Origin of the sequence: Chryseobacterium sp. PCH239, assembly GCF_018924625.1 — a bacterium.
In the GTDB taxonomy this organism is placed as follows: Bacteria; Bacteroidota; Bacteroidia; order Flavobacteriales; family Weeksellaceae; genus Chryseobacterium; species Chryseobacterium cucumeris.
Map to the genome: position 1 here is coordinate 4,787,630 of NZ_CP073027.1, position 57,671 is coordinate 4,845,300.

40 protein-coding genes (2 of these 40 running past the window's edge) are annotated in these 57,671 nt (G+C 36.2%); 9 read left to right on the plus strand and 31 right to left on the minus strand.

Translation table 11 applies throughout. The features are described from left to right. From KBP46_RS22075 to KBP46_RS22155, 17 genes are all read right to left on the minus strand, one after another. Positions 1-109: the start of a nucleotide pyrophosphohydrolase gene (locus KBP46_RS22075; RefSeq protein ID WP_123872180.1), read on the minus strand. It extends 218 nt beyond the left edge of the window; only the first 109 of its 327 coding nucleotides appear in the window; it begins with the start codon at positions 107-109; its stop codon lies beyond the left edge, outside the window. A gap of 222 nt (positions 110-331) precedes the next feature. Beyond that, a complete protein-coding gene (locus tag KBP46_RS22080; protein ID WP_367397887.1) occupies positions 332-1,321 on the minus strand; it encodes a Fic family protein in 990 nt (329 codons plus the stop codon). Positions 1,322-1,436: 115 nt separating this feature from the next. Continuing rightward, positions 1,437-4,193, minus strand: a complete 2,757-nt coding sequence (locus tag KBP46_RS22085; protein ID WP_216444187.1) for a hypothetical protein — start codon at positions 4,191-4,193, stop codon at positions 1,437-1,439. Between the two features lie 41 nt (positions 4,194-4,234). After that, entirely contained in the window at positions 4,235-5,263 is a 1,029-nt protein-coding gene (locus KBP46_RS22090) for a hypothetical protein (protein ID WP_216444188.1), read from the minus strand. After that, complete coding sequence (locus KBP46_RS22095; RefSeq protein ID WP_062674702.1) at positions 5,256-6,059, minus strand: molecular chaperone; 804 nt, start codon at positions 6,057-6,059, stop codon at positions 5,256-5,258. Before KBP46_RS22095 ends, KBP46_RS22090 begins: the two co-directional genes overlap by 8 nt. Before the next feature lie 75 nt (positions 6,060-6,134). After that, complete coding sequence (locus tag KBP46_RS22100) at positions 6,135-6,659, minus strand: hypothetical protein (RefSeq protein ID WP_131797517.1); 525 nt, start codon at positions 6,657-6,659, stop codon at positions 6,135-6,137. 313 nt (positions 6,660-6,972) lie between these two features. Then, positions 6,973-7,389 carry a hypothetical protein gene (locus KBP46_RS22105; protein WP_216444189.1) on the minus strand — a complete coding sequence of 139 codons (417 nt, stop codon included), beginning with the start codon at positions 7,387-7,389 and terminating at the stop codon, positions 6,973-6,975. Between the two features lie 46 nt (positions 7,390-7,435). After that, positions 7,436-8,266, minus strand: a complete 831-nt coding sequence (locus KBP46_RS22110) for an AraC family transcriptional regulator (protein ID WP_062674708.1) — start codon at positions 8,264-8,266, stop codon at positions 7,436-7,438. Positions 8,267-8,473: 207 nt separating this feature from the next. Next, the gene (locus KBP46_RS22115; protein WP_062674710.1) at positions 8,474-9,022 is read right to left on the minus strand and encodes a hypothetical protein; all 549 of its coding nucleotides are present in this window, start codon (positions 9,020-9,022) and stop codon (positions 8,474-8,476) included. Continuing rightward, entirely contained in the window at positions 9,019-9,327 is a 309-nt protein-coding gene (locus KBP46_RS22120; RefSeq protein WP_216444190.1) for a hypothetical protein, read from the minus strand. Before KBP46_RS22120 ends, KBP46_RS22115 begins: the two co-directional genes overlap by 4 nt. 71 nt (positions 9,328-9,398) lie before the next feature. Beyond that, the gene (locus tag KBP46_RS22125) at positions 9,399-10,271 is read right to left on the minus strand and encodes a hypothetical protein (RefSeq protein WP_216444191.1); all 873 of its coding nucleotides are present in this window, start codon (positions 10,269-10,271) and stop codon (positions 9,399-9,401) included. Continuing rightward, entirely contained in the window at positions 10,268-11,551 is a 1,284-nt protein-coding gene (locus tag KBP46_RS22130; protein WP_216444192.1) for a condensation domain-containing protein, read from the minus strand. The genes KBP46_RS22125 and KBP46_RS22130 overlap by 4 nt, the downstream gene beginning before the upstream one ends. Positions 11,552-11,554: 3 nt before the next feature. Further along, on the minus strand, positions 11,555-13,957 hold the full coding sequence (locus tag KBP46_RS22135) for a glycosyltransferase (protein ID WP_216444193.1): 2,403 nt from the start codon (positions 13,955-13,957) through the stop codon (positions 11,555-11,557). Further along, positions 13,950-14,732 (minus strand): alpha/beta fold hydrolase, encoded by a 783-nt coding sequence (locus tag KBP46_RS22140; protein ID WP_062674718.1) that lies wholly within the window; start codon positions 14,730-14,732, stop codon positions 13,950-13,952. Before KBP46_RS22140 ends, KBP46_RS22135 begins: the two co-directional genes overlap by 8 nt. Continuing rightward, entirely contained in the window at positions 14,723-15,022 is a 300-nt protein-coding gene (locus KBP46_RS22145; RefSeq protein WP_034696900.1) for an acyl carrier protein, read from the minus strand. Before KBP46_RS22145 ends, KBP46_RS22140 begins: the two co-directional genes overlap by 10 nt. Continuing rightward, positions 15,010-19,263 (minus strand): type I polyketide synthase, encoded by a 4,254-nt coding sequence (locus KBP46_RS22150; protein WP_216444194.1) that lies wholly within the window; start codon positions 19,261-19,263, stop codon positions 15,010-15,012. Before KBP46_RS22150 ends, KBP46_RS22145 begins: the two co-directional genes overlap by 13 nt. 19 nt (positions 19,264-19,282) lie before the next feature. After that, on the minus strand, positions 19,283-26,305 hold the full coding sequence (locus KBP46_RS22155; RefSeq protein ID WP_216444195.1) for a type I polyketide synthase: 7,023 nt from the start codon (positions 26,303-26,305) through the stop codon (positions 19,283-19,285). A gap of 1,223 nt (positions 26,306-27,528) precedes the next feature. On the opposite strand from KBP46_RS22155, the gene KBP46_RS22160 reads away from it, so the two are divergent. Then, the gene (locus tag KBP46_RS22160) at positions 27,529-28,383 is read left to right on the plus strand and encodes an alpha/beta fold hydrolase (protein WP_216444196.1); all 855 of its coding nucleotides are present in this window, start codon (positions 27,529-27,531) and stop codon (positions 28,381-28,383) included. Between the two features lie 67 nt (positions 28,384-28,450). Here the strand turns inward: KBP46_RS22160 and glsA are convergent, their stop codons facing one another. Further along, entirely contained in the window at positions 28,451-29,464 is a 1,014-nt protein-coding gene (gene glsA, locus KBP46_RS22165) for a glutaminase A (RefSeq protein WP_120231819.1), read from the minus strand. A 518-nt stretch (positions 29,465-29,982) separates the two neighbouring features. Between glsA and KBP46_RS22170 the strand changes: the two genes are divergently transcribed. The 3 genes from KBP46_RS22170 to KBP46_RS22180 all read left to right on the plus strand — a co-directional run bounded on the left by KBP46_RS22170 (position 29,983) and on the right by KBP46_RS22180 (position 37,382). Further along, positions 29,983-34,851 carry a PKD domain-containing protein gene (locus tag KBP46_RS22170; protein WP_216444197.1) on the plus strand — a complete coding sequence of 1,623 codons (4,869 nt, stop codon included), beginning with the start codon at positions 29,983-29,985 and terminating at the stop codon, positions 34,849-34,851. 71 nt (positions 34,852-34,922) lie between these two features. Next, entirely contained in the window at positions 34,923-36,788 is a 1,866-nt protein-coding gene (locus KBP46_RS22175; protein WP_120231817.1) for a T9SS type A sorting domain-containing protein, read from the plus strand. 147 nt (positions 36,789-36,935) lie between these two features. After that, positions 36,936-37,382 (plus strand): hypothetical protein, encoded by a 447-nt coding sequence (locus KBP46_RS22180; RefSeq protein ID WP_228432481.1) that lies wholly within the window; start codon positions 36,936-36,938, stop codon positions 37,380-37,382. On the opposite strand, the gene KBP46_RS22185 is transcribed toward KBP46_RS22180, so the two are convergent. Next, complete coding sequence (locus tag KBP46_RS22185) at positions 37,379-38,197, minus strand: helix-turn-helix transcriptional regulator (protein WP_216444198.1); 819 nt, start codon at positions 38,195-38,197, stop codon at positions 37,379-37,381. The two genes, KBP46_RS22180 and KBP46_RS22185, sit on opposite strands and share 4 nt — an antisense overlap. Positions 38,198-38,391: 194 nt before the next feature. Between KBP46_RS22185 and KBP46_RS22190 the strand changes: the two genes are divergently transcribed. Both KBP46_RS22190 and KBP46_RS22195 read left to right on the plus strand, forming a co-directional pair. Next, entirely contained in the window at positions 38,392-39,090 is a 699-nt protein-coding gene (locus KBP46_RS22190) for a DUF1826 domain-containing protein (protein WP_216444199.1), read from the plus strand. 238 nt (positions 39,091-39,328) lie between these two features. Next, positions 39,329-39,919 carry a DUF4840 domain-containing protein gene (locus tag KBP46_RS22195; RefSeq protein WP_216444200.1) on the plus strand — a complete coding sequence of 197 codons (591 nt, stop codon included), beginning with the start codon at positions 39,329-39,331 and terminating at the stop codon, positions 39,917-39,919. 65 nt (positions 39,920-39,984) lie between these two features. Here the strand turns inward: KBP46_RS22195 and KBP46_RS22200 are convergent, their stop codons facing one another. Beyond that, complete coding sequence (locus KBP46_RS22200) at positions 39,985-41,244, minus strand: hypothetical protein (protein WP_123279680.1); 1,260 nt, start codon at positions 41,242-41,244, stop codon at positions 39,985-39,987. Between the two features lie 1,617 nt (positions 41,245-42,861). Here KBP46_RS22200 and KBP46_RS22205 point away from each other — a divergent pair. The 3 genes from KBP46_RS22205 (at position 42,862) to KBP46_RS22215 (ending at position 45,355) form a co-directional block, all read left to right on the plus strand. Further along, positions 42,862-44,445, plus strand: coding sequence for a hypothetical protein (locus KBP46_RS22205; RefSeq protein WP_216444201.1), 1,584 nt, complete (start codon positions 42,862-42,864; stop codon positions 44,443-44,445). A gap of 4 nt (positions 44,446-44,449) precedes the next feature. Further along, positions 44,450-44,803 carry a hypothetical protein gene (locus tag KBP46_RS22210; protein WP_062674747.1) on the plus strand — a complete coding sequence of 118 codons (354 nt, stop codon included), beginning with the start codon at positions 44,450-44,452 and terminating at the stop codon, positions 44,801-44,803. Between the two features lie 174 nt (positions 44,804-44,977). Then, positions 44,978-45,355: a hypothetical protein gene (locus KBP46_RS22215; protein WP_062674749.1), complete on the plus strand. Its 378-nt coding sequence runs from the start codon at positions 44,978-44,980 to the stop codon at positions 45,353-45,355. Between the two features lie 602 nt (positions 45,356-45,957). Here the strand turns inward: KBP46_RS22215 and KBP46_RS22220 are convergent. The 11 genes from KBP46_RS22220 to KBP46_RS22270 all read right to left on the minus strand — a co-directional run. After that, positions 45,958-47,052 carry a hypothetical protein gene (locus tag KBP46_RS22220; RefSeq protein ID WP_216444202.1) on the minus strand — a complete coding sequence of 365 codons (1,095 nt, stop codon included), beginning with the start codon at positions 47,050-47,052 and terminating at the stop codon, positions 45,958-45,960. A gap of 20 nt (positions 47,053-47,072) precedes the next feature. Next, positions 47,073-48,860, minus strand: a complete 1,788-nt coding sequence (locus tag KBP46_RS22225) for an AAA family ATPase (protein WP_216444203.1) — start codon at positions 48,858-48,860, stop codon at positions 47,073-47,075. 128 nt (positions 48,861-48,988) lie between these two features. Beyond that, positions 48,989-50,023 carry a PIN domain-containing protein gene (locus tag KBP46_RS22230; RefSeq protein WP_216444204.1) on the minus strand — a complete coding sequence of 345 codons (1,035 nt, stop codon included), beginning with the start codon at positions 50,021-50,023 and terminating at the stop codon, positions 48,989-48,991. 153 nt (positions 50,024-50,176) lie between these two features. Further along, a complete protein-coding gene (locus tag KBP46_RS22235) occupies positions 50,177-50,878 on the minus strand; it encodes a hypothetical protein (RefSeq protein ID WP_216444205.1) in 702 nt (233 codons plus the stop codon). Next, positions 50,875-51,786, minus strand: a complete 912-nt coding sequence (locus KBP46_RS22240; protein ID WP_216444206.1) for a hypothetical protein — start codon at positions 51,784-51,786, stop codon at positions 50,875-50,877. The genes KBP46_RS22235 and KBP46_RS22240 overlap by 4 nt, the downstream gene beginning before the upstream one ends. Continuing rightward, positions 51,783-52,127 carry a hypothetical protein gene (locus tag KBP46_RS22245; RefSeq protein ID WP_216444207.1) on the minus strand — a complete coding sequence of 115 codons (345 nt, stop codon included), beginning with the start codon at positions 52,125-52,127 and terminating at the stop codon, positions 51,783-51,785. The genes KBP46_RS22240 and KBP46_RS22245 overlap by 4 nt, the downstream gene beginning before the upstream one ends. A 93-nt stretch (positions 52,128-52,220) precedes the next feature. Next, a complete protein-coding gene (locus KBP46_RS22250) occupies positions 52,221-53,324 on the minus strand; it encodes a hypothetical protein (RefSeq protein WP_216444208.1) in 1,104 nt (367 codons plus the stop codon). An 11-nt stretch (positions 53,325-53,335) separates the two neighbouring features. Continuing rightward, positions 53,336-54,082: a hypothetical protein gene (locus tag KBP46_RS22255; RefSeq protein WP_216444209.1), complete on the minus strand. Its 747-nt coding sequence runs from the start codon at positions 54,080-54,082 to the stop codon at positions 53,336-53,338. 16 nt (positions 54,083-54,098) lie between these two features. Continuing rightward, positions 54,099-55,721, minus strand: a complete 1,623-nt coding sequence (locus tag KBP46_RS22260) for a hypothetical protein (protein WP_216444210.1) — start codon at positions 55,719-55,721, stop codon at positions 54,099-54,101. 79 nt (positions 55,722-55,800) lie between these two features. Then, positions 55,801-56,403, minus strand: a complete 603-nt coding sequence (locus tag KBP46_RS22265; RefSeq protein WP_216444211.1) for a DUF4468 domain-containing protein — start codon at positions 56,401-56,403, stop codon at positions 55,801-55,803. 1,070 nt (positions 56,404-57,473) lie between these two features. Then, positions 57,474-57,671, minus strand: partial view of a hypothetical protein gene (locus KBP46_RS22270; protein ID WP_216444212.1) — the end only. Its footprint extends 795 nt past the window's final position; 198 of the gene's 993 nt are visible here — the last part of the coding sequence; its start codon lies off the right edge, out of view — the gene reads right to left on this strand; the stop codon is at positions 57,474-57,476.

The window sequence follows — 57,671 nt, forward strand, 5'->3', positions numbered from 1 at the left end:
AAGCTTCAATAGATAAAGCGACTGCTAAATCTTTTGAATTATGAAACTGTTCCCAGTCTCTGTCATCACGAAATTTTATAAGCTTTTCTATTGTACTTTTATCTATCATGGTATTATTTACTAAAGCGAATTTAATTCAACTTTAAAAATAGTAAAAACTTTGGCATAATTATGTTGAAAATATCAGTTTATTATGGAAATTTGGAATATAAATGTTGAAAATATTTTTTAAAACATGTATATGAAAATAAACTATGAATTTAAATCCAAAGCAATAGTCTTGGGCTATCTCCTTAATCTTCATATCACAAAAATAAAAGGAATTACATCATCATTCTTTAAACCAATATTCTGTCAACCTCTGTTCTCCGGATTTTAATAAAATACCCTGTTCCACAGCCCATTTCAGGTCTCTGCTTGCAGTGGGAGCGGAAATACTCCTGAAGTTCTGCATATAGTCTTTCCTGCTGAATGTATTTTGTTTTACTTTCTCCTTAAATAAGAAAATTCTGTCTTTCGTATACAATGTTTTATTTTGAGATTGTAAAAGTTCCTGTAGAGATTCGAGAATAATACCGAGCATATATTCTATAAAAGGGGTAGAATTTCCTTTTTTATCAGATTCTGATAAGGTATTGTAATATTCAGTCTGTTTTTGCTTGATGAGGGCTTCTACAGGCAGATATTCAAATACAGGATATTGCTGCATCAGAATTAAGGTCTGCCAGAGTCTGCCCATTCTTCCATTACCGTCTGTAAAAGGATGTATAAATTCAAACTCATAGTGGAAGACACAGCTTTTAATTAAAATAAGGTCTTTGTCTTTTTTCAGATAAGCAAAGAGGTCTTTCATCAATCCTTTTACCATGGCGCCTCCCGGTGCTATATGTTCTACTTTTGAACCTTTAATGATGCCTACATTAGTGGTTCTTAATTGACCAGGATGAGCAACCAGACCTTTCATCAGAATGGAATGCGCTTTTTCTAAGTCTTTCAGGTGATAAGGATTGAGTTGATTGATTTCTTCATAAACTTTTATCGCATTCTGAACCTCGAGAATATCTTTTTGGGGTGCAATGACTCTTTTATTTTCCAATAAAGCAGTTATCTGCTCTTCAGTAATGGTATTCCCTTCAATTTCCAATGAAGCCTGAATGGTTTTGATTCTGTTTTTCTTTCTTAATTCAGTGACAGGTTTATACAGATGGGAAGCATTGATTTCTCCTATTTTTTCAGAAATAGAAGCCACTAAGAATAAAATGGTGTCTGTAATGGAGTAGGGAGGTTTCATCTCTTTGATAATATCATATGATACTATCAAAGATAGAAAATTATATAAAAAGGGATTGATATTTTGAAACTATTTTCTTACTCAATAGATACTTTAGGCATATTTCTTAATAACGCAGGGGCGTAATGAGTTATATTTCATTGCTTTAATTCCCAAACTTCTTCACCCTAATCACCCTCTCCCTTACTTTAATCACAAAAGGCTCCAGTTGTACTATTTTCCCGGCTTCCACTTTGAAGGTATCAGTAGAGCGTTCGCAATAGGTGTTGGAAGGCAGAGAGTTTTTGTTCAGCTCAATCCTGTAGTTTCCGGAAGGTAGGAAGGAGGCAAATTCCCCGTTGTCATCGGTGATGATATGATGTACTAACTGTTCGTTGCGGTAAATATTGAAGAGAACACCACCGACTTTGGGCGTGAAATCTACTGCGGTTTTGGTGTCAAAATCATAGGTTATTTTTCCCTGGGTCGTTCCGTTTTGATGAAGAGGGATCTCAAAAGAGTAGTGGTGCTTGTCTACGGTAAATTCGGTTTCATCATAATACCAGCCTTGCTGGATCACCTGTTTCAGGACATACTTTCCATAAGGGATAGAACGGTAGCTGATAGAACCTGACGGATCGGTTTTAAATGAAATATTGTTGAGCATAATGAGATAGCCTGCTGCTTCTTTGTCGCCTTCATCATAGATATTGTTTTCGTTCAGGTCATAATAAACAAATGCTTTGATATCACCTTTTTTACCCGGATCAAGGGTGCTGTTTCTAAGGTTGACGGTCACACCGGCTTCCACGGTCAATAGATTATTGGTGAAACTTCCTGCAGTATAACTGAAGTAGGATGAGTTCAGGTACAGAGCATATTTTTCCCTTGAATACTTCAGGTTCATAAAGCCGGAAGGCGATTTTCCGTACAGAACATCATCCGTATAAGAAACCCCTGAGGTGACATTCAGCTGACGGTTGAAGAAATTTTTATTCACAAAAGCAGAAAGGGAAAGCTTTTCGTAGGGAGTGCTCCGGTTCATCATTTTTGAAAAAGCATATTCGGAAAGGAAATAACTTCCATGCTGATAGATCCCGTTCACGGTAAGCCATTTGTAGCTGTAGGTTCCGCTTACTTTCATCTGGAACTGCTGTTTATCGTTGTCCGGATATTGTGCCAATCCTGTTTCCATGCTTAAGATGGAGGAGTGTTGCTTATCAGGGCTCAGCCAGGTAAGGTATTCCGTAAAACGCTGGGCTTTCAGCTGTTTGGTATTCTCATAAGGTTGGGCATTGAAGAAATTATTATAAGAATTGGAGTTTTCTTCCTGGTACTGATAGCCAAGTCCCATCCCGAAATTCCCTTTTTTAGGGAAGTTGATTCCTGTATCCAGTCTTAGATTGCTCGAATTCAGGGTGTTGTCGTAAAAGTAGAACTTGGGTGAAAAATGGGAAGCCGTAATGTTGGCATACACATTATGGTCTTTGAAAATCATGGTAGAGAAATTCTGCTGAATCTGCAAAATTCCCCTTCTGTTTCCGGGATAATAATCTGTGCTGTAGAAATAATTTCCGTTCAGATTCACCTTTTTGATCATTCCGGAATATTGTGATTCCAAAGCTAAAGAAGGCTTGGAGGGCTGGTTATTTTCGTAGAAACTCAGTCCGCCATACACCTTGGTGTTGGTTCTCCAGTCTTTGCCGAAAGCATACTGAAGATCTGTTCCCGCTACATGATGTCTGGCTTTTTCATAAGGATCGTCCCTGAAAATATAGGTTCCTGAGATATTGCGGGAAGCGTTTTGCGCACCAAGAGTTCCCCGGGTATAAAATCCATAACCATATTTCAGAAAAGAATTTCTTTCGATCAGGCTGTAGGTCTGGTCTACGAAACCTGCTTCAATTTTTTTGTCTTTATCCGGAGAAGTGTAGGAATATTCCAGCCCTCTTCCAAACATGGAAAGTTCCAGTAATTTATTGATGTTTCCGATGGTGAATTCACTGTTTTCCCTGTGATAGGTCAGATAGGTATTGTTGACAATAGGATCATTCTGATTTTTCATGGTATAGATATTCCCCCGGATGAAAATATAGCCTGAAGGAAGGTTGAAACCTCCCGAACCTACCAATTGATACATGTCCAGGTTTTCTCCGGCATGCCTGTAACTTGCCGTGATGGTATTCCTGGTAAAGTTGGAAAAAGCGGTGGATTCCATATCCTCATAACGCTGTACCGAAGAAACATTTTGCACAGATACCGTAGTGTTGCCGAATATCTCTCTGTCCGGCTCTCTGAAACCTGCAATATTGACGGAAATCTGAGTGCTTCGGGATCTGATTCTGGAAGGCAGAAAACGGAACACAAAGACTGAATCTTTCTGCACCCCTATACTTCCTGTTTTCTCTATAAAAGCATTTCCCTGCTCAGCTTCAGGAATTTTAAAGACAACCGTTACATGCTGCTTTCTGTTCCCAAGATTAGAAACCCTTGCCCTCACTTCTACCGAATCGGTAGCCTTATTCACATAAATCAGAGGAGTTTCTGCCGTGATGCGCATGGCATTGTTTTCAGTAACGGTGTAAGGTATTTCTTTTTCCGCCATTGTTTTATTCTGCTGGTCAGAAAGACGAAAACCCAGACGGGATTCTCCCGAAACGGCATTATTACTGACTACAATTTTTACCGGAATGAAAAGATGTTCACCGGATTTCATTTCGACCTGAAGACTGTTGCCCGAAATATTTCTGAAACCTTGAGGAATGGTAATGTTTATTTTTCCTTTGAAATCATTTGTGCTTTGATTGTCAAGGACAATGATCAGATCCAGAATGCCTGTTTTATCTGTTCTGGATTCATTACGGATATCAAGACTTATCCCGGAACTGCTTTGCGCCGGAATCCATATCTGAAACGAAATCAAAAAAATGAAAAAGATTTTTTTGAACAGGTCTTGAAGCATGGTTATTGGGGGATAATCTCGTATTGAAGAGTGGTGGAATATTCTTCCGATTTGGCATTAATCAGTCTTTCATCATTGGCTTTGGTGGAATATCTGATATCGTAATATAAGCTTGAATTTCCGGTGGAGCCTCCAGTCGCAATAAGCTGGGGAGAAGCACTTAGCAGGATAGGATATACATTCCCATTGTTTCCTGAAACGGGGATGAGATTCATTTTTACGGTTCCTAAAGCAATGTAGTTTCCGGCTGGAGAGCTGAACTGCCCCTGAAGAGAACGTAATTTGATCTGGTAATTGGTATTGCTTTTTACAATCAGTCCATTGGAATAGGTGACACTTACTCCGTTGATATAATCCGGCATACTTTTGAATTCCAGTGATCCGTTGACTGCTTTTGCGGAAAATTGAAGCGACATTTCGGGTACATCGGTCGGAGTTCCGCTGAGCGTTCCGATGTGAATCTGGAAATTATGATCAGCCCTGCCGATAATATTGTTGTACTGGTCATACGCTGTAAACTGAACCGGAACATTAAATCGGGTCCAGGAAGGGTAGCTTCCAAGATAGGATCCTCCCATAACGGTCAGGCTGTATTTTACCTGCAGGTTATAATAGCCGTTGGGCTGTGGCGGCTGATTGTACAGTGCTGCATTGGACTGTGGAATTAAAAAGACTTCCTGGTTGGCCTGAAGAAAAGTATTTAACGGCATTCCGATCTGAGGAATGGTGGGCACAGGTCCCGGATAAGCCTGTCCTGAAGTGGAAACGGGCTGAAATGATATTTTGTTGGCAGGCATCGTATAATTTCCGTCCGTAGAAATGATAGGCTGCTTCAGTTTCATGGATATTTTCCAGTAAGGAATATTAAATGCGCCGTTACCGGCCAGCGTAAAGGTATAGGCATCAGGATTGGTATTTCCGCTGTAGGAATTAATCTGTAAGTAGCTGTTTATCCAGGAATTGTAATTCACCTGTGAGAAGCAGCTCAGGGAAATCAGCAGAAAGAAACAGAAGAGTTTTTTACTATTCATAGCTGAAACTTAATTCTCCCAATTCCAGATTGTTGTTGTCTCCATAATCAATCATTACAGAAGCGGTGTACTTTCCTTTTTCAAGGCTTGCCGGAAGAGGGATATTCATCTCTCTTTTGTTTCCGGGCATGGAATAAAAGATAACCGGATCCAGTGATACTTTTTTTCCGGTTTGGGTATTCACAAAGTCAGTGTAAATTTTTCCGTCGCCCCATATATCGCCCTGATTTTCAAAAAAGAGGTTGACTGTATTGGTTGTTTTTCCGTATACCAGATTCTGGATTTCAAGTTTTTTCGTTTTGGCGGCAGGCAGCTTGTGGAATAATTTGATTCCTGAGCGGATGCTTACCTTGATATTGGCGCCTTTATGATCCACATCATCTACCGGATTCATCTGGCTTACATATAAAACGGCCGTATGGGCAGCCAGTTGGTCTGAAAGTGCATTAGGAACCGTAATGGTAACCTCAATATCTTTTTTTTCTCCCGGAGCCAGCGTAAAGTAATTATCTTCTTTTTTGACCGAAACCCAACTTGCGCAGGACGTGGGAAGGGTATTGGCAGGATACGTTACATTCTCACCTTTGCCGTCATATTCCCAATCTCCTAAACTTACAGCCAGGTCCAGAGAATTTTTGGCACTTACATTTGTTACCGTTATTGTCTGGGTATTGCTGTTTCCGTTTCCCGACTCAAAGTACAGTCTTGGCGGTGAAACCGAAACTCCTGTTTGTGCATATCCGTGAAAAGATAATAGGAAAAGAAGACTGAAAAGGAGAAGAGAGAGTCTGCTCATGACGGAGATTAGTTTTTAAATGTTGATAAAGTGCTGTGGTAGGTACAACACTTTATCATTACAAAATGATATCTATTATTGAGAAATAATGGTATACGTAAGTTCAGTAGTATATACTGTTGGACCTTGTCCCGCGATATAGTTATCCAGGTAAGTATTATTTCCTGCACCTTTATATTCAATATTGATTTTTTTGTCTACACCTCCTGTAGAAGAAGTTAACAAAGTAGTTTCGCTAGATGATAAATGTACATTCTGAGCATATTGGGCACCGTTTACAGCGTCCGAGCCTGCGCTTGCAATAATCTGGATCGTGTTAGCCTGGATGTTTTTACCTCCCTGCTGTAGTACATCGTTACCACCTTTTACTTTTACCTGGAATCCTCCTGTGCTGTAAATGCTTAAGTGATCTGCGTTAAGAGAAGATACCCCGTTGGCATAGTCATCTTTGGTTTCGTAGTCTAGGTTAACGATTTTTTGAGCGTTGTTAACAACAAGAGTCTGAATAGGTTTAAGTCTCACGTTAAGGGTTACATTCTGTTGTGCTTGTAATGTTGTGAACCCCAGGATAGCAAAAGAAGCTAAGATCAAATTTTTCATAAGGTTAAGGATGTTTTTTGTATTATTTGTTTTTAAAATTGCGGATGCAAAGGTAAATACAAAGAACATCAGGACCTTTGTGAAAAGATACTTATTATTTGTGAATTTTTACGAAGAAACAGGCGCGCACTGATCAGTACTTTTTATGAATAATTACATAAAAAGTATCATTTAAATGCTGATAAAATCACCATAAAGTAAAAAGAATGCTTTATTAATCTTAAACATTAATTTTACTTAATATATAGGGAATGAATAAATTGCAAGATTGTTATTCAGTGCATAGTTATTTTTTCAGGCCTTGCTTTATTTTTTACTGAGAAATTAGAGTTAATATTAAAAAATTTTCGTCGTCACTTTTGTTAACGCTTAAATTTTCCATAGCATTTTCAATCTCATGTTGGATAGGATATTGCTCCTGAACCACTCCTTTAGAATGGTTAATAAGAGGATATTCTTCAAACTTTTCTCTGTTGCTTTCGGAATTACCGATTGTACTTCGATATTCATCATACTTTGCATTCAGCTGAAACCCTGTCGGACTTGAGATGGTTACAGACTGAACCTCCCGGAAGGAAGACCCGTTTCCATCGTCCGAAAATCCTGAGCCTATAGCAAGCATCTGTACCGGATAAAGCCTTACGTTAAGCCTTAAACCGTCTGCTGCCTGGGCAAATGATTTTGTAATAGCAAAATAGAACAAAATGAATATTATGTACTTTGCAAGCATATAACCTGTATTTTTCCCCAAAAGGTTACTTATGTAAATATACAAATTATTTCATTTCTGAGGGATTTTTTCCGGTATGTTTTTTAATAAAATTGGTAAAATTTCCTTCATTGCTGAAACCCAGATCATAAGATATTTCAGAGATCGTGGAATTTGAAAAATTCAGGGCTTTTCTGCATTCAGTAATGAGTTTTTCAATAATGATATGTTTGGCTGTTTTACCCAGTACATACTCTGTCATCTCAGTCAGTTTCCTTGAAGAGATATTAAGTTCTTCCGCATAATAAGCCACTTTCTTTGCCTTTTTGTAATCTCTTTGCAGCAGAATTTTGAACCGGTTGACATAGTACATATAGTCAAATTTGATGTCCTTTTTGATTTCTTCGGTGGGAATATGTAAAAGGGCATCCAGCATCAGTCTTTCTATGGCATTATGGGCAGCAGCTATATATAAGCTTTCGTCCTTTTTCCGGAAACTTTCCATACGTTCCAGGAATATCACCCTCATCTGTTCCACATTGAAGAATGGAGCGATGAATATTTCAGAATTATAATTATAAAAAAGCTGCGAATTGATAAAAAGGCTGTCTTTGGTTGATCTTTCATAAAAACTGGATGAAAAAGCAATGGAATAAACATCCGATCTTTTGGTTTCCCCAAAAACGATTTTCTTTTGGGGGCCAACAAAGGCAATATTTCCCCCTTTTAGCGGGTAGGGAACATTGTCTATCGTTAACTGGATATCTTCCAGAATGATATAAATACAAAAATATTCTAAGGTGTTGAATTCTCTTTTGTTGTTATTTCTGTTGATAAGATAATCTAAACGATTGATACTGAATCCTATATTCTTTAACTGATCCGTTATTCTGTACATACATTGTTAGTCATTCTGTCCAAGAAAAATTCTTGCAAATTTTTCATATAAATATAAAAATTTACCAAATATCTGGTTTTAAAGAAAAAAATTAAGTCAGTCTGTACGTAAAAATACCCGGTGACCTTATGATCATCCGGGTATCGTTATCCTTTTTTTTATTTTAATTAAATGATATACAGTGGTATAGCTGTTTTTGTCCGAAAATCAAGGGTTTGTCTCTGCAGATACTGATGTCACTTTGCACATCCATCTTCTCAACCTCCAAACCGGCAGATATACAAAAATCACTGACAGAATTCCTGCCAATGTTCCCACCACGACTGCCATTGCTGTTGCATCCAGTTTATAATCTTTTGAGAAATTATACTGTCCTATAAAGAGTAAGGATAATACCAATAGTCCTGTAATCAAACCATGTACAATGCTAAGCCTGGTCATAAGTTTTTTAATATTCAACTGTTCATCTACCGTAAACTCTATGGCTTCCTGGCTGGCGGCATCCGTTACTCTTTTGATGATATCAATGGTAAGCACCACCGGAAGAAAAATGGCCATTGGCAGGGTAAGACGGGCCAGGTTTTGGGTCCCGGAGAAAAAATGCGTGTAGCCTAATTCCTTGAAACTGGCATAGGCAATAATGAAATTAAAAAATACATTCGGAAGGACATAGTAAATTGTACGCTTAATGAGAAAGCGTTTGAGGGTGGTTTTCTTTATTGGTTTGGGCTTCGGAGGCTTTATTTTAAATTTCATAGAGAGGTGGTCAAAAGCTCAATGGCTTTATCTTTTATCAGATGAGCTTCCTCTTTGGGAAGAAAATTTTCATTGGACATGAAAGTGAAGTCCATCTGTTGGTTGTATGTACTGGTGACTAACGTATTAGAATTCAGCCATGGGAAAGCCACGGTAGGACTAAAAACTGTTTCCAGATTGAAATTTTTATAATCATTCGGGATATTGATCTTTCCCATATTGGATAAGGTTATATCATGCCCGCCTTCGCTGGACTTCAGCATGTTGATCATACGTTCCACAACAGGATGCATATGTTCACCCATCCAAAGGAGTTCACGGGCTTCCAGCTTGTTGATTTTCTCAATAAGATCCTTTTTGATCTCTTTGGCATTACTCAGAACATCCTGGCTGCCTTTTTTAAGGAAAGTTCTACCGTTGGGGCAAAAGCAAACAAATGATCATCTTTAATTTCCGGGATAAAATGACGTACATCTACAGGACTGATTACCTTACCTTTGGCGCGTTCTCCCTGAACATCACGAAACGCCTGCATCACCGAAGAACAAAGTAAAGCATGCACAGAAATTCCGTTGGCTTTACATTTTTCAGTGATCATTTTGGTGTCCTTTGGAGTCATTTTCCAATGAATGGCGTAGTTTTTTCCCTGATTTCTCTTTTTACTTTTCTTCTGTATGGAAAAGAATATTTTAGCAAACAGAAGGTAAAGACCGGCTTTATATTTTTTTATTCCGATGTTAAAGTCCGAAGGCAGGAAGTCATCAACAGATTCAAAAGCAACATAAGGAATTAACGGACCATAAGGATTGTCCAGTAAGCTTAGAAGTTCACGTAGTAAAGTGACACCGGTGGTCCCATCGGATATACAGTGAGGCATAATCCAAAGGATTTCGGAAGTACTCTGTCCTTTTACCCATACTACTTCGGCAAGTGGTTTTTTGGGAGTTTCAAAAAGTTTAAACCATCCTTTTTCAGATTCTTTAAACCAATCTTCGTCTGTTTTACGCTCCACAATACAAAGGGGAATAGGTTCAATATCTCTTTGTCCCATAAAAAAAGGATAGCGCCCTTTGTTATGATCAATATTGGTTCTCAGAATAGGATGCTTCTGCTGGATTCTTATTAAAGCCGTTTTAAAATTTTCTTCAGGAATTTCTCCCTTGATTCTTGCTGTATAAATACAATTTAAAGGTGTTTCCGGATCTACATACATGATCCTTTCCACCATCATTAAAGGTCTTTTGATCATGATACTGCAGTTTGTTTTATTTGTGATTGAATTGTTCTGATAACTTCATCACGGATGGCTACTACTTCAGTATGAGGTATATAACCTTCGCTTCCCATGATTGAAAAATCCATCCTTCCACGGTAAGTAGAAACCACCAGAGTTGTGGTGTTTCCGAGCGGACCAATGACTGACGGACTGAAGATGGTCTCTACTGTAAACTCTTTATACTCATGAGGAATCTGAAGTGGTCCCAGATTAGAAAACATACAGTCGTTGGAAGATTTTCCGTTCTTTAAAAGCCTTGTGAAACTTTTCAGTGCATCATGTCCGGACTCCATCACCATCATGGTGATATAAGGATCCAGTTTTGAGGCTTTTTGTTCTACAGATTTCTGCATGGTACGGAGATTCTCTGTGAAGCTTAGCTTTTCATCCAAGGAGATCACAATCATCAGCCCGAAAGCGAAGATATGATCTGCTTTAATCTGTTTGGCAAAACGTCGGATGTCTACCGGGCAGGAAACTTTATTGAAAGATTTTTTACCTCTTACTTTTTTAAATGAATGTAACAATGCAACACTCAAAAATGTATTGACAGTAACTTCCTGCGATTTGCAATAAGCGATCACTTGCTGACTTGTTTCCTCATCCAGTTTTCCATGGATCAGATAGTCATTCTGTCTTTCAACAGGTTTTTTGTTTACCGGAAGCCATTTGATGGCAGTAGCAGCCAGTCTTCCGATAAATCTGGCTTTCAGTTTCTGTCTTCTGCTGTTCAGAATAGGGGAAGGAACCACATCCTGAATTCCCATTATGGGATTTTCTATCCCGATATCGGCAGACGGATTGTCCAGAACGATAAGAAATTCTTTTAAAAAGGCCATTGCGGAACCACCATCGCAAAGACAATGGTGGAACGCAAACAGCATGTCAGAAACGTCTTCCCCTTTGATCCAGATAAACCGGATCAGGGGAAATTTTTCGTAATTAAAAGTGGTGTTCCATTCTCTCCTGGATTCCTCCTGCCATTGATCTTCACTCTGTCTGGTGACGATTCTTACAGGAATAGAAACAGGTTTTTCAGGAACATTAAACCATGGAATATTTTTTTCATCATGGCTGATCAATGCTCTCAGCCATGGGTGTTTATTTTGGATTCGTGCCAGAGCCTGCTGGATATCTTTTAAAGTAAAGGTACCTCTCAGTCTGAACGGAATAACTGCGTTAAAGGGTTCTGAACCGTCTCCCAATAACATACGTTCTCCAAATAGCAATCTTCTTTTAATAGGTTGATTCATAGGCTACACTGAAGCTAATATTGAATGTTCGTGTACGAAATTTTCTAATAGTTCTACGGCTTTATCATTTCCTCCGGCAAGCGTGAATGTATTGCGGACTTCCTGAGCAGCGGTTCTGTATTTTGGATTTTCCAATAATTCAAAAACAGTTTCACGAAGGGCATCTACACGAAGTCTTTTGTATCGGATGCTGATTCCGCAGCCTGCCTGCTCAATCAGTTTGGCAATATGGAAGTGGTCATATGCAATGGGAGTGATCAACATCGGTAAACCGTTACGGAAAGTATCGTTTACGGTATTGAAACCACCGTGGCAGATCACCATATCCATTTGCTGCATCACTGCAGATTGAGGGACGAAGCTGTTCACAATAAAGTTGTCCGGCCATTCTTCAAAAATTTCCGGTGGAGTAGCGGCAATTACCGTTACCGGCTGGTCTTTGAATGCAGCAATGATTTTTTCGAAGAAAGCTTTTCTGATATCTACCAACAGTGTTCCCAATGACACAAATATCTTTGGAGTGGTGGATGCATTCAGTTTATCCCAGTCAAACGGAGCATCGTTCGGACGTCCTTTTACCGGGCCTACAAATTTCATATGAGGCGGAACGGTTTCAAAACCAGCGAAAGCCTGAGAGGTAAATACCATATTCAGTTTATGAGAATGGATATAAATTCCCTCCTCATGAATTCCTACTTCTTTTTGAAGGTCTTTGATCAGTTTTTGCTGCCATTCCCAGATTTTAGGGGCACTTTTTTCCGTGTCTCCCATCACATCCGGAGGAACAGGTGTTGTCGTTACACAAGGAATATGATGTTTATGAGCGAAAAGAGCCCCTCCGAAAGTGATACAGTCGTTCACGATCACATCCGGCATCCAGCTTTCTGTCAGTCTCGTTAATCCCGGCATCATCATTTTAGCGAAAGGAACATAGGTTTCTTCCAGTGCCAGTTTCATTACTTCAGGTCCGGAGCATGCAGGTCCGTCATCCTGCCTTTTCAAGATACGGGCGATTTCCTCCTGATACGGAACAAGATCTTCTTCAGGGTAGAAATAAGAACCTCCTTCAGGAATATGTTTACTGTCTAAAGGGGTTATCCCGAACCATTTTACTTCATGTCCGCGCGCAATCAGACTTGCTCCTACACTCAGAGTCGGGCTCACATGTCCGAAAAACGGAGGAACTACAAATAAAAATTTAGACGGTTTTTCAGGTTTTGAAGCCTTTGATATCGCTTGTTCCAATAAGTTAGCTGCTGTAGCTGCTCCTCCTGCTTCCACAAAAGAGTGACCTACTTTCTGAGCTGCTTCACGGTAGCTTGGAGTATTTAAAATCTGTTGTACCGCTTCTCTCAGGTGATTGGCTTTAAATCGGTTAAAATTCAGGCGCTCACCCGCTTCTGTACGCACCACACGTCCTGCAACATGCGACTGATCATACGCAATCGGAATCACGACCAAAGGAATACCGTTGGATAATGTTTCAGAAACGGTATTATGGCCGCCATGGCAAACTACGCCGTCAAGATGAGGCAGCAGATCCAGTTGCGGAACTTGTTGATACACCATAAAGTTATCCGGCCACTGCTCAAAAAGCTGTGGATCAGAAACGACTACAACGGTTAAATCTTCATCTTTAAAAGCATCAATTACCTTTTGGAAAAATGCCTTTTTATGATCGTGATCGAAGGTAGTTCCGATACTTACCAAGATCTTTTTATTGTCTTTGCTTTTTAATCTCTCCCAGTCGAATTCACATGAAACACGTCTTTCCGTAAGAACCGGACCTGTGAACTGGTATTGAGACGGCAGATCCTCCATTTCCCCAAAGAAATAACCGGAAGTCAAAACCAGGGTCAGAAGGTTTGAAGTTGCCAGAGAGCGTTCTTCCCGGAAACCGAGTTCTTTCTGGAGATCAATGATTTGATTCACTTCCCATTCGTGTACTTTTGGAAGCTCATTCATAATTTTGATGGCTGCCGGAGCGGTAACAGAAGTGGCATAAGGAATACCAAGAGTTTTGGCTGCAACCGGAGCTGCAAATAACTGATGATCCCCGATAATCAAATCGGGCTGCTCTATTTTTAATAAAGCAACAATACCATTATAGCAATGTCTGTTCAGCGGGATAAGAACCTCTTCATACAGGAACTTAACGCTGTCTATACCATACACTACTTTTTTGGAGATAATATCTAGATATTGTTCACTTTCTTTTTTTTCTTCGTCGGTCTGATCGTACTGGATCAGTAATAATTTTCCTCCTTCGGGAAGTTTGGCCTCTAAAGTAGGGTCAAGGCTGATCCAGGCTACTTCATGTCCTCTTTCCAGAAGCGTAGCACCGATGCTTAAGGTAGGGTTGACATGTCCTGTCAATGGTGGAACTATAAATGCAAATTTAGCCATGGTTTTGTGTTAGGATTTTAGATAAAAATTGAGCAATCGTTTCAGCGATAAGCTGAGGTTCCTGGATAGGAATATTGTGATCACCCGGGATTAATTCAAGTTCAGACTGGCTGATTTGAGACTGAAGCCACTCACCGGTAGGCCTGCAGTTGGAATCAGCGCCGTAAAGCAATAGCGCAGGAGCTGTTAATTCATTAAAACGGGCTTCACCAAGGAAATGTTTTTCCTTAATCATATCTGCTTTAATGCTGGTCTGATTAAACAAAAATTCATACATACGGTGGTTCTTCTCCATTTGTCTTTTGCCCATCTGTACTTTGGTGGTGTCTGTAAAGTTGGCCACGTAATGCTCAAGAAACTCTTTGCTGTATTCATCAATGATGTTACGGGCTTTTTCGTCCTGAGGATCCGGTGCTTCCATTACTACAAGCTGATTCACGCGGTCCGGGTATTCTAAAGCTGTTTTTAAAGCGATAAGGCCTCCGAAACTATAGCCGACAAGGTGTACTTTTTCCAGTTGAAGGTGATCTATTAAACCTATTAAATCGGATGACATATTGTCAAGGTCGTACCCATCCAGAAAGCGTTCACTCATACCGTGGCTTTTCAGATCGTACATCACCACATGGAAATGTTTTGCCAGAATTGGGGCAATATTAAAATAATAAATGGACAGGTTACTGAACATACCGTGGATGAGTACCACGGTTTGTTCGGCTCCTTTGTTGAGTTCCTGTATATGAACTTGTCTGTTATTGACAGTGATTATTGGCATTCGTAGATATAATTGATGATCATACTAAGGTCAAGATTAATAAGCTGGTCAAGATCCATAGATGATAACCAACCTGTAAAGTCGATCTGATCGCCAAAATGCGCCTTGATCTTTTCAGAGAAAGAGACAATCTCGATGCTGTCCATCTCAAGATCTCTGGTGAATGAACTTTCAGGAGTAATGTCCATCTCTTCTACAAATTCAGCACCTATCACTTCAGTAATAAAACCTTTTAATAAAGTAAAAAGTTCTTCGTGGTTCATTTTTAATGTTGCGTTTACAGTGTCCATCCGATAATATAATTTTTATGTTTAATAGTTTTGATTTCAATGTTGTTGATCCACAAGTGATCATCTTTTATTTCTTCGACTTCGAAGGCTTTAGGATTCCCTTTCAGTCCTGTTCCCAGAAACTTTCCGTAAGCTTCCTTGGCGACCCAGAAACGGGTGGTCCACTCCGCCTGATCTCGGTCTTTTAATAAGGTTAATTCTTTGTCGGTAAATACCATGTCATAGAATCCTGAACTGCGTTCTTCCATCAGTTCCATATCAATTCCTACAGATTTTCCATATCTCGCGATCCCAACAGCTTCTTTTCCTTTATGAGCCAGAGAAATATGGATGTTATCTGTAAAATCACTGATAAGGTAAGGTTTCCCCACTTCATCGGAACGGATTTCAAACGTAATCGGGAAGCAGGCATGATTTTTTTCTTTGCGAAGAAGATTTCTTACGGCATCTTTCACCGCTACACGGCTTACCATCCAGTTTTTCTTTTTGTTAGGTAATAGCTGCTGGTGATACTGTTTTTCCGTTTGGTTGAAATATCTTTTCAGGATAAAATCCCATGAAGCGACTCTGGTATAGGCCTGATGGAAGAAAAATACTTCAGGAGCAATCTCTTCTGAAAGTCTGTTGTGCAGTGGTGACATGGAAACATTCCATAAAGCGGCATCAATTTCCAGTCTTCTGTTTTGCCAGCCGGTAATGGCGCACCATACTTTTCCGTCTCTTTTCAGGATGATATCGGCGATGGCAAATTCATCATTAAGCTCGGTTAGCATACAGGTGCATTCAAAAATACCTTCCTGATCATGCATATCTCCGAAGAATTCAATATCTCTGATTTTTACAGGGAATGCAATACGGTCTTTCACCAAAGTAAGCTGCAGCCAAAGTCCGAACAGCTGTCCTGCATTGTCAAGCAATGAGCCTTTACCTCCGTTTCCTTTTATCTTCCCGATGATTCCTTTATCTCCTACGGCAGAAACTTCTGTAATTCCCTGATATTGGTCTCCATGGAACATGTGCATGTCGTAGATTTCTTCAGGGGTTCTTTCGATAGGTAAAAGATTACCGATGGAAAGATTGAAGTCAGGTGTTGGAACAGGAGCAGATTTTAAGACTACTTCTGCGTTGGCAAAGTTTTCAATGTCAAGATAGGCATGATTCGGTGAACGCCATTCTCCTTTTACGGTTTTTTCGAAAGGTTTGGCCACGTTCATCCATTGGAATACACTTACATTCATGATTTTATGAACCAATGTTCCCGGGATTTCTGCTTCTGCAATTTCTGCAAGCTGTTCAAAGATCATCGTCATCGGGATTACCGGTTCCATATCTGCTACATGAGCCCATCCTTTAGGCTGTCTCAATAAGCTGTGATCGATCAGGTAAGGATGACTTTCCAGCGTTACATATAAATCTTTTGTAAAATTTGTACTTCTTACGGGTTTTGGAGCAGCCTGAACTACAGGTGCAGGTCTTTGGATGGTGATTTCCGGACGGTTCTGGAATAAAGTCAATACTTCTTCCTGCATTCGGATCATATCCGCAACGTTGTCCTGAAATGCCTGTACCAGCGGGTGACCGCTTTTTGTGGCAATAGCCGAAGCTGTTGCTGTATATTGTTTTGGCGTGTCAAAAGACTGAGCCAACGCTTTCACTTCTTTAAAATTACGGATAATAGGAGAACCTAATTCCAGCTTAATGCCTTTTCCTGAAGCTTTTTTCGAATGATTCTGAATCTCCAGAAAGTCAAGAGCAATCGTTTTTCCTTCTACAAATAAAGAAGCCACTACACGCTGTAACTGAGCTAATGCAGAACGGGTTGGAACGCTGGAAGCAATGGTACTGAAAGCTTTTCCCTTCAAAGTATCATCAATAAATCCAATCAGACCGCCAGTTCCGACCTGAATGAAGACTCTTGCGCCTTCTTCGTATAATTTATCGGTCAGCTCACGAAAACGGACAGGCTGAACCAAATGTTCTGCACTCAGTTTTCTGATCGCTGCCTGATCTGCAGGATAAGGTTCTAAAGTGGTGGCAGACCACAATGGGATTTTCGTCTGCTGGAACTGTGCTTTTTCCATTCCCGCAAGGATCACATCCAATTTATCAGCGATAAAAGGAGAGTGGAATCCAGACTGGAACGGCAATACCTGATGGAAGATCTGTTTTGCTTTTAACAAGGGAACCAACTCATCCAGAGCAGTATTGCTTCCGCAAAGAATCACCTGATTTGGGCAGTTGTCATTGGAAACATAGAGGTTTGAAATTTCTGAAATAAAAGGTTTTATCACCTCAATTCCGGCTCCTATGGCAATGAACTTGGAATCTTTTAGTTCAAAAGTTTCAGGATTCAGTACATCAATTAAGGCTTTTACAGAATTGGCTTCTGCTAATTCCGAAGAGTAACCGGCCAGCCATTCTCCTAAGCTGTGTCCTGCATTCATATCCGGAATAATTCCCAGTTTTTTAAGTGAATTATCAAGGATACTGCAGTTGTTGAAAATGTTTAAAGCATCGGTTAGAAGCCCTTCACCTTCTGTTTCGATAGGTGCTGATAATCCGAAATAACGGCTTACCGTTTCTACCTCACCTTTTGCCAGACCATCTAATCCAGGGAATACAAAGGCTACTTTACCGCCATCTTTTAATAATGGGGTAGAAGTGTACCAGATATCCTGTTTGTTTTTCCAGATGATATTTTTGGAAACAATTTTTATGGCTTTTTCTATTCTGGCAGGAGTTGGATCGAATATCGCAACTCTGAAATCTCCTTCGCCGATAGTTGTTTCATTATTTTGTAATGCAGATAGCAGTTCTTCATGAGTCGGTCTGGCCAAGATCAATACCTGATCTTTTTTAGGCATATCATACCCTTCCAAAACAACGTGTGCATTGATTCCTCCGAATCCGAAAGCATTCACCGCAGCTACTTTTGGTAGTCCTGTTTTTGACCAGTTTCTGGCTTCCTGTACCGGTTCAAACCTTGTATTCTGCATCTCCGAAGTCGGATTTTCGCAATATAGGGTTGGTGGTAAAGTATCGTGATGTAAGGCAAGACAGGTTTTAATTAATCCAGCAATTCCGGCAGCTGGCATGGCATGTCCGATATTGGATTTCACAGATCCGATACCCGCGGCTGGAGCTGATTCTTCTTTTCCGAAGAATTGGGCTAAGGTCTGAAGTTCTGTTTTATCTCCAAGCGGTGTTCCTGTGCCGTGAGCCTCAAGATATCCCACTTTATTTTTATCTAAATCAGCATTGATCCATGCCTGTTCCAACGCCTTCAGCTGACCTTTTACGGACGGGCTCATTACGCTGGTTCCGGTACCATCACTGCTTACGCCAACGCCTTTAATAACCGCATAGATCTTATCCTGATCGCGAACGGCATCTTCCAGTCTTTTTAACACTACGAAACCACAACCTTCTCCGATTAATAGACCATCAGCATCCATACTGAAAGGTTTGATCTGCTGCTGACGTGACATCGCTCCCAGCTGGGCAAAAATACTCCAGAAGGCAGCATTCTGTCCTGTGTGTACACCTCCTGCGATCATGATATCGGAACGGCCTCTCTGAAGTTCCTGCACTGCATGGTCTACAGCAATTAAAGCAGAGGCACAAGCGGCATCTACAGTGAATGCAGCGCCTCCCAGATTGAAACGGTTGGCGACAAGTGAAGCAACAAGATTGGGAATTAATCCCATCGCAGTATCTGCTGCAAAACGGCCCTTGCGTTCCTGAAAAGCATGTTTTACTTTTTCAATATCAGAGGAAGAAACGTGAGGTAAGAGCTCTTGTAATAATGAAGAAATCTGTTCTCCGGTTCTTACAATTTCGATAGCTCGGGTCGCACCTGGGCCTGTGTAGTTTCCTTTACCAATGATGATTCCCGTTTTTTCAAGGGAAATGTTTTTCTGAAATATACCTGCATCTTCCAGTGCTTTCTGTACCAGATCAAGGGTAAGCAGATGATCAGGTTCCGTTCCTTCAACGGCTAATGGCAAAATACCAAATGCGGTAGGATCGAAAGTATAATCAGGGATAAACCCTCCACGCTGACAGTAAAAACGGTCAACGGGACTTGTGGCATCACTGAAATGAACCGGATCTATCCGATCCGCCGGAGCGAGTTCGGTAGAATCAACTTTATTGACAATATTCTGCCAGAAAGTGTTGGCATCCTGAGCCCCGGGAAAGACACAGGATAAACCAATTACAGCAACATCTGTTTTTTTCATACTTTGTTTATACAGTGTTTTACCAATTATTTCCTGACATGATCAGCACCTGGCTTTCTGTTCCGTATTTAATTTCGTTAAGGAAAATTTCTTTTCCTTCATCCAATGGGATCATGGAAATACCTCTGCGCTCGTACTCAGATTCCAGGGTGGAAGAGACCATTCCGGCACCTTTCCATGGTCCCCAGTTGATAGAGATTACTTTTCCTTTTAACCTTTTGTTTAAAGCATTAGCGTAATCATCCAGTACACTGTTGGCTGCGGCATAATCTGTCTGACCTTTGTTACCGTATACGGAAGCAATACTTGAGAATAATACTACAAACTGACAGTCTGAACGAAGCTGTTCTGCCAATACACGAAGTGGTTTTACTTTGGTATCAAATACACGTCCGAAAGAGCTTGTGGTCTTTTGTTTGAATAATTTATCTTCTAAAAGACCTGCTCCGTGGATGACTCCATCCAGACGGTTGTATTTCTCATAAATACTGCTGATCAGATTGCTTAAACCTTCTTCGTCACAAAGATCCAGTGATTGGTAAATGATGGTATTTCCAAGGTTTTCCATGTCACGGATAGTACGCAGGATCTGATTATTTTTGAAAATCTTCGTCGTTTCTTTTTCTATTTCTGCAGGAGAAGTGAATTGACCAGACTTGATCAGGAAACTTCTGATTTCTTCTTTGGTTTTCATCCCCTCAAAGTCTTTAGCCGAAAGCTCATTTCTCGGGTCTGCCGATCTTCCTACCAGAATATAGGTGCAAGGATAAGCCTGAGACATATGTTTTACCAATTCAGCAGTGATTCCCTGTGCGCCTCCCAATACCAATACCACAGATTTTTGATCTAGCTGGATATGGGCCTCATGTAAACTCGTGGATAATGGAGAAGGAATGATGTCTACCTGGTGTCTCTGATCATTTTTATAAATCACTTCAGCAGGTTTATCGTTGGTAAGGATCTCTTTCAATGTAATTTCAGCAATCTGATCTACTTCCTGAGGGGTGCTCAGGCTGATGAGTCTACATGTTGTATTATCAAATTCTCTGGCTAAACTTTTGAAAAGTCCCGGATATCCCTGATGATGACGTAATATACTTGCATCTGTAATTTCCTGAATATGTGCAGGAATATCAGAAATAAGATATACCCATTTTGCTTTATCAAAATCCAGTTTCTTGATCAGATCTACATGATCGATAATACTTGGTTTATCAACGGCAGAGAATAGGTCTAGCATAATTAATCCGTCGATATTTGAAAGATCTTTATCCGTATCTACTATTTCTACGATAGCTCCATGTTTTTCCAGAGTTTCTTTGATCGCAGAAGTTTGTTTGCTGTCATCCTGTGTAATGGCAAAACGTTTTCCCTGCAATACTTCAGTATTTTGTACTTTAGAAGCATCAGTAGGAGTGATGTCAAAACGAAGACGTGACAATACATTTTGAGTTGGCTCTGTAGTATTTTCTTCTTTCGCTTCCGGAGCTGCTTCGTTGGTTTCCCCATTCATTTCGCTGATCCAGCTTGCCAGACCGCGAAGGGTTTTAATGGCCGCCAGTTTTTCCATCACATCATCAGCCTGTTCAAGGTTTTGACCAAATCCGATCTTAGTTTTAAGATCACCGATGATTTCCATACGTTTGATGGAATCTATGCTTAAATCTGCTTCCAGATCAAGATCAAGCCCCAGCATTTCTTTTGGATATCCTGTTTTTTCGCTCACGATATTCAAAATAGCATTTTGAAGGTCCTCCAGTGAGAATGCCGGCTGAGCCTGTGGTTTTGAAGGCGCTGATTCGGCCGCAGATCCATTTTTTTCTGTCGCAGCAGTTGTTTCAGCACCTGAGAATTCAGTAAGCCATGAAACTAATCCGCTTAATGTTTTTATGCCTGCCAGCTGTTCCATAACGGTGTCTTCGCTGGTGTTTCCGTTGCCCAGAGTTCCCAATTCGTTACGAAGTGTTCCGATGATCTCAACTCTTTTGATAGAGTCGATACTTAAATCCGCTTCCAGGTCCATTTCCATACCCAGCATTTCCTGAGGGTATCCTGTTTTGTCACTTACTACCTGTAGTAATAGGGATTTAATATCTCTTGACGGAGCTTGTTTTACAGGAGCTACAGCTACAGGTTGCTGATGAACTGGCTGAACCGGAATCGTAGATATAGGTTGGTGTGCAGCAGCCGGTGCTGGTGAATGGTATACAGGAGCAGGGAACGCCTGAGGATTCTGTCCCATAAAGGAAAGCATCACATCGCGTTGTGCCTGTATCATTAATTTCATGCTGTTCAAATATTCCTGCAACATGCGTTCAGCAGTAGACTGGGCTTCCGTTGCGGGTGCCTGTGGATTATTAGTAAAATTGTTCATGGGAATTGGGTTTATAAGTGGTAATGCACCATTAGATGGCAGATTACCGGTGGTTGGGTGGGCAGTTTGCCCGTTAACACGCCAGATAGCAGGGCTTTTTTTGTAAAGCTCAGGTTGGTTAAGATCAATAATCGTAACACTTCTGCCGTCAAAAAGTTTATCAATGTTAAAGCTTCTGCCTGTTCCTAAATATTGTGCCAGCATGCAAAGCAGATGGCTGAATTTATTACGGCTGTTGTCTTCAACATATAGGGTGAGCTGATCTTTTTCAAGACAGGATTTGGTTAATCCGGTAAGTACTTTTCCCGGTCCTACTTCGATGAATATTCTTGCACCGTCATTGTACATGGCCTGAAGCTGTTCTACAAATCTTACAGGCTGTACCAGATGATCAGTAAGTCTTTCTTTTATTTCTGATGGATTCGTTGGATATACTTCTGCAGTGGTATTAGACCAAACAGGAATCTGCATTTCCTGGAAAGGGACATCTTTTAAGACTTCAGCGTATAAACCTTTGGATTTCGCTAGTAATGGACTGTGGAATGCACAGGCAACTTCCAGTTTTTTAGCAGAAATACCTTCCTGTTTAAGCACTTCAAGTAATTTATTGATAGCTTCCGTACTTCCAGCAATCACACATTGAGTCGGAGCGTTGAAATTCACAGGATAGCATCCTTCAACTTTAGCAATAATAGGTTGTAAACGTTCTGCAGTAGCACTTGCTGCCAACATTGAACCCGGATCTCCACCTTCTACTGAATCTAAGATAGATTGAGCTCTCTTAACACTTAGGTCCACCAGTTTATCCTCTCCAAATACTCCAGCAAAGCATAAAGCCGGAATTTCACCATAGCTGTGGCCTGCCAGCATATCAGGGATAATGCCTAATGATTCTAGGAATTTTGCCAATGCAAGGTCTACAATTCCTAAAAGCGGTTGTGCTAAACGGGTATCTTTAATGGTTTCTTTCTGTTGTTTTAAATCAGCTTCGTTAAAGGTTTTAGAGGGGAAAACTACTTTTTCAAGTTCAGGATATTCATCAATAATTTTACGCATAGCCGGGAAAACTACAAATAAGTCACGAGCCATATTGATTCTCTGGCTGCCCTGTCCCGGGAAGGTGAATGCTACTTTACCTTCTTTTTTATTCACGGTGAAAGTATCTTTTGTCTCAATCCCTAGCAGTACTAACTCAAGCTTCATCATCAGGTCTTCAGCGGTGTCTGCGACAATACTGAACTGGATTGGTTTTTCTGAGCTGATGCTTAAACTGTAAGCAATATCTTTTAATGGAATACCATCATTAATTTCTAATAATACTTTAACCTGGCTTGACTGTCCTTTCGCTTCTTCATAGGTATCTCCGCGGAAGACAAACAATTCTGAAGGCCACGACTGCATGGCAATTGAATTGTCCTGTTTAGGATGGTTCGCAATAACGGTATGGAAATTCGTTCCCCCAAATCCGAAAGCACTGATTCCTGCATAACGGTTTTTCTCTGCCCATAATCCACTTTCAGCATGGAAGGCAAACGGACTGGTTTCTGCGTTATAATAAGCATTTGGCTGCTGAAGATGAAGGGTAGGTGGCTTTACACCATGATAAACTGCAAGGGAAGCCTTGATCAATCCTGCTAATCCTGCCGCACATTTTGTATGGCCGATCTGTGTTTTCACGGAACCTAAATGCGTCTGTCCTGGTAAAGCTCCTGAGCGACTGAATAAATTAGTCAGTGCACTTAATTCAGTTTTGTCACCTACTACCGTTCCTGTACCATGCGCTTCTACAAGGCCTACAGAAGCAGGACTGATCCCAGCCTGGGAATAAGCACGTTCCAGAGCTCTTACCTGACCTATTTTTCTAGGAGCAGTCAATCCAAGGGCTTTTCCGTCGCTGGATCCTCCAACTCCTTTGATTACTGAATAAATTCTGTCACCATCACGTACAGCATCTTCGTATCTTTTTAAAACAAGGATGGCGATACCTTCTCCAAGAGCAATACCGTCTGCGTCATCATCAAATGTAGCACATCTTCCTTTTCTGGATAGGGCATGCGTGCTCGAGAACATCAGGTAATCGTTAATTCCATTGTGTAAATCTGCTCCTCCGGCAAGAACCATATCAGATTTTCCTAATACAAGTTCCTGACATGCCAGATCAATGGCTGCCAAAGAAGAAGCACATGCGGCATCTACCGTAAAGTTTCTTCCACCAAGGTCTAATCTGTTCGTAATCCTACCTGCGATTACATTTGCCAGAATACCCGGAAAAGAATCTTCAGTCGTATGTGGGAAGGCTTCTTTTACTTCTTCATGAAGTTCTCCGAAAACCTGCTTATAATATCCTCTGAAACTATAGCTGTTGGCAAGGTCATTACCTCCTTCAGCACCTATAATGACAGAAATGTTTTCTCTGTTGATGTGTTTTTCTCCATATCCAGCATCTTCCATGGCACGCTTGGCAACCAATAAGGTTAACAACTGTGTAGGTTCAATAGCAGCAAGGGATTGTGGCGGAATTCCAAATGCCAATGGATCGAAATCGATTTTAGGAATAAATCCTCCCCATTTGGAATGGGATACATCCGGTTGGTTGGAATCCGGCTTATAATAAAGTTCTTTATTCCATCTTTCATCCGGTACTTCGGTAACACTGTCTTTTCCTAAAATGATATTTCTCCAGTATTCATCAAGGTTTTTAGCTCCCGGGAAAATACATTCCATTCCTACGATAGCGATGTCCAGCGGTTTTTCCGTAGAAACGGGTTCTTCCGGTAATGCCGCCTCCTGAATATGTTTGTAATTATCTACAACACTTTGATGAAGTGCTGCCAGCGAGATCACACGATTCTGCATGGTGGCTACCTGTCCGATCATATACATTCCTAAGTCCAGTTGGTCATCTTTAGGAATGTTGACCAATTTATCACCCTGACGTTCTATACCTTTAGCCGCAATACGTAAACGGCCTACATTCAATTTTTCAAGTTGTTCCCATACCTGCTTTTTATCCATTCCGGCAGCAAGAAGTTTTGCCTTTTCGGTATTGAAATGGTGGGCAAAAGCTGTATTTAAACAACGGGTTTCATGTCCGGGAGCTGTTTCCAGTAAAACGGTATCCTTCGCCTGCATTGCCTGAGATTGGAATTCTTCCTGAATAGCTCCGGTTTGTACAGCTTCGTGGGTATACAGATACGCTGTGCCCATCAATACCCCGATTTTTACTCCTCTTGCAGCCAATGGTGCAGCCATGATGGAAACAAATGCCGTTGAAAAAGCGTTATGAATTCCTCCCGCAAAAAAGACACTGATGTTTTCAGGATGATCTTCTTTTAAAATACGTTCAATTTGTTTTTCCCAAAGAACTGTACTGGACAGGGGGCCTACGTGACCTCCACACTCTCGTCCTTCAAAAATGAAGTTTTTAGCTCCTTCTTTCAGGAAAATATCCAGAAGGGCAGGGGAAGGAACGTGTAAAAATGATTTAATTCCTGCTTTTTCAAATACTTTAGCCTGTGCAGGTCTTCCTCCGGCTATCAAAACTACAGGAGGTTTTGCTTCTAATATATAGGATGTCTGTTCATCTCTTAATTCCTGTGGAGCAAATCCTAAAATTCCCACCCCCCATGTTTTTTCACCAGCCAGTTTTTTGGTATCCATTACCAAAGATTTTGCAGACTCTCCTTTCAATAAGGATAAAGCAACAAAAGGTAAGGCTCCTGCATCTGCTACTGCATTGGCAAAGGAAGGAACATCACTCACACGGGTCATTGGGCCTTGGGCGATAGGATAACTCAAGTCCAGTTCCTGTGCTAAAGAGTTGTGTTTATCAATTACTTTAAGTGCTTTGGCTTGTTTCAGGTGTCCATACATGGCTTCTTTGAAACCGAAAATAAGTTTTTTCAGTGTTTTGAAGTCTTCATACAGATCCGTTGCTAATGAAATATCTTGTCCCATAGGGATATAGCATGTACTAAGGTCGAAACCTGTAAAGTGTTGTTTCAGATCTTCAGCGGTTGCATTTTCAGGTAAAGCAGGTGAGTTAGGTCTTACCAATACACGATGGTTAGCAATCACCTTAGTTTCTGTACCATTCAGTTTTGAGCATACTTCTTTCAGATCCTTAGGAACTGAACTTTCCGGGAACAACGCCAATTGGCTGTCCAGAACAATTCCTGTTGCTCCTAAAGCTTTTGATGCGGCGGCAGTATGGAGACCAATTCCTCCCTGTATCCACACCGGAATCCTCTGGATTTCTTTGATCACACGCTGGAATAATACAAACGTGGATTCATAGCCTACTAATCCACCGGCTTCATTTCCTTTGATAATGATTCCTTGTGCCCCTGATTCTTCAGCTTGTCTGGCCTCTTCCAAACTGGTTACCTGATAAATAGCAGGTACATTGAATGGTGTGGACATTCCGAACGGTAGGATCGCAAATCTTACTTTTTCCGGAATCTGCAGAGTGGTGAAATTGTCGTTAGAAAAATAAATACCATACGATGGTACGTCTATCTCGTCAAGTTGATGTAACGCTTCCTGGGCTTTCGTTAGCTCATTTCCTAAACTTAGTACGGGGAACGCACCCGCCTGGTGCAATCGGGATATAAGGTTAACGTCCGGCTTTTCAAAAGGCGTCAGTCCAATAATGGTTAATTTTTTCATGGCGTGTTAATTGAATTATTGAATGATAGCAAGAGTTTCATAACAGAATGCAAGGTCTTTCGCTAAGACCATTACTTTTTGCTATGATATAGTAAAAATTGTTTTTGTTAAATCGTTAACAATATGTATTGTTTTATGGTAATTATTTAATAATCTATCGTTTGTTGATAGATTTTGGATTGTAGTAATTATATCCGGCTTTTCAAAGGGCATCAGCCTGATTTTGGTCAAGTTTTTCATAGCATTTACGGTATAGAAATAGTTAATGATATCTCATAGCAAAACACTAATGTTATTCATATAAATAACAATTTTCTGTTATGAGGAAATAAAAATAATAAAACAATCGTATATCTTCAATTATAAACGCTATTTGATAATGATTTTTTAATATGAAAATATCAATTGTTCAAATGCTATTAAAGTATATTTATTGTTTCCTTATTCTTAGAAACATGGCCGGTACAATCTTATAAATTTTAACTATAAATGGTTATAGTTAAAAAAATGTTAAGCAAATATAGGAATAAAAAATAAAATATTTCAAAAACAAGAGATTTGTTTTTAGGTATATTACAAAAAGATAATATACAATGAATACGGTTCTGAAATGTTAGAATTACCTTTATCAATCTGATAAAATGACAAAGCGAATTTAAATAAAATTAATCAATATATTGTGATTTAATTTGAATTATTTATGAACTTTTTCTATCTTTTTGATAAATAAAGAGATAGGTATTTTTAAGAATAATTTAAATATCTTTCCGAAATTCATAAAAAAAAGTAAATACATAAGGTTGGTATTTTTTTTATTTTTAAGGTAAAATACCTGTTTATTAATGTGTTATATCTATAGGTGGTCTTTCTGGGATTTAAAAAAAACAATTGCTTTTATTGTATTTTATGATTAGTATATAAAACTTTTGTATTTTTGTACTCCTAAAAACTCAATCATAATTTGATTTGATGAAATTATGATTTATACATGCCTGTGTTTGTAATAGTAAGCTCGTTTTCTCTTGTTTTTGCAATTATGATGATTTAACGGGTTTCTAATCTTATCCATACTCAATTCGTATTGACTTCCTTTTCAGAAATTGTCCAATTTCCGGTCGATCTTGAATAACTGTAGTCAGATTCAAGAGGTCTGACTTTTGGGGTGCGTCATACAGAAATTTGTTTTTGGATTTAAAAAATACAACAAAAGAAAACAGGTATATATGAAACAGACAACAACTTTCAGATCAGGTACTCACAAAGAAAGGGTGATGGAGCAATATGATGCTGCATTAGCAAATTTTAAAGGAAATATCCGTCAACAAGCAGTCCCAACAAGCTTTGGAGAAACCCATGTTATCAGTTATGGAAATGAAGATCATCCTAAACTTATATTGCTTCATGGAGCTAATTCTAACGCTGCATCCTGGATGAAGGATCTTGCTTTTTACAGCAAAGAATACAAAGTATATGCTATTGATATTATCGGGGAACCAGGTAAAAGTGAACAAAACAGACTTCCTTATAAAGGCAATTATTACAGTGATTGGCTGTTTGAGGTTTTCCAACAACTGAAAATAACAAAAGCTTCTTTGTTGGGATTGTCTCAAGGCGGATGGCTTGCGATAAAGTTTGCAGCCAGATATCCGGAAAAAATCAGTCAGCTTGTCCTTCTTTCTCCGGGAGGAATTGTAAAAACACAGCGTAGCTTTGTGTTAAAAGCGATATTCTTTTCTCTACTTGGAAATGCCGGGAAGAGAAAAATCAATGAACTGATAACGGGTTCACAAAAAATAGATCAGTCTGTTCTGGACTTTATGAGCCTCATGCAGTCCTCTGTGAATGCAAGGATAGATAAGGAGTATATTTTTTCTGATGAAGAATTGAAAAATATGACCATGCCTGTCTTTTTTATAGGTGGAGCAGGTGATGTGGTCAGGGATTCTCAACAAATAAAAGAAAGACTTGAAGGGTTACTTCCTGATTTTGAATCCTATGTTGATCCTGACAAGGGACATGTGCTGGTTGGTCTGGCAGATAAAATAAATGCATTTTTATTAAAGAGAAGGAATGATTAATCCTTTATGCAAAGGCTCCAAAACAAAATGTTTTGGAGCCTTTGTGATATTTTATGTACTTGAATCTTTAAAAGATACTTAATCCATACTGTTTTGCCAGATCTAAAATCATATGATATCCGGCCAGAGAATTTCCATGTTGATCTAAAGCAGGACTGAAAACTCCGATTCCTATTTTTCCCGGAACACTTACCGTAATACCTCCTCCTACACCGGATTTGCTTGGTAAACCAACAGTTCTGGAGTATTCCCCACTGAATTCATACATTCCGGCAGTCAGCATCTGTGATTCTACTAATTTTGCCATATCTGCATTTTTATAAGTGGCATCACCGTCAAATCTTACACACTGGTTGGCAAAGAAGTATCCTATTTTTGCGAGATCTTCAGCAGTAAGTTCAATAGAGCATTGTTTGAAATAGTTGTCCAGCTGGTCTTCATTTCCTGAAATCAGTCCGCTGTTTTTCATGATGTAAAACATTCCACGGTTACGGTGTCCTGTTGATTTTTCCGATTCGTAAACAGACTTATTATATTCTATGGATGGGTTTTTGGTAATATACCTTACCATATCCAGGATTTTAAGGAATGGTTTTTCTCCGTCTCCTGAGATCAATGAAGTGGTAAGGATTGCTCCGGCATTCATCATTGGATTAAGCGGCTTTCCTGTGGTTTCAAGATTGGAAAAATGGTTGAAAGGCTTGTCTGATCCGAAATATCCCATTTTATCAAAAATATGAGTTTCTCCTTTTTCATTGACGGCTACCATTAAGGATATGATTTTGGAAATGCTTTGCATGGTAAATTTCTTACTTACATCACCGGTGTTGAATACTTTTCCATTTTTATCAACCACTGAAAAGGCAATTGCTTTAGCATCCATTTTCCCTAGTTCAGGAATGTAATCTGCCACTTTTCCCTGAGTATAATAAGCTCTGTTTTTTTCCAGAATGGTATTTAATGTTTTTTCTGAAAGGGTTGAGAGATCTGCTGTCTTCTGTGCATAAAAGATTGTGTTTAAGGAAAGAAAAGCTGCAGTACAGATTCCTTTGGCGGAAAATAAAAAATTTTTGTTTCTCATATAGGAGTTGTTGAATATAATGTTTATGATAAGCCTTGAAAAACAAAGATAAATTATTTTAATCTTGTCGGCAATTCTAATGATTGTCCTTACGGATATTGATATGAATAGGAAATGCTTAATGAAGATTAAGTTGTCGAAATACATATAGTTTTTTAAGAATTAAGGAATGGGTAAAACTTATTATTCTATCTGTTTTGAATGTGATTAATTTTAATACAAATTGATATTATTTAGTAAAAAATAAATTAAATTTAATTTTACTTGTTGATTTTGGGATTTATTGGTAGAAAAAATAGGATTTTATTTGATTGAAAATGGCTTGGAGACCCTGAAATTAAAAAAAAGATGATTTTTTTTATATAACTAATGAGTTGGTGAAATAGCATATAAGTATGAATTTATCTATATTGTTGAAATTCAACTGTGAAATAATGTTATTTTTTCACGATTAAATGAGTTTTATATTATTATTTTTACTAATTTGACAAAAAATTAATAACACTTTTTTAATAACTATGAAAAACAACACCTATTTTGGTAGGCAGCACATCTTCAGATGGCTCCTGCTATGTTGGCTTCTGGTACCCTGGGTACTACAAGCTCAAGCTCGAATTACATGGACCGCTCAGGTCGGATGCCAGGAATTCCGTGGCGAAAAAGATGGTCAGATCCCTGACAACGGAATCGCTTATTCCTACATCAATTCATCCCAATGTCTCCGGGTCTGTGAGCAATCAACCGTAAAATACGAGATTCAGGGACCGAATGTTTCCAATGTCCAATGGACGGTTTCAGGAGGTACAGCAGCTATTTCAGGACCTGCGAATACCGTAGCGAATGTAAGCTGGGGAGCAGCGGGGAACGGATCTTTACAGGCGGTTATCACCTACAATGACGGAACTGTGGAAACCCAGACCATTTGTATCGAAAAGATTAACAGGCCGATTGCTAAATTTGAAATGTTAAACCTGACTGATACTGTATGTAGGAATACAACGATCTATTTTGATAATCTTTCTGAACAGAACGGTGGATCGGATATCATTAACTACTTCTGGGACTTTGGAGATGGTACAACTTCTACCGCTTTTGAGCCGTCTCATTTGTATGCTAATCCCGGAAACTATACAATTACTCTGACGGTTACCAACAAGTGTGGCTGCCAGGATAAAATTAAAAAACAAATCAAGGTATTAAAAGCTGATCCTGTACAGATCAACTGTGCTTCCGTAGTATGTGAAGGCAGTACTGAAAAATACAATGTACAGGATGGATGCAACAAAGGACAATGGAAAGTTATCGGAGGATCAATTGTCAACATTAACGGTAATGAAATTGAAGTGGTTTGGGATCAGGTAGATCCGCTTGAAGGCTTTGGATATGTAATGTACATGTCAGAATGTGCATGTCCTGAGTGGACGACAATTAAAATTCCTGTAGTTTTAAAAAATGCAAAAATTAAAGGACAGGGAGTGATATGTACTGGCAGACAGTATACTTATTCAATTCCTCAGTGGCCAACAACCAAAGTTAACTGGAATGTGACAGGTCCTGCGGGAGGTCTGCTGACGAATACTCAACAGAGAAACGAAATTGTTTTCTCCGCAAATCAGCCAGGGACTTATCATCTTACAGCAAATTATTTTAATACTTTATTGGGATGTGAAGGACAGGCTTCTATAGATATCGTAGTAGAAGCACCAGTATTGGTAAGTGGTGGTGTGGATGAAATCTGTGCCGGAACAAGCCAAGGATTTACAGCTGTCCCTAATGTACCGGTGATCTGGAAAGTAACAACAGGAGCATCTACGTATACTTCTCCACCCATGACAGGAATATTCAACTATAACTTTGCTACGGCAGGAACATATACTGTGACGGCTACCAAGCAAGGTGGAGGTTGTGAAAGTAATGGAAGAATTATTAAGGTATTACCAATTCCACAGGCACCTAACGGAACCATTTCCGGAGAAACAAAAGTATGTCCTGGAAAACCTTATGTTTATACCATCAGTTCAGTGGATCCCGGAATGGTACCGGTTTGGACTGTTACCAACGGAACTATTCAAGGAAGTAATGCAGGACAATCTGTTACGGTGATATTTAATGCCGGCGCTACGTCATATACAGTGTCTGCACAGAACAAATCTATCAGCAGTGCAGCATGTCTTTCAGCTCCGAAAACGTTTAACGTAACTAAAATAGACCTTAGTACTATTGTTATTAATCCAAAACCAGGACCTTTCTGCCCAAGCAGTACTCAAACTTTCAGTGCTAACCTGAATGGTATTGTTCCTGACTTTATGGAATGGTCGTTTGCCAGTTCCAACTTCGGAAGTGTAGTAGGCGGACAGGGTACAGCTAATATTACCGTAAACTTCAACGAGATTTCTTCAACGAGTACTACTGATCTTATTCTGAAAGTAGTAAAATGTGGAGTAACACAGATTATTACTATGCCGGTATCTTTAATTACGCTTCCGGTAGTAAGCTTTACCAATGTTGGCGGAATTTGTTTAGGATCAAATCTTACTTTTACAGTAAATCAGGGAACTATTACTTCAGCCACAAGTGTTACTTTCACTTTTGCTGGCGGAACGTTTACGACAGCCTTTAATCCGTCTGGGGTTTACAGCTTCCCGAATAACGGATATATCCAGAATAATTCAGGAAATAATGTTTCCCACACAGTTACTGTAACTTATGCAGGTACTAACGGATGTAATTATAAACCTACTGCAAGTGCTAATTTTATTGTATATCCTGAAACCATTATTACTGTTTCTCCGGTATATAATATTGCAGTTTGTGATCCTATCACAATGACACCGTATACTATTACGGCTAACAGCTCTACAGGACTTACCAATATCATATCCTGGCAATGGTATAAAAATAATGGTATTATATCTGGTGCAACTACCAACTCGTATACCATCTCAGGAGCAGGTGCTTTTGGAACGTATAGAGTGCAGGCTGTAGATATTAACGGTTGTGTGGTTTCTTCACAGAATATTAATGTAACACAATCATGCCCGAGCAGTGGAAGTTGTACAGCAAATCCTCAGATCAACTTCGTGCCGGCATGGACTGCTTGTAATAACATTACGGTTTCTGGTTTAACGTACAATGGAACTCCGGATGAAATCCAATGGTTGTCTGATACTTTCCTTACTTTAGTTTCAGGTCAGGGAACAGCTTCACCGGTATATCAGACTAATCTTGCAGGAGCACATCTTGTTTTTGTACGCCTGAGATACGGTTCATGCTGGTACAGCAAAGGGGTAGAAGTGAGAAAGAACTATGAACCTAAATTCAATATCAGTACAGTATGTAGTGGAAATGGTTATAGTGTAACACTTTTTAATACTTCTACAATATTTGAAATCAATCCGGCGTCTATTACCTACACGTTCACTTCGCCGGGACAGCCTACCCAAACAGGACAGTCGGCTACTTATAATCTTGCGCCAGGTACTTATACCTTTACAATGACGGTTTCTGCACCAGGGAAGCCAACATGTACTACTACGCAGACTATTACATTAGCTCCTATCCCTGATACATCTTTCTTGGTTCCAGCCTGGTTGTGTGCCCGTTCGCCTATAACATTCAGTCCAATAAATTATGTTCCCGGAAATACCTACACATGGATTTTTGATGGTACATCTTATATTACGACAGGATCAGGTGCTACAATAACGTATAATACCGCAGGAACAAAAACCATTCAGCTGAAAATTAAAACACCTATGGGATGTGAATATACTTCTACTGTCATTGGTGTGAATGTAAAAGAAGCTACTCTGGATGGTACTATAGCACCTCCTTCTCTTGTGGCTTGTATAGGAAGTGCTCCTAATATTGTATTTACCAGTACACTTGGATCTCCTAGTCAGTATATCTGGATGAATGGCTCTCAGCCTGTTGCAGGTGCACCAAACTCTCCGGTATTCACACCTACGCAATCTGGTAATTACTGGCCGGTGCTGGTATCATCAGATGGATGTACAACAAGTATTATGAGTACCAAAGCAATCCCGGTAACGCTTAAAAATCCTCCATATGTAAATATATCAGGAACAGCGAATATCTGTGAAGGATCCTCAACGGTACTTACCGGTATTGTAACGGATAACACCTTAGAATATCAGTGGAAAAAAGGAAATTCTGTGATTGTACCATGGACTTCTTCTCCTTATCCTATTGCTATAAGTACAGGACCATTATCTGCTGGTACTTATGTGTATACGCTGGAAGTAAGAACTCCGGGTACATCAGGATGTACAAGCAGCAAAAGCTTTACAGTTACTGTAAATAGTCCGCCGGCACCGATTTCTGTAACCTATAGTATGGTAGGTTGTCAGCCTTATCAGGTGATGTTAACAGCATCAGGGCCGTCTGCAGGAGTTTATAACTGGAGCAACGGAATGACAGGTCAGTCTATTACAGTAAATGAAGGTGGTGCTTATCAGGTTATTTACACGGCACCAAGTGGATGTAAGGTTGTAGGTAATGTACAGGTTCCATTAAGCCTTGAAAGTCTTATGTGGGTATTCCCAACAGGATGCTATGATGAATGCCTTAGAAAGAACTATGTTTTAGGACCAAAAGGAGTCTTCGATCATCATGATTGGCTGTTGTTTGGAAACAGCATCCAGAGTGGAAACAATGATTATATTTATCCGCTATATATTGGTGCTGCAGGAACTTATCAGTTGCAGATTGACCATCTGGGATGTCAATTTACTTCCGGAACCATGAATTACTATCCGGGTAAAGAATGCGGATACGAAACAGAATGTAAGCTGGAAGCGAGCATTAAAGACATGAAGTGGGTAGGAGATCACTATAATGTGTATGGTGTGATCTACAACGGCGGAAGCCAGCCGATAAGTCTTACCGTTTCAAGTCTTAATGGATTTGGAATTTATCTTCCATCTATTATTACAATTCCTGCTGGTGGAGTGTATGATATGAACGCTAATCCATTGGCATTCTATCCAAACTCAAACTTCCAGGGTGCTGATGAGATTTTATTCTCCAATGAAACATGTAGGTTTATTACCAAAGCGGTAGATCCTAACTGGATGGGTATGAAAAATGCAGGAAGAAGTGTGGCGGCAACGTCAGTTTCTTCTCTGAAAATGACACCAAATCCTGCGAAGGAAAAAGTGAAAATCTCGTATAATACGGGCAATGAAAAATTACTGGCAAAACAGGTTACAGTTTTTGACGCCATGGGCAATGTCAAATTCCGTAAGGAACTGAAAACGGCTTCCGGAGAGGTAGACGTGGAGGTTACCAGCTGGCTGCAGGGTGTTTATATTGTTATCGTACAAACGGGAGACACCTCATTACAAGGAAAACTAATTAAAAATTAGTAGCTTATAAAGCAGTGTTCTCTTCGGAGAGCACTGTTTTTTTATAGTATGTGATAATTAAATGAAATTTTATGATACGATTAAAAAACAAACTTTGGGGATTACTTCTGATAGTACCAGGATTATCTTTTAGTCAGGCTTATCAGTGGCAATGGGGAAAACAGGCAGGAGGATTAACAGGTTCAGCTGATCCGGGTTTTCATTATGTCTTTGATGAATCCATAAGGGATATTGTAGTAGACAACAACAATAATACCTATTTTCTTGCCACCATGCGTGAACAGGAACAAAACCTGAATGGCGCTTCTGTAACCAATTACGGTCTTAGTGATCTTTTTCTGTTCTCTGCTGATTGCGCAGGAAATATACGATGGTCCAGGCCAATAGGCGGTTCAGGAGATGGAGAAAATGCATGGCATATTAAAGTAGATAATAATGGTGGATTATATGTGTTGGCAACCCTTTATAACAATTCATATGCAGGAGATCCTAATGCTGTTCCTATGCACTTTGATGATACTCATACACAACCGCTGTATACTTATTATGATCAAACGATAGAACCGGCCCATAAAGCGGCTTTTCTGTTAAAATACAATACTTCGGACGGTACACTGGCATGGAGCAAATCTTTACAGGGAGATGTTAATTATTTTTCCCGCATGTGCGATGTTCAGATGATGTATATGGATTCTTCCAAAAATATTCATGCTGTAATGGGATTCAGAGCAGGAACACATCTGAATGGATTAATTACAGTGCCTTCAACCTTCACATCAACCTATCAGTATTATGCGGTCAAGTTCAATTATGATAACGGAAATATGACCCCCGCAACTCCTTTGTTACTTCCTATTACAGGAGATGCAATAAATATTGTAGGTAGAGAGGGAAAAGTGAATGTAGTATACGATGAAAGTTTGAATCGTTATTATATTGCTGGTAAAAGAATGGATCCTGGATTCAGTAATCTGGTTGATCTTTCCTATAATAATGTTCCCTTTACAAAAGCGGCTTATGTGTTTGCTTTTGATGGTACTACCGGAGCTGAGGTATGGAGAAAAGAACTTAATAACGGTACAACGAGTACTGATGATGAAATTCATTCTATTATCAAAGATCCCGTAACTTCAGATATTTATATTTCAGGACGGTATTTTAACGGAATAACAGTGCCTGCAACTTTCGGAACTTATACATTTCCTCTGAGAAGTTATGTGGAAGCCGTTCCGTTTGTTATGAAAATGAATGCTGCGGGTGCAGTACAGTGGGCAAAAACTCCGGAAGCAATGTCTGGTCTTCAGTTTGGTTATCGTTTTACCAAAGGAACAATTGCCATTAATGGAAATGAAATAGCCTTTGCCAAAGGAAGCTGGTCTGATGTCTGGGGAAGCTATGCAATGATACGTCCTGATGGAGACAGATCCGATCCTTTATTGGTGAGACTTAATAAAGATACCGGAGAGGTCTTGGGAACAGGAGAAATCCGTAGTAACTATTATGTTATAGATGAATTTACAGCAGTTGCTGCAGATAACGATGGCAATTACGTAGTGGGCGGTTTTTTTCACGATCAGCTATTTACGGATGCCAATGATAACGTCAACACAATGGCGGTTAATGTAGCAGGAGGGAAATCTCAGTCTTTTTTTACAAAATTTGCTAAATCAACGTGCAGCCAGATGTCAGTAGAAGAAACCGCTGCTCAGGCAGGAATGCAATTATACCCTAATCCGGTTCAGGATGTATTGACGATCAAAAGTAAAGAGCCTTTGGTTTCTTATGAGATCTTTGGAGCAGCAGGACAACTGGTCAAGCAGGGAACTTTGAATATGATGCAGGAACAGATCGTATTATCTTCTCTTCAGACAGGAGTATATTACATTAAACTACATACAAAATCTTCAACAGTAACAGAAAAGATATTGAAGAAGTAAAAAACAAAACTGAAAATTAATAACCTTATATATAAAACGGTGTTTTCCAGGGGAGGACACCGTTTTTTTATTGAAAAATATCGGTTTGTTCGCAATTTTACAATTTTTGGGTTTGAGGAATGTTTTGCTTTGTATAAAAATTTTACAATGAAAAAAATACTTATTCTAAGCTTATTATTACTCCTTACTTCATGGTCTGATGCCCAAAACAAAGATCTTAAGCCGGTAAGGAAGATTATAGAAGCCAGTAATGCAATCTACGCGGAACTTGCCAATAAAAATGACGGTTCTATTCTTAGCAGATATACCGATGATGCATGTCTTTTTCCACCCAATACCGCCCCATTATGTGGAAAAGAGCAAATACTTGATTTCTTTAAAAACGGCCCGAAAGTACATGTTAAGTTTATGATTCAAAATCTGTATGGAGATGGCAGAACCTCAGTAACCGAAGAAAGTTATTATGAGATGACAGATTTAAAGGGCAACAAACTGGACGATGGAAAAGTGATCGTTATCTGGAAGAATACAAAAGATGGCTGGAAGATGCACCGGGACATGTTCAGCAGTAATCATCCTGCAAAATCAAACTAAAAACCAATATTAACAGCCTGTTGGAGATCAGCGTCGTTTTTGATCAGCGAATGTCTGGATGCAGAAGGGTTAATGCCAGTGAATTTTTTAAACTCTTTGATAAAATGAGCCTGATCATAATATCCGCAGTGGTAAGCTATCGTTGTGAGTGATTCCGGGGTGTTGAGAACCATTGGCAGACTTTTGTTAAATCTTGTTACTGAAGCAAAAGAAGAAGGGCTTATGCCCGTATTCGTAAGGTAAAGTTTTTGAATATATCTTTCCGATAGCCCTGAGCTTTGTGCTATAACAGGCAAATTCAATACATTCTGATTCATGAAAAGCTGTTGATTAAGCACGTGGAGGATGGCCACTTTTTTAAGATGAGATTCATTTTTTTTCAGCTTTTGAAGAAAATACTTTTCTAAAACATTTATTTTTGAACAAAGATCCCCTGTATCCATAATGCGGTCATACAAATTTCTGTTTTCATTCCCCGTTACATCATACATATCGGTGGCATAGTTCGTGAATTCTGAAAGAGGGTCAGAAAAAAATAAAGTGGCGGCATGCGGAAATATCCTCGCAATAAGCACCGAAGTCCCTTTCGCTGCACTAAGCCGGGTGGGAAGTGTGAGATGTCCCAATAATTCTATATCGGGAGTGTTTTTGTGTTGGCCATTGATAACAGTAGCGGCAAAACCACCGGAAATATTGATAATGAGATCTATATATCCACTCGGATAAAATACTTCATCTCTGAGATCCTTATCAATGGTAACAACGGTGTAACTTTTTATATAAGGTGCAAGGCTGGCGGATGGTGAAATCTGCATAACGGTTAATCAGATTAATTCGTTGACGATTAGCTTGTTCTAAGTTAGGAATAAATACGATATGAAGAGAAAAGATCAACCTGGAAATTAAATTTCCATAATAAAACTTATCGTAATTTTTGTAACGGAGGTTTTGAAAAACCTATTCCGTATTTTTGTACGGAATTAAGCGGCTAAACTGTTTATTCCAATATATGAGCAATAGGTTTTCTGATCATCATCAGGTAGGTGTGGTTTCTTCTTTTTCTGAACTTGTAAATACCTGTTTTCAGGGCGTTATGAATGCCATTTGCTGGTACAGGAATTTAGTGGGTGACTTTAAAGAAATTGTCACAAAGCTTCTGCTGAAAGATAATATTACGGAAGTTTCCAGTGAAGATCTTTTAGCATTGGAATTGTCAGAAGAAGGGAGTATGGCGAGAGAAATTATTTTGAATGACCTGCAATTACTGACAGATTTTGGGGCATCTCCCGTCCTTAATTTGCTTAAATGTTATGAACGCGATGAGGAGCTCGGTTTTATTTCAACAGATGTGTACTCCTATCATGTCGACCGTTCACCTGTCGGGACGGATACTTTTCTTTGTACTTATCACGGGACGGCAAGTGATATCATCGCTAATGATCAGGTGGAACAGAAAATTTTAATTCCTGAAATCCGGGAACAGCTCAGAAAATTACATGACGGTACTGAATACGAATTTGAAGACTTCCTGAAAGAGTATTTCTTTGATCTTCATTATCAGCCTAAGCCTCATGCAGAACCTGTCAATTTAGGGGTTGGTCATCTTTGGCGCATTGCAGTAGATCATCCTGATCAGGAAGCATTACCTTGTGTTCACAGAGCACCTGTCGAAAATGATGGAGAGTATAGACTGCTGTTGATCTGTTAACTGATCTGTTATATCTTCAACGATACAAAAATCCAATATCAGAAAGATGTTGGATTTTTTTTATGATTAATCATAAAGTCGTGCTTTTAATTGTTTTAAATATTAAAAATAACAGGCAGTAAATCAGTTGATTGAATTTATTTTTTTTAATCCCAAGCAAGGATATGGAAATTCTGTATTTATATAGATGAGTACTCAATACAATATTTTTAATCAAAATAATAAATTCAAAATCAAAATGAAAAAATTCAATCATGTAAAATTGATATCAATGCTTGTGGTCTTACTGGCTATTCCTTTTGTTCTGGCAAGCTGCAGTAATGATGATGATACTCCAAAACCTAACCCTGTGACGATCAGTTTTGATGATCTTAACGGTGAATACACTGGAAAAGCTGGGATATCCCAGGGAACTGTGAACGGAGAAACGGCGGTTGCTTTTTCGGCCAAGAAAAACCTGATTTCCTATTCTGAATTTCCTATGAAAGAGGTTATTTACTCAGTAATTTCTGATCCTGCGAAAGCCAATCAGGCCTTAACAGCCATCGGAAAAATAAAATATGACCTGGATTATACTGCGGTTCTATATCAGTATAAAAAGGAGATAGAACTTAATCTTCTTCCTAAAGAATTAACAGTTCAGGTTCCTGTGGATGGAGTAAGCAAGAAAGTGGTCATAACATTTACGGCTTCCAAAAAAGGGTTGTTTATTAAGCAGAACACACAAAATATGAATTTTGAACTGCTTGCAAGTAAAATAACCGTTGAAGGAACGGCTGTCAATCCTTTCAATCCTATAAAATATAATTTTCAAATGCTGAAGAAATAGATGCAGTGAGAATATTGTACAGATGCACTTAGACAAGTGCATCTGTTTTTATTTTACCTTCTTGATTACCATTTGATTTTTATTTTGGGAACTACTTTTTTTATTTCTTTGGCTACATTAGTTCCCGCTTTTCCCAGTTCGTTGCTTATGTTTCTGACCACTTTTACCGCTTCATGATTTTTCCCGGGGCCATATTGTAAATCATGCACGGTAGTATTCCATGTTTTGACGATATCGTTATTAGGGCCAAACTGACCTTTTAAAGCGTCTCCAATTTGATTTAGTCCTTTAACGATCGTATTATTTTTTCCGAAACATCCATTATCACCGCCAACTCCGTTTGTTAGACATTTATTTAATTCACGATAGGTTAACTGGCCGCCCGCACATCCTGCAAATGCATACGGCTGTCCTCCGGTGCTTACCGCGCACTCAACGGCTATCTGGGCTTCTGTATTCAGATTAAGTTTACTTGCTCCATAACACACGGCAGTTCCCATAAAAGATATTTCGCCACTGTTGGCCTGATCTTTAAAGCAGGAAACTAATTGCTTGAGTTCAGGATCATTGACTTTATCAGCAAAACAAAGGGGATACATTTCATAATTGCCGCCATATTCTTTATAGCACTTCAACATATCCTGAGTAATCTGCTTTTCTTTTGAACCGCCTAAAATACTCAGCATACAAAGACTCTGTTCCTCCATGGTTGCCGAGTTTTTGGCACATTTATAAATTTCAAGCTCTTTCTGACCAGCCATATTCGTTACCATACAATCCCCGAATTTCATCTGATTTAATGATCCGTCAAAATTCAAAGAATTCTTATAACAGTCTACGGCATTCTGCTCACTGGTCATCATGACATCCCCATAAGGTTTTTGCTCGTCAATAATCTGGGTAGGTAGCGGTCTTAGTCCTTCAGCGGTTTCAATTCCTATTTGATTATCATACGTAGGTTTTGGCAGATACATAACTGGCGGAGGAGGAACAGGAATATTGGAATAACCCACGACGCGGTATCCATATCTGTAATCCAGCTCTATAATGTTTTTATTGAAATCCAGGAAAAAAGCCTTTTGATAGGGAACAGCAGACGGTAAGCGCAGATAATTAATTCCGGTCTGATCATATACGGCCTGGCCTGCATTTCCCGGATTGCCATCCTGAACAATTACGCCCGTATTATACATCGTAAAAGACTGACCATAAGTAGTCAAAAACATCTGTCCGATTGGATAAACCTGTGCAAACAGGAAGGAACAGAAACTCATCAGTGAAATCAGCACACTCAAAATTGATAGTTTTTTAATAATTGCGTCCATGATACTTATTTTTGATAAAGTTACCGTGTAGACCATTACCAGGGAATTACCCTTTTTCGCTATTTTTGAAGTCTGTTATGCAAAGTCTCCTGATTTTGGAGATCGGACGTTTCAGGAAAGCAACAGGTGGGCTGAGTTTGGATGCTGATATAAAGATTGCTTTCCCCAATCCTTGCTCAGATTAATTTTTAATACTCAATCTTATGAATACAATTTTACAAATAATACTTCTTATCATTATATTTTCAAATTCAATATTTTTAATGTTGGAAAAAAATATATCGTCCTTTAAAATATTTAAATTAAGTTGGATTATCGCATTAATAGATATTTTAGTAATCTTATTCTTTTTTGAACTAAAGCAATCTATTATCCTTTATATTACCTTTACATCAATTATAGTTGTATTTACTTTAGGGCTAAGAAGTTTTGTAAATAGTTATAGTACTAATACGTTGCAAAATCATTATAATAAAAAACGACTTGTCAATTTCTTCGCCTATTTTTTACTCTTCTTTTTAGTGATGCTTACAATTGGCGTTATGAAAAATCTTTTATTTGATACACCTTTAGAATAAATAATTTAAAATTATAAAATATTTGTTTTGCAAAACAAAGTCAGTAGACTTCGGAAAGCGTGAGTTATGTGTGGATAGACTTAAATAAATTTAAAAAACAGCCTTGAAAGGGCTGTTTTTATGTTTTTGGATTTGAATTTTTTGATTGTGATAGAGGAAATTGGATCTACTTTCGATAACGGAAATAGTATTACAAGAATAACAAAAAGAAAAAATTAGTCTTTACTTTAATGTTGGTAGTATCAACGCTTTATTTTTGCACAAGAAACGGGAAAAGACAAAAAATGTGATTTACCAGCAAACTGTCTAGAACCTACGCCAGATAAGAAAATCCAATCTTTTTTGAAAAAAAGTCGATGCAACTATTGAAGACCTTAGAAAACATGTTGCACTAGATAATGACTGCAACGAAAGTGATGTTTTTTATACATTTCAGAACAGAAAGCAAATGGGATTTACGATTTATGTACAAATGGTAAGCTTATGAAGTATAAAAGGATGGGATCTGTGTTTATGAAAAATAACCAAACCCCTTTTGATGTACCAAAATGATGTTACATATACCACAATTAAAATTTAAACCGTACGGCATTTGGGATGATGTCTCATTTGTTTCGATACTGTTCGCGTATTTCATTTTGTATATCGGTTGCGCATATTACCTCATGAGATCTTTAAAACTCACCATAAATGCAGTCCAAAAGTATTTCAAAAAAGGGAAATGCTAAATAGCTCAAAACCTTTTTTTAATACGACATGTTTTGAAGTTGATGCAAAATATATTTGTAACAGTTAAGACGAGAAAATTTGCTTCAATAAATCTTTTTAATGTGAAAAATTTGTCTCGAATAGTTTAATTTTTAAATTTGCAAAAAAACAAAAATGATGAAACTCTTAAATTTAAGAGCAGATAATTTCGAGCTTGGTAATTATCTGCTAAAAAAGCATACAGGCTACAAATTGTAATAATATCATTAACAATAAAAATCTATTTGTCGTTGTATGTAAAGTACAAATGAGATAAAATTATTTTGAACAAATGAAAAATTTAAATCTATTTAAAATAGCTATTTTCAGCCTATTAGCTTTTACAACCTCCTGTCGTGAAGAACTTACCGACACATCATCTGATAAAACTAATATAATTGATCAAGCGGCTGTAAAAAATGGAAGATTATATTTTCCAAACAAAGAATCATTATCCGCTACTTACAAAAACCTAAAAAAAGAGAACCTTGAATCAGTTCAAAATTTTATTGACGAGAAAGGAATTGAGTCTTTAGTTCCAGTCATTACTCAAAAAAATGAAAATAAAGTTATTTCTGAATTAAAATCTAGAAAGATAGAATATTTAGAAAAAAAATCATCTCGTGCAATGAAGACAGTTTCGGTTTCTGACGAAGACATTTATGATGATATAGATGATCTTGAAGAAATTGTAGGTGATGAAGTATACTCTACTATGCTAAATGGAAAGGCTGAAATACAAGTTGCAGATAAAATATACAAATATACTGATGTTGGATTATTTGTTACAACAGAAGAAAATTATTCCAGGCTCGAAAATTATCTTGAAGTTAGAAAAATATCTTCTAATCTTTTAGTTCCAACTGAAACATCTACAAGAGATAGTTTCATCTCTGATAAAGCAAATGATGAATTGATCACTTTGCCAAATACTGATAATAAAATTAGCTATTTTAGATCATCTGTACCTAGAAGAAGTGGAGGCACTGGTGGTTTTACTGGTGGCGGCAGCACAAGTGGTAATAATGGTGGTTTTAGACCTCCCACTGTTCCTCAAGAGCCTTCAATAGCTTCAATAGTTGAAAAACTGCCAATTGGTGAAGTTAAAAAGCCATGGTTAGGAAATATTTTTGGAAAAACATGGACAACATATGATAAGTATGAAAGCAGAAGAAGAGTTAAAGTTAAATTCTATTCACAGAATTTATATCTTGTTTATGCGATAGGTTGCAAGGTTAAACATCAATATAAAGGATGGACTGGACTATGGAGAAAAGAAAATGCAGACCAACTGGGTATAGGTGTTAATTCAATCAAATGGACTTTTAACCACTCAATGAATATGAGTGCTCCTGCGGGAGTCCCTAAGCAAGCATACTGGTTTGGTAGCAATATGTACACCACATCGGATGGTATTTCCTTTACTTTTTCAAAAAACCAAAACATTCCGTCGTTACCATTTGCCTCTAAATTAGATGGGCTTATTCAGTTTACTGTTGATTTTACAGGTCTTACAGAAGAAAAATTGGATAAGTTGTTTTGGGAAACTGCATGGAAACAGGCAAATAATTTTATTGAAGGACAAAACAAAAAGCTGAATAGAGTTCTTTTTGTTGTAGATTCATATAGTGCATCATACGTACGCTATTACGATTTCAGCCAGATAGAAAACAACCAAGATGTTATCGAAAGAGTTTTCGATTTTGGGATTGCTTCTCCTCAGGTTACTTACACTTTTGGAGGAGGAACGGGGAATGGACTTGATGTAACAAGCTATAAGTGGAATTTTTCAAAACCTGATGCTGTAGCAGTTAGTATGTATGGAATAGCCAAGAAAAATGGAGCTTGGCATGGAGTAAAACTTAACGCTAATTAAAATTATGAAATATTTTTTTCTTGTATTTTTCCTTGCAATTACCTCTTGTATTTCAGATGAGAATTTAAGGTTACAATCGAACTCTAAATATCAAGGGAATTACATCGGAAACTTTAAGGGAGATTTATCTGGCGAAATAAAATTTAACGTATCTGATACAGGTAACATGGAAGGAACGATATATTATACTACTTCCAATATTTCTGAAAGTATATCAGGATATGTAATGATTAGTGGTAAATTTGATGCAACTACAAAAGCTGGATTAAGTTTTTCAGGATATTTAAATGATAAATCAATGAATGGTAAATGGACAAAAGGTAATCTCACTGGGAATTATGAATTTTATAAAAAATAATATGATGAAAAAAATATTTCTAATTTTATTAGTATTTACTGTAACCCTAATGTATTCGCAAGAAAAATCATCAATAAAAAATCATTCTTTGGAGTTCAAGCTGGACTTTTTGGTGCAAATGTCTATAATGAAGTCAATCTTTCTGAACAATTTACACTTAGAAGTGAGATCGATTTGAATGCGGGGATTTGGGGAGGAGATTTGTACTCTAAAACAGGTTTTGCATTAGCACCTGCTTTGTCCGTAACTCCCAAATGGTACTACAATATTAATCAAAGGCATAATAAAAGCAAGAATACTAAGTATAATTCCGCAAACTATCTTTCTGCAAAACTTGGATTCGTTCCTGATTGGTTTGTTATTTCAAATGTTGATGGAATAGAAGTAAATCCAATGATTTCATTGATTCCTACATGGGGATTAAGAAGAAATTTTGCAAAAAATTTCAATTATGAACTTCAATTAGGATTAGGAGTGGGTAAAATTTTAAAATCTGACTATTCACTTCAGGTAGTTCCTAATTTAAGTTTTAGGATTGGGTATGATTTTTAAAATCAATATAAAAAGACAGGCTTTAATTAGTCTGTCTTTTTTATAGAAATTAATCCTTTAAAGTTTTAAATACAACTAGGTTGCAAGTCATAATATTGAATATATTATTTAATTCAAATAAATATGCCACTCTATCTCTCTATTTGGATCCCATTTCATCTATTATGTTGAGATTTGAGATATACACCGCTCCGCAAAGTCTCCTGACTTTGAGTCAGTAATAAAGCTCCAAACTTCGGAAATTTCAAACGAAGGACTTCAATAAACAAAAAAAAACAGCCTAAAAAAGGCTGTTTTATATTTTGAATTTAAAATTCTTAAAATATGATAAAGAAGGTTGGATCTACTTCCCGATACAAAAAATAATTAATACTGTAAATCAGTTAGTTGTAATTAATAGGTACAAATAAGGTACAAAACTACTCAAAAAGTCAAAAAAATAACAAAGTAAAGATGAGGTTTTCGGGAATATCTAAAGTAAATATTCTCAAACATTTCGATCTTCAAAATTAAGTGCCTGTAAAATAATCAATCTATTTTTAAAACACTTCTATCTTCATTCATTTTGCTCATACAAAACTATTTCGCATTTTCTTTTAGAACTATAAACAACTAAAGATAGCCTCAACTTTAGCAACGTAATTCTCTGCTGTACTCTTATCAATAATGTCACTAGTACAAACACTATCACTATACGTATGTCCAGCACAGTTTCTCAAATCTAATATGTTACGATAAGTATTAAATAATCCTTCTGCTATATCATAATCCCTCCAAATACTTTTTAGATAATTTGAAAATGCTACCATTAAAGGAACAGAATTATAATTGTAAGCAACATTTGTTGTTGGAGATGTGTAGTAAAGCAATTCAAAAACCTGAGTTAATCCTCCAAATTTCCATTTATCAGGGTCAACATTCATGTAATTTTTCAGATTTAATATGTTCACTTTTTTACCTGTACTTATTTCATAGTTAGTATTATTATCAATAAGAGTCAGCCCTAAATCAGTAAATAACTGTCTAATTTTATTAATATAGTTTGTGTTATCACACCAGCGATTTAGATTAGTAAGACTGATTGTATTTTTAAAATCATTCATCCATTTTAACATTTCAAATTCAACTGCTCGACCATATTGTATTATAACAGGAGCAAAATCAGCATCTTCATCTAAATTGCTTAGCAGAAATTTACCTGTGGATAGATACTGAAGTGTTTTCGAATTGTCAATTTTATTTCTATCTACAATCGTCTCAATTTCTGTTAAATATTTTGAATAGTCGGTTTTAGCCGTATATTCATCAATTTTCTCTTCTTGCCTTTTTATGAGTTCTTGAAATTCTAATTCTTTATCCTTTTTCTCTTTTTTAATTTTATTAAATTGTTTTTTCAATTTATCTTTTCCCGAAGTTGTAGTTGCTAATTTTTCAGTGATTTCTTCCATTTTAGCATCATAATCTTCAATCGTTTTACTAGATTCTTTCAATTCTTTTCTTATTGTTTCATAATCTTCAATAAAACGATTTCGTTGAATATTTAATAAACTTAATTTCAAGTTAGTCTGTTCATCGAAAAAACCTTTTCCAAAATATTTGTCATAATCAATACTTCCATCTTCACCTATTTTTACATAACTGATATATTTATCTTTCAATCCTTGCCTAACATCATTGGGATGATTGAAATAATACATATTAACATTCTTTGAAGAAACTATTTTTGACCTATATATTCTTGGAACTTATAAATTAGATACTCGCTATGAGTTTCTATTAGGAATTGAATATTGAACCTAGAGGCAGCATCTATAAATAATTCAGCCATTTTTGCTTGTAAAGAAGGATGTAAATTGGCTTCAGGTTCTTCGATTAATAATGTTGAAGAATTAAAATAGATTGTTTGTCTATGAGAACCATCTTGATAATCAAAATCATATTCATAAGGTAATTGATGTTTATGAGCAATAATAGCTATCTTCATAATAATCGGTAGTAATTGAGATATTCCATACCCTAAGTCAACTAGAGGAGTTTTTGTTCCATCAAAATTGACTAAAAAAATCTTGGTCAAACCTATTGTTTCATCTCTAAAGACAGAAAGTTCTTTTCCTATTTTGAAGCCTTTTTGTACCTGTTTTCCTTCTTTATCCAATTTATCAATCTCTCCATTTCCAATCCAAAAGTTTACAAAATTTTCAATTTGGGGATAGTTTTTTAAATATATGGCAGAGAAGTCTCTTATAATCTGAATATCTTCACTATTCTGCTCATCTATAAACCACTCTCTGTTTCTGCCTCTTGTAGTTGGTAAAAAATAGATTTTGTTTAAACTATCAATTTTCTTCTGAACAATATCTGAAAAATCTTCCTCTATTGCTCTCAATAGATTTATGAAAAGTTGGCTGTTAGGGGTTGTTTCATAGGGGTTTTTAAAGAGATTTCGCAAATTCTTTTCTTCACTATTTTCCTGTATCTCTTCAGACTCCTTTTCTTTTAGTTCTGCATTTGCAATATATCTTTCCATGCCATCACCCATAAAACCAATAATATTATTTGTTTTGAAGCAATCTAAAATTTTGTATTGACTATTATCACGCCCTTGAAGAAGGTCGGTCATAATTTTTTGTTCAATTGTTGATAATTTTGACTTCTCATCTTCTGTTACTTCAGAATAATCAGAGAATAAACTTTTTCCTTTTTCAAGTTTTTCTGTAAAACCTTCGTAACCATCTTTTTTATTTTTGGAAAAAGGAAAGTCAAAAAAGATATCTTTATACTTTTCAATCCTACTAAATAAATCAATTGTAAAATAATCTTCAGTATTTTCATCAGGTTTAATTCCCTGCTTTATTTCTATAAAAGGTGTGTCTATGATAAGTTGAATGATTTTTTTCAAATCTATACTTGTCGAAATCTCCCAAGTAGGAGCGTCCTCATAATTATTCATAAGCCCGATAACATTCGACCAATGTAGGTATTCTCCATTCTTTACAATGGCAATATTTTTAATATTATGAGAAATTACTAAGTCTTTTTTAGTTCCATTTTTAGGTATAAATTGTGTTAACTCATACCTAACCTCCATATTAGCATTTATTTCTCGATTGTTTCCAAATTTTATTGGAAAAAAAAACACTAAATCTTCATCTTGCTCAAAAATGGGAAGTTCGATTAACTGGTCGTCATTTTTTTTATCAATATCCCAAAGTCTCGAATACATACTTTGACTATTTGGAATTTTTGAGTTCTTAAAAACTTCCATTGTAACTCGGTTAAAGACACGTTCAAGATTTCCAAGTTCATGTTTCATAGACTTAAAATCTAAGGTTTCTGAAACAATTCCATCTTTAAAATTATCAACCAAAAATTGTATTGCTTTGAAAACTGAACTTTTTCCTGCATTATTTGTACCTGTGATTAATGTAATGGGCGCAAATTCAAGGTTTTCTTTCTTAGTGAAAGTCCTAAAATTTTGTAAACCTAATCCCTCTAAGTTTGGCATTTTGTAGATTATTATTTTAGTTTAATATTTTTTATTGGCTTGTTTTCTTTGTGTCATCTTGAAATTATAACCCTTAGCCACAACATTTTGGATAATTAAATAAGAAAATCCGAGTTCACTAGTCATATTTAATATCCGAATTTCCCTTCTTTATTAATAAGAAAATCATTTATTTCTATCTCTTCAATTACATTATTTTTATAAACAGCACTTACATAGAAAACAGTTTTAGCGATTTCTGTTTTGTTTTTAATTGTATTCTCAAAGTAACCGTAATCGTAATATTCAAAATTAATTTTAGTATCTGCCCACCCAGTAAAATTTATTATAAAATCTCCATTTACCATTTCATAAATAAAAATATCTTCAAAATCATTAAAGTTTACACTAATTGTTTTAAAAGTATCTGCACTATCTAATTCTGTTCTCCATTCGAACCAGTTTTTTACATAACGAGGACTACTTTGGTCTATTTTTTCTCTTGCTATATCTGAAAGTAAACTTATATCAATATTTTCAGACAACCAATCAATATCAAATTCATCTATTTTCTTAGAGTGTTTTTCAGTAAATTCTTTAATGCTTTTGAAATAATTTACTTTTATATTAAGTTCATCACAATCTTTCTGCAAATCTGGATGTAAAATAGGGTTCTGTTTATTGTCTCCGAAATCAGTTGGATTATTACTAATAAATACTATCTGCTTTTCATGTGATTTCTCAGTATATTTAAGTAACGTAAGCCATATTATGCAATCTCTAAATCCTCTATCTTCATCTTTAAATGGCTTTCTTTTTTGTATTGCTCTTTTTATTATTTTCGGCAAAAAATCGTTATCATATTTAACTATTTTACTATTTGTAAGACCTAGTTTTCTTATTAACATCTTTATATATCTGTCAGACTCTTGCTCAATATTTACCTGCAATTCCTCAAAAAGAGTTCTATTTAACAAGTAATTTAAGTTCTCAGATGTCTTGGAAAGTGAATTTATTTCTTCTTCCAAATTTCTTTTATATAATCCCGTTATTTCTTCTAAAATGATTTGTGGTAAAACAAAACTTGAATCTGTTTTACTAAGGTAATCCCTAAGAATTGTAAAATCATTTGACTTTAAATACCAATCCCCTCTATAAATATTTGAATCTAAAACAATATCCATTTTTTAAATTATAATTTAACATTTATCCTTTTGGAAATATAAGTCTGTTACTACTATTTCCGTATTTACTTGGATCGACACTTTTCAATTTCACAACAACTAATCTACATTTTCCTTCTTTTAAGCTGTGTGTTAATTTTATTTAAGTATTTTTTATTTAACAGGAATAATTTTACTTTTAGTTTGTTTAATTTCAATAGGATTTTCAATTTTTACTCTATTGATATTTTCTTTCTGTTTTATGAATAGTATTAAAAAGCAGATTACTACAATAATAATTCCTGTTATATAATTAGCTATTTTGAAAGCTTTGTACGCGTGTAATAAATTTGAGCCTTTTACATTATTTATGTGAACAGTTTTATTTATTGAATACAAATAGTCTCTAACTAATTCCGAATTAAATTCTTCAATCGACTTATCTTTTAAATCAATAACGTTGGAAGGATTTGCGTAAGGGTATTTAAAATTTTTAATATTAAAGTTTTTTAATGCATTACTAATTGACAATAAGTACATAAAAAAACCACCAATTAATAACAATATCAATATTACTCTAACAGGAAAATACATATCATCAAATCGGTCAATTACAATAGGAATTATTAGCCCGACTAATGAAAAAACAATACTTGTTTGCGAAATTATTTGAGTCGTTTTATTTTCAACATAATTTAATCTGTTATTTTCTTCTTGTAGGGCTGAAATCAAAAATTCTTTATGTGCTTGTATTTTTTCCTTTTGATTACTACCTATTAAATCATAATCTTCGCAATTATAATCAAAAGGTTGTGGATGTTCTTCTATAGTAATTAAACCAAGACTTTCAAGAAACTCTTTTAATTTTTCATTCATAATAGTTCATCAATTAAGGCTTCGGAAATTTTCAAACCTGTTTCGTTTTCAATCCAAACCCATTGTCCGTTTGGATTAATTTCTAAAAAAACAAAATTTCCTTTTTTATCTTTTATAATATCTATAGCTCCAAATTTTAAATCAAGTTTTTTAACTAACTTAATACACATCCTCATAATATTTGCTGGAATTTCCGTTTCATAAAATTTTAACTTGCCTTTTCTCCAATCAATTTTAGCTACCTCATCTGTCTGAGAGTTAACCCCAGCTACAAATATTTTTTCACCTACAACTGTTATTCTTAATTCAAAATCTTTTTCGACATACTCTTGAAAAATACATGGTGTTAAATCAAAATTACTAAGGTTCTCAATATGGGTTTTATCAATTAAATTAGTGAAAATGTGTTCTAAAGAATTATTTTCGTTATGAATTATAGATTGCGATAAAGGCTTTACGATTATTTGACATGAATTTTGATTATAAAAATCTTTTATTTCACTATGTGAATTGGTTACAATAGTATTCGGGACGTTAAACCCTATTTCCTTTGCTAATTTTAATTGATATAACTTATTTTCTGCTTTATAAATTTGGTATGGTTCACTAATCCATTTTGCATCAATTAAAGCGAATAAATTTTTTAAAAGACTATCAAATTCATTAAGCAAATAATTTCTTTCGTGAAAGGGAATTGCAGATAAATCGGGAAGCCTTGTTCGCCTAAACCAAACCGATTTAAAATTTGACTTCTCATGTATTTTAGGTAACAAATCATTGCTAACAAGGAACTTACTTTTAAAAACATCTTCACAGTTTAACCTGTAATAGTCTATTTTTCTATCATTCAAAATATTAACAATATAATCAACCGTATAATCTTCTTTGTGAGTAATAATTAATATCATCTTACATCATCATCTGAAACTTCTTGAGAAACCAAAGTAATAGTCTTTGTTTCCATCATTACTTTTATAGTATTATAGTTGGCATCATCGTCCATACCTTCCTGTTGATATTGAGTTCTCGTCATTGTTGCCATCATTAAACCAATAAAATCATTATCAGAATCAGAAGTTTCGTTGTAAACTTTTGTAAGTGTGCTGGTTGATGAATTTAAAAATGATATTGCAGGACGTCCCGTTTGAATATCTACGGAAAGGTTTAATTTACCACAATATTTTATTTTTGAAAAATTAACATCTGTTTCTTTTGGGCTTTCTCTGAAAGATAGTATAAATGGATTCATATCAATATTTTTTTTGAATTTCAAGGTTTATAGTTTAATGCTAAAATACTAAAATTTGCGAACGGATTCTTTTATTAGCTCTAAATAAAATCATCATGATTTTAATATTAATTTACCATTTACTCTTTCAGCAGAAATCCACGGAATTTCATCTATTGAACGATTGATAGAGGATTTTGTAAAGTCTTCTAAACTTACATAGGTTTGAAGCTTTAAATCCGATACATATAGAGGGTAAGAATTTGAACTATTTTCAAAATTATAATTTATGTACAATGCTAAAACTCCGCTTTCGAAGATATTATTTGCGGTTTCAACAATAGGCTTTTTAATATTTCCTTCAAGATAGGCACATAAATAAACTCTTGCTGAATTTTTATCATAAAACTCAAAAGTTGAATCATGTAATAAAGCCATTATACAGAGAAGTAAATCATTTGAATTATCATTTATATCTTCAATATAGGACAAATCAATATCAAACAATTTTAGCACATTTTCAAATACTGTATTAAATTCATTATTCAAAGACTTTGCTTCAAAAACAGAATCGTAAAAAATAACACCTCGAATTACTCTTTGTAATCTATCAACAGTTTTTTTTATTTTTTCAGTTAATTCTAATCCTTGCTTTATTGAGTTTTCAAACTCTCTTTTATTTGTATTTTTCTTATTCGGTAAAAGCATAAGATTAATAATAGCTCTTTCTGTCTGTAAAGCTTTCAAATAATAGTAGCCATTAGTTTTAGAATAATTATCATCTAAATATTTTTTTGCTTGTGTTTTATTAAAACCTGTATATTTTATCAGATGGTCTTCGTGTATATCTTCCAATCCGTCACGATATAAAATATCAAAAAGCTTAGTTTCAACTTTATCAATTCCGACACCATCGAGCATAAAATCACTCAATTCATCTTCTGTTTTTATTTTAGATTGAAGTTCTTGAAATTCATTATTTTTAATACGTTCTTCAATGAGCTTCATTTTTGTGTATCTGTTATTTACTTTTCTGTGGAAAATACCTTGACTTCTCTTTGTATGAGCAACAAAATGAGCTAACTCTTTAATAAGACCTTCATATTTAAGGGATTCTCTTGCTGTTATTAATAGCGTTCTAATAGTCTCTTCATCAAAGCTTTGTTCTTTTATTTTATTTAAACTTTTTATTAAAGATTGTTTTATTTTTATTGACATTTAATTAAATTCTATGTTTTGTTATTATGCATCCAGGCTTCCCATTCATTTTCAATCGGGTATCCTAAATTTTGAAGTTTTTCATTAATGTTTATATAAAAATCATAATTACTGAAAGTCTCCGAACCAAGCCAAGCATTTAGTTCTTCATTAAAAGTATTAAAAAGCTCTTCATCATATCCTATAAGTAATTCAGAATATTCCGACGACTGATTTTTAATTTGTTGATAATATTCTTCCATTTCAATTTGTTTTAAAATTAATACTAATTGAAAAAAAGTAGTTATAACATCAATAGATGGTTTACTATTAAGTTCCTTGTTAATCTTAAACATCACCCCAAGTGTAATAAAATTTGGTATCAATGTTTCTCTAATCAACTTATCCCCGTAGTTAAGGTAAAATTCATTGATATTATAGCCTAACTTAAGAAAAAATGGAAACATCTTTAAATGAGCCAGTAAATTCTGAATATCAGATATACATTCAGTTTTAAATCTTGTATTATTTGATTTAAATATATCAATAATTGTGAATGTATCCACAAAGCCGTTAACATTACAATATATATGAAGTAATTCATGTGCTAATGACGACGGAGAAGGATCAGCATTATTTGCAACTATTTTAAACTTGTAGACTGGCTGAACTGCCCAACTATTAAAATTTGTATCAATAATGGAATCAAATTGCACTCCAGCAATCTTTAAATTATTGTAAAGCTCCGTGTTTTTTTCGTCTAAGGAATTTTCAATCATTATAATTAGTAAAAATTTATTTGAAATATGGGTATTTATACACTTTTTGATTACCATCCTCCAACTGCAAAGTTATATCAGGATATACATCTCTGCCTTTAATGTGATGTTCAAAATTTTCAATATCAACGGCTAAATAATTACTACAAAACATATAGAAAGTTGGTGTATTTATTAGGAACATACCTATCACTTTGTAAGAAGTAAAATCAATATCCTTATCATTATAAATTTTAATGAAATGTTGATTAACAACAGAAATATTACTGGTAACCCAATTTATCTTTTTTTGTAGTTGAGGTTCGTATTTGTTTACAAAATTTGTAAAATCCTGTCTATATCCAACCGCTTCATATCTTGCTTTATTATATTTTGAATCTGCTACAACAATTTCTTTTCTAACTTCATCAATAAATATAAAATCTATTTCACCACAATTAGCATTATCAATATTTATATTATTATTTGTTGAAGTTTTAAAACTCTTGATATTTCTTGCAAACAAAATTTTATTAGAATTAAAATAGTTTTCAATCCTATCTTCTAATAATTTATCGTGTTCGTTACCTTTTTTATTCATATAGCTTTGAAGACACTTTTTTTTCTCCCATTCCGGATTTAATGTATTCCATTGAATGGCATTTGTCACAAAAGCATAAACGGATTCTGAAAATTTATCTTCTGAGGTTAATAGCCGTTGTTCATTATTAATAGTATAAATTAAAAAAGGTCTATAAAGGAAACGCTCTGTAGAATAAGGCTTTAAAATTGTATCTATTAAAGACAAATTATTATCTCTTGATATAGATAAGCCTTTATAGATATTTTCAGCATCGTCCTTTGTTAAACTACTAAATATTCCCTTCAAATTTATAGGCAAAATGTATGGTTCAATAGTTTGGCAAGGGTTTTCAGAAAAATGCTTTTTTAAGAAAAAAGGAATTCCAAATATTTTATCGTAATCTATTCCATAACACTCTTCTATTTTTTGTCTCAATTCTGTAAAGCCACCTTCATCGACAACTCCTGTTTCATAAGCTTTTGAAAAGTAAGACATAAGATGGTTTTTAAGAATACCATAATTATTTTTCCAATTAATTATAATATCATTTTCTTCGAAACTAATAAAATATGCCCCATTAAGCATTCTATGATAGGAAATATTATCTGAGATATTATAAAGCCACATCCCAATGTAAAATAATCTTTGAATATTTTCATTGAATTGACTTGCTAAAGTAGCATCAAACATTCCCCATTGCATATCTACTTTACAACCCTGCTCAAGTATTATTTTTAAAATTCGTCTATATATAGCAAAATGAGATTCTTCAATTGATTCAAAAAGTTCTAATTCGCCACTTCTTTCCTTTAGCATTAATTTTAAGGAATCTTCATGTAATCTAAAAACATAACAGTAGAATTTGAAATTGTCAATATTGAAAACGATTTCTTCAAATTTTTTTATGAAATATAAAAAGCATTCGTTTAAACATTCATCTACTTTATCGAAATCTGTAATAGTAACAATTCCATATTTTGAAATCATTATTTGACTTAATTCATTCCAATAAATTTCTTTGTAGGGATTATATTCGTAAGTAAAGACAGCTTGACCTGCAATGTTAATTTTCGCCATAGGTTGGTTTAGTTTTGAATCAAAGTTAATTATTTTGCACAAAAAAGTCGGCTTAAAAACCGACTTTTATATTTTGCGACTACCAATCATTTTGTTTTGCAGTCTGATTCTGATTATAAATATAATCATACAAACTTTGATTCAAAGAATTAATATATCTTGCGATTTTTGGCATTGTATCTTTGTACTGGTCACGAACTTCTCCATTACTTTTAAAATTCATCCAACCTTTTTTAAATGTAATTTCGCTCCAACCTATAATATTTCCATATTTACTTGTCTCTGCACTTTCCAATTTCACAACATCAAACTTATATTTTCCATCCTTTACAGAAATTTCAATTTCATATCGTATATCTTCACAAATCACAACCATTGGTTTTCTGCAATATCCTTTTGATTCTAACCCCTGAAAACGGATATAATCATTTTCCACTTGCGCTTTTATCACTTCGTTCGGTTTGTTATAGGTCTTATTAATCCATTCAACTATTTTTTTATAAAGTTCTTCTCTTGCTTTTCCTTCACAGGGAATCACAATAAAATCAGTCAATTGTTGTTCGGTATTAACTATAAATTCTGTTGGTGGGGGTGTTTCTTTTGGATTTGCTTCCTGCGAAAATACATTGTTGGAAAATGCTAAAAATAATAGTGTGTAAAAAGCATAGTCTTTTCGTTTCATAATTTTTGTCTTTATATTATTGTTAAGTTTGAATTATTTTGTAAAAAGCAAATAAAGTATTTTGCACAAAACATCCCTATGGAAAACCATAATTGACAAAGGAATAATGTAAAATACTTTCATCGTTTTAAAAAGTTATTCTACCAGTTCCGAAAAGTAGAGGTTATCACAAAGCAAAGGGTACGGAACTAAAGCCAGTCTGCTACTGAGGTACTGCGAAGAACCCAAAAGACAAGAAAGACTTAGCCCGTACCCAGTAAGTAGGCACGGGCGTAAGTCTATCGAGTTTTGTCTTTTTGAAGATTCGCAGTTTTCAGTAGCCAAAACGATAGCTTACGCTTGTGTAATCGTTAAAATTAATTCTTCAAATTTAGTGTTTTTTTTAAGATTCTATGATGTTATAAAAGATAGTAGTATAATTCTCTTCTCAAGTATTTACTATTCCGATAATATTTGACCGTACTATAAAAGTAATATAAATACCATATTCGATTTTCAATCATGGCTCAAAATGCAGTTTGAACCATGTTCGATTTCGTGTCATGGCTCAAATTGTATTTAAAGTTCCAACTATTGTAATAATAGTTTTATTCATGAATAATTGTTTAAACAAAAAGCATAAGAATATTAGTTTTTATTTCGTGTATACGACTTAGTGACTTTTTTCGGCTGATGCAGTGAAGGTAAATTCGAATAAAGTCTTTATTTATAAGGCTTACAATTGTTTTTTATCGCCCGAAATGATTTGTAAAAAACATTTGGCTTTCTCCTCTTTATTATTTTTATAATTGGGTAATCTAAAAATGCGTTTTACGAAAAGAATATAACATTTATGTCTAGTTATTAAAGCTAGTAATTTTTTAAAATGCTTCAAAATTGAAACAAATCGTTTAAATCACTATAATTATGATACTTACAAGTATTTTTTTAAGCAAAAAACGCCTATACACTAATTGCTGTTTTTTGAGCTAATCTTCCTTTCATTAGCGAGATTTTTCGGACGTATTAAGGGCTTTTCTTTTAAAAACAAATATTTTTTTCTAAGGAGGGGTAATATGAAAATGTGCAGATTATCCGTTTATCTCTTTTAAGATAGTTTTTTCAAAACTTAAATTTCCTTTATTAATAGGATTTCCCTGTGGGAAATATGCACATTCTAACAAATCAATTAGCTTATCAATCATTTGCCCTTTTATTTTAGTATGTAGATTGCTTTTCCCTCTCAAAAGTTTATAGTATTTTTCTTTGTTTTCTCCAAATGTATTGCG

Coding starts and splice junctions, on each gene's coding strand:
- KBP46_RS22090 (WP_216444188.1), bottom strand. CDS start 5,263: ATGAATAGTAAAAAACTCTTCTGTTTCTTTCTGCTGATTTCCCTGAGC.
- KBP46_RS22095 (WP_062674702.1), bottom strand. CDS start 6,059: ATGAGCAGACTCTCTCTTCTCCTTTTCAGTCTTCTTTTCCTATTATCT.
- KBP46_RS22100 (WP_131797517.1), bottom strand. CDS start 6,659: ATGAAAAATTTGATCTTAGCTTCTTTTGCTATCCTGGGGTTCACAACA.
- KBP46_RS22105 (WP_216444189.1), bottom strand. CDS start 7,389: ATGCTTGCAAAGTACATAATATTCATTTTGTTCTATTTTGCTATTACA.
- KBP46_RS22110 (WP_062674708.1), bottom strand. CDS start 8,266: ATGTACAGAATAACGGATCAGTTAAAGAATATAGGATTCAGTATCAAT.
- KBP46_RS22115 (WP_062674710.1), bottom strand. CDS start 9,022: ATGAAATTTAAAATAAAGCCTCCGAAGCCCAAACCAATAAAGAAAACC.
- KBP46_RS22120 (WP_216444190.1), bottom strand. CDS start 9,327: ATGGGTGAACATATGCATCCTGTTGTGGAACGTATGATCAACATGCTG.
- KBP46_RS22125 (WP_216444191.1), bottom strand. CDS start 10,271: ATGATCAAAAGACCTTTAATGATGGTGGAAAGGATCATGTATGTAGAT.
- KBP46_RS22130 (WP_216444192.1), bottom strand. CDS start 11,551: ATGAATCAACCTATTAAAAGAAGATTGCTATTTGGAGAACGTATGTTA.
- KBP46_RS22135 (WP_216444193.1), bottom strand. CDS start 13,957: ATGGCTAAATTTGCATTTATAGTTCCACCATTGACAGGACATGTCAAC.
- KBP46_RS22140 (WP_062674718.1), bottom strand. CDS start 14,732: ATGCCAATAATCACTGTCAATAACAGACAAGTTCATATACAGGAACTC.
- KBP46_RS22145 (WP_034696900.1), bottom strand. CDS start 15,022: ATGGACACTGTAAACGCAACATTAAAAATGAACCACGAAGAACTTTTT.
- KBP46_RS22150 (WP_216444194.1), bottom strand. CDS start 19,263: ATGAAAAAAACAGATGTTGCTGTAATTGGTTTATCCTGTGTCTTTCCC.
- KBP46_RS22155 (WP_216444195.1), bottom strand. CDS start 26,305: ATGAAAAAATTAACCATTATTGGACTGACGCCTTTTGAAAAGCCGGAC.
- KBP46_RS22160 (WP_216444196.1), top strand. CDS start 27,529: ATGAAACAGACAACAACTTTCAGATCAGGTACTCACAAAGAAAGGGTG.
- glsA (WP_120231819.1), bottom strand. CDS start 29,464: ATGAGAAACAAAAATTTTTTATTTTCCGCCAAAGGAATCTGTACTGCA.
- KBP46_RS22170 (WP_216444197.1), top strand. CDS start 29,983: ATGAAAAACAACACCTATTTTGGTAGGCAGCACATCTTCAGATGGCTC.
- KBP46_RS22175 (WP_120231817.1), top strand. CDS start 34,923: ATGATACGATTAAAAAACAAACTTTGGGGATTACTTCTGATAGTACCA.
- KBP46_RS22180 (WP_228432481.1), top strand. CDS start 36,936: ATGAAAAAAATACTTATTCTAAGCTTATTATTACTCCTTACTTCATGG.
- KBP46_RS22185 (WP_216444198.1), bottom strand. CDS start 38,197: ATGCAGATTTCACCATCCGCCAGCCTTGCACCTTATATAAAAAGTTAC.
- KBP46_RS22190 (WP_216444199.1), top strand. CDS start 38,392: ATGAGCAATAGGTTTTCTGATCATCATCAGGTAGGTGTGGTTTCTTCT.
- KBP46_RS22195 (WP_216444200.1), top strand. CDS start 39,329: ATGAAAAAATTCAATCATGTAAAATTGATATCAATGCTTGTGGTCTTA.
- KBP46_RS22200 (WP_123279680.1), bottom strand. CDS start 41,244: ATGGACGCAATTATTAAAAAACTATCAATTTTGAGTGTGCTGATTTCA.
- KBP46_RS22205 (WP_216444201.1), top strand. CDS start 42,862: ATGAAAAATTTAAATCTATTTAAAATAGCTATTTTCAGCCTATTAGCT.
- KBP46_RS22210 (WP_062674747.1), top strand. CDS start 44,450: ATGAAATATTTTTTTCTTGTATTTTTCCTTGCAATTACCTCTTGTATT.
- KBP46_RS22220 (WP_216444202.1), bottom strand. CDS start 47,052: ATGTATTATTTCAATCATCCCAATGATGTTAGGCAAGGATTGAAAGAT.
- KBP46_RS22225 (WP_216444203.1), bottom strand. CDS start 48,860: ATGCCAAACTTAGAGGGATTAGGTTTACAAAATTTTAGGACTTTCACT.
- KBP46_RS22230 (WP_216444204.1), bottom strand. CDS start 50,023: ATGGATATTGTTTTAGATTCAAATATTTATAGAGGGGATTGGTATTTA.
- KBP46_RS22235 (WP_216444205.1), bottom strand. CDS start 50,878: ATGAATGAAAAATTAAAAGAGTTTCTTGAAAGTCTTGGTTTAATTACT.
- KBP46_RS22240 (WP_216444206.1), bottom strand. CDS start 51,786: ATGATATTAATTATTACTCACAAAGAAGATTATACGGTTGATTATATT.
- KBP46_RS22245 (WP_216444207.1), bottom strand. CDS start 52,127: ATGAATCCATTTATACTATCTTTCAGAGAAAGCCCAAAAGAAACAGAT.
- KBP46_RS22250 (WP_216444208.1), bottom strand. CDS start 53,324: ATGTCAATAAAAATAAAACAATCTTTAATAAAAAGTTTAAATAAAATA.
- KBP46_RS22255 (WP_216444209.1), bottom strand. CDS start 54,082: ATGATTGAAAATTCCTTAGACGAAAAAAACACGGAGCTTTACAATAAT.
- KBP46_RS22260 (WP_216444210.1), bottom strand. CDS start 55,721: ATGGCGAAAATTAACATTGCAGGTCAAGCTGTCTTTACTTACGAATAT.
- KBP46_RS22265 (WP_216444211.1), bottom strand. CDS start 56,403: ATGAAACGAAAAGACTATGCTTTTTACACACTATTATTTTTAGCATTT.